This is a genomic window from Pseudomonas sp. MWU12-2345, assembly GCF_023242385.1.
GTDB lineage: Bacteria > Pseudomonadota > Gammaproteobacteria > Pseudomonadales > Pseudomonadaceae > Aquipseudomonas > Aquipseudomonas gingeri_D.
Genome location: NZ_JALLJA010000001.1, coordinates 342,356 through 400,026 on the forward strand (window position 1 = coordinate 342,356; position 57,671 = coordinate 400,026).

Consider the following 57,671-nt stretch of genomic DNA (forward strand, 5'->3'; position numbering starts at 1 on the left):
GGTTGTCTGTTGACCTCGGTCAAGGTGCCGCGGGTGGGGCGCTTTACTGTAGCGGCTCCGGTCGGGCCATGGATTGCTCGTTGCAGCGTGGGGCCCGGCGTATTGCTCAAGGAGGAGTTCCGTTATGCGTTCATTGAAAATCATTCTGCTGGCATCGGCATTCAACGGCTTGACCCAGCGCGCCTGGTTGGAACTGCGCGAAGCGGGGCACGTGCCCAGTGTGGTGCTGTTCAGCGACGAAGATACGGTTTGCCAACAGATCGAAAACACCGATGCGGCCCTGGTGATCTGCCCGTTTCTCAAGGACCGGGTGCCGGCCCGGTTGTGGCAGGACCCGCAGCGCCCGGTGGTGATCATCCACCCCGGGATTGTCGGTGATCGCGGCGCCAGTGCGCTGGATTGGGCGATCACCCGGCAGTTGCCCACCTGGGGCGTGACCGCCTTGCAGGCCGCCGAGGAAATGGACAGCGGGGCGATCTGGGCCACCTGTGAATTCGAGATGCCGGCGGGCGTTCGCAAGTCCGAGCTCTACAACGGCCCGGTGGCCGACGCGGCCATGACCTGCATCCACGACGTGGTGGCCCGGTTCGGCAGAGACTTTGTGCCCCAGCCCCTGGATTACCGTTTGCCGGAGGTTCGCGGGCGTCTGCAAGCGAATATGAAGCAGAGCGACCGCGCCTTCAGTTGGCAGGATGACGCCGAACTGATCCAGCGGCGCATCGACGCCGCCGACGGCCAGCCCGGTGTGCTCACTGAACTGCTGGGCGAATCCTACTACCTCTATGACGCCCATCTCGACAGCCGCTGTGGAACGCCGGGCCAACTGCTGGCGGTGCATGACGATGCGGTGCTGGTGGCGACCGGAGACCGCAGCCTGTGGATCGGCTCATTGCGGCGCAAACCCCGGCCGGGGGAGGAGACGTTCAAACGCCCGGCGCGGCATGTGCTGGCCGGTCGGCTCGACAAGGTGCCGACCTTGAATTGGTCTGTCGCCAGCCACCCGTATTGCAAGGAGGCCTACCAGCCGATCCGGTATCGTGAACTGGACGGTGTGGGCGAGCTGACCTTCGAGTTCTACAACGGCGCCATGAGCACCGAGCAATGTCGACGGTTGGTCAGTGCCCTGCGCTGGGCCAAGGCCCAGGACACCGAGGTGCTGCTGTTCCGTGGCGGGCGCGGCAGTTTTTCCAATGGTGTGCACCTCAACGTGATCCAGGCGGCGGCGGTGCCCGGGCTTGAGGCCTGGGCCAATATCCGCGCGATCAACGATGTCTGCCGTGAGTTGCTGACCGCGCGGCAACTGGTGGTCAGCGGCCTGACCGGTAGCGCCGGCGCCGGTGGGGTGATGCTGGCCCTGGCGGCCGACGGGGTGTTCGCCCGCAGTGGCGTGGTGCTCAACCCTCACTACAAGAGCATGGGCCTCTATGGCTCCGAATACTGGACTTACAGTCTGCCTCGCGCGGTGGGCTATGAGCGTGCGCTGCAGCTCAGCGAAGACTGCTTGCCGATCAGCGTCGCCCAGGCGCTGGAAATCGGCCTGGTCCAGGACATCGGCCCGCGTTGCCCGCAGGCCTTTGGCAACTGGTTGATGGCCCAGGCGCAGCGTGTCGCCCACGACCCTCTTTATAAAGCCGTACGCGAGCGCCGGCGTGCCCGGGATGTCGAAGACATGGAGCGCTGCCGCGACGAAGAGTTGGCGCAGATGCGCCTGGATATGGTCGAGGATCGTAATGGCTTTGCAGAAAAGTGCCGGCACTTCGTGTTCAAGCACCGGACCTGCGGGACACCTCGGCGACTGGTTGCGCCCTGGGCGAACAGCGCCGAGGTGGTGAACGGCTAGCGGACGGCCTGGCGCCCCAGCACATGGGCATGGCCCAGGGCCGAGACCAGCACTTGGCTGCCGACCCGGGGTGCGTGCATGCCGGAGCTACGCACCAGCAATGAACGTTTCTGTCCGTCGGCGGCCGGTGCCTTCAGCTCCACGGTCAAGGTGCAGGTGTTGCCGCCGAAGTCGCATTCGGTGACCACCGCCGGGCTGCCGTTGCCGTCCGCTTGTCCCGGCGCCTGGGCCGCGAGTTGCAACTGCTCGGGGCGCAACATGATCTGCGCCTGGCCGTGGCGGCCTTCATCATTGACCGCCAGCCGGCCCAGGTCGCATTGCGCCCAGCCGTTTTCGATCAGGGCAGGCAGGATCACCGCATCGCCAAGGAACAGCGCGGTGTCCTCATCGTCCGGACGCAGGTACAGGTCCATCGGGTGTCCGGCCTGTACCAGCCGGCCCTTGCGCATTACCGCCAACTGATCGGCAAAGGACAGGGCTTCGGATTGGTCGTGGGTGACCAGGATAGTGGTCACCCCGGCTTCGGACAGCAGCCGCGCGACCATCTTGCGCATGGATGCCCGCAGCCCGGTGTCGAGGGCGGAAAAGGGTTCGTCCAGCAGCATCAACCGAGGGCGTTGCGCCAGGGCGCGGGCCAGTGCCACCCGCTGTTGCTGACCACCGGACAACTCATGGGGCCAGCGTTTGCCCATCTGCGGCTCCAGGGCCACGCTGTCCATCAGCTCGGCCACCCGTTGTTGCCGGGTAGCCTTGTCGACGATACCGAAGGCGATGTTATCGGCCACTGTCATATGGGGAAACAGCGCGCCGTCTTGCGGCACATAACCAATCAGCCGCTGGTGGGCCGGGACCTGGGTCTGGGCATCCACCAGCGGTTGGCCGTCGAGGGTGATACGCCCGGCGTCGGGAAATTCGAAACCGGCGATCATCCGCAGCAGGGTGGTCTTGCCCGAGCCGGATGGGCCGACGATGGCCGTGCGGCTACCGGTGGCAATCGACAGATGGATATCTTCCAGGGCCGCTTGCGAACCGAAGGACTTGTACAGCGCGTTGATTTCAAGAGCGTTCATCGGCCAGCCGTGCGTTTGGATTGATGATAGAGAAGCCCGGTCAGCGGCAGCGACAGCAGGATCATGAGCAGCGCATAGGGCGCGGCGCCGGCATAGTCGATTTCACTGGTCATGGCCCAGAAACCGGTGGCCAGGGTCCGTGTGCCGTTGGGTGCGAGCAGCAGGGTGGCGGTCAGTTCGTTGGTAATGGCCAGGAACACCAGTGCGGCACCGGCGGCGGCCCCCGGCGCGGCGAGACGCAGGGTGATCGACCAGAGCGCGCGGACCGGTGAGCGCCCGAGGCTGCGGGCGATATTTTCCAGTTCCACCGGCGCCTGGGCGATACCGGCGCGCAGGCTGACCAGGGCGCGGGGCATGAACATCAACAGGTAAGCCAGCAGGACGGTGATCGAGGTCTGGTAGATCGGTCGGGCGAAGTTGATGGTGACCGTGACCAGGGCCAGGGCCACGACTATGCCGGGCAGGGAGCTGGTGATGTAGTTGCAGCTTTCCAGCAGGCGATGCAGGCGTCCGGGCGAGCGGATCGACAACCAGGCCACGGGCACTGCCGCGCAGGTGGTCAGCAGGGCGCCAGCGGCACCGAGCAGCAGCGTCTGTTCCAGGGCCGGCAGCAGGTCGCCCATTTGCCAGACCTCGCGGCCACCGGCGATCAGCCAGTTGCCCAGGGTGACCAGCGGCACGCCGAGGGCCAGCAGGCTGCTGACGATCGGGATGCTCAGCGCCAGCAGCTTGGTGCTGCGGCTGAGGCGTACCGTGCGTTGTTGCCGCGCGCTGCCGGAACCGACCCGGGCATAACGGGCCTTGCCCCGGGCGGCCGACTCGACGGTCAACAGGCCCAGGCAGCACAGCGCCAGGATCCCGGCCAGGGTATGGGCCGCCGGTCCGCTGAAGGTCGACTTGAACTGGTCGAAGATCGCCGTGGTGAAGGTGTCGAAGCGGATCATCGCGTAGAGGCCGTATTCGGCCAGCAGGTGCAGGCCGACCAGCAAGGCGCCGCCGCAGATCGCCAGGCGCAGTTGCGGCAGGACAATGCGGAAAAATACCGCCCAGGGTTTGAGCCCCAGGGACTCGCCGACATCCTCGATGGCCGGGTCCAGGCGGCGCAGGGTCGCGGCAATCGGCAGGTAGAGAAACGGGAAATAGGCGATCACCGAGACCAGCACCCCGGCGAACAGCCCGTGGATCGGCGGCACCAGGCTGACCCAGGCGTAGCTGTGGACGAACGCCGGTACGGCCAGGGGCGCGGTGGCCAGCAATGACCAGGCGCGGCGGCCGGGCAGGTCGGTGCGTTCGGTCAGCCAGGCCAGGGCCAGCCCGAGTGCCACGCACAGCGGAATGGTGATGACCATCAGCAACAGGGTGTTGGTCAGCAGCTCGGCCACCCGCGGACGCCAGACCAGCGCTTCAAGGGTGGTCCACCCGGTTTGCCAGGAAGACAGGATCACGAAGGCGATCGGCAACAACGCCAGCAGGGACACCAGCACGGACAGCCCGATGATCCAGGCATTGCCCTGGCGCCCGAAGAAATTTCTGGATCGCTTGCGCGAAAGCGCCGCAGGCGCGTAAGCGACTGCGGCGGGGTCCAGGGGGGAAATGGACTCTGGGATCAATTACAGGATTCCGGCCTGGGTCATCAACTCAACCGCTTTCTTGCTGTCGAGTTTCGAGGCATCGACCTTGGGTGCGTCGAGGTCCTTGAGCGGCACCAGTTTCGCATTGGATTCGGCACCCACGCCCACCGCGTATTCAAACGAGTTGCCGTTCTTGAGAACCGCCTGGCCATCTTTGCCGGTGATCCACTTGAGGAAGGCCTGGGCCTCTTCCGGGTGTTTGCTCGACTTCAACACGCCACCGCCGGAGGTGCTGACAAAAGCGCCCGGATCCTGGTGCTTGAAGTAGTGCAGCGAGGTGTTCTTGCTGTTCTCGCCGGTCTTGGCCTGGTCGCCGAAGCTGTAGTAGTGGTAGATCACACCGCTTTCGACTTGCCCGGCATTGACCGCCTTGAGCACCGCGCTGTTGCCGCGATAGATCGAAGCGTTGGTCTTCATTGCCTTGAGCCAGTCCAGGGTCGCGGCTTCGCCCTTGAGTTCCAGTACGGCGGCGACAATGGCCTGGAAGTCGGCACCGGCCGGCGAGGCGGCCCAACGACCTTTCCACTCAGGCGAGGCGAGGTCGAGCAGGGACTTGGGCAGTTGGGCTTCGGTCAGCTTGCTCTTGTTGTAGACGAACACGGTGGAGCGGGCGGCGATGCCGACCCAGTTGCCGTGGGCCGGACGGTAGGCTGCACCGATCTGTTCCAGAGTGGTCGGGGCCACGGGTGCGAACAGTTTGGCGTTGTCCACCAGGACCATGGCCGGGGAGTTCTCGGTCAGGAACACGTCGGCTGGCGACTTGTCGCCTTCCTGGACGATCTGGTTGCCCATCTCGGTGTCGTCGCCATTACGCAGGGTCACCTTGATCCCGGTTTCCTTGGTGAAACCATCGACCCAGGCCTTGGTCAGGCTTTCGTGCTGGGCGTTGTAGACCACGATGCCGTCGGCGCTTGGGGCCGCATAGGCGTGGCCGGCGCTGAGCATGGCGGTGGTCAGAAAGGCGGTTTTCAGAAACGAAGGCAGACGGGGAATCATTGCGTGGGTAGCTCCTGCAGTCTTTTAGTAGTCGAGGTGGCTGGCGATTTTCGGCGCATCTACACCCGGTTCGCCGGCCCAGTTAAACAATGGGAATCATTCGCATGTTTGTCTGGGGCGGCAATTTAGAGGGTGAAATGAGAAAAAAACGTCAAAACCAGCATGACTCTCAAACAAATCTTAATCAATGTCGTTCGTATTTTGACTAAGGTAACGACGCAGATTGTGCCATGAATGCTTCGTCATCGGTGAGTCTTGTCGTGCCTAAGGCTTGATGGGTAGGGAGAAGCGAATCACCAGCCGGGCAAAGAACGCGCCGGTGAAGATCACCGCCAGCAGGCGCAAGGTCTGCATCGCCAGGACCAGGCCGACATCCGAATGGGTGTCGACTGCGATGATCGCCATGGTGTCGAGCCCGCCGGGGCTGGTGGCCAGGTAGACCGAGAGGAAGTCCAGGCCGAGCCACTTCGCCAGGACCCAGGCCGAGGCGGCGCACAGGGCGATCAGGCTGATGGCGCTGAGGATCATGGCCGGCAGGTGTTTCCAGACATAGAGCACGGTGGGGCGGTCGAAACGCAGGCCGACGTAGCAGCCGATGGCGCCGTAGGCGATTGCCAGCAGCCAGGCGGGCAGGGTGATATGCAGCAGCCCGGACAGTTGCAGGACGGCACCGATCAGCAGCGGTACCAGCAGGGCGCCCGCCGGTACGCGCGCGCCCAGCACCACGCCGAACACCACGGTGATCAGCGTCAGCCCCAGGTTGAGCAGGTTGAAGCCATGCAGCGCGGCATCGGCGGCATGGGATTCGCTGCCGTTGACCGGTGCTTCGAGCATATGGCTGACCAGCGCCCCGATCATGACCACGCAGACCACCCGCACATACTGCATGGTTGCCACGACCCGCCCGTCGGCGCCGAAATCATCGGCCATGGCGACCATGGCCGATGCCGCTCCAGGGGAGGTGCCCCAGGCGGCGGTGCTGGCCTGGATCCCGCCGAAACGCACCATCGCCAGGCCCACCATGGCGCTCAGGCCCACCGTCAGTACCGTGGCGAACAGCATCAGGTGCCAGGAGTCGGCCATTGACGTCAGTACCGCCAGGGTTATGGAGTGGGCGGCGAGCAGGCCGATGCAACCCTGGCCCAGGCGGAACGCCTGGCGGTGAACACGGATGCTGGCGCCACTGACGCCAAAGGCGATTGCCACCAGCATCGGACCGATAAATTGCCCGGCGGGCAACTCGGCGTACTTGAGCAGTTGTCCGCTGCCGCCGGCCAGCAACAGCAGGGCCAGCCATTGCAACGAGCGCGGCCAGGTGGTCAGGGAAAGCCGGGAGGATGAGGATGATAATGTGGTCAAGAGCACTCTCCAAAGCGCTGGACGCTCCTGTTGCAGGGCGTTGAAAGCGGCGCAGTGGGTAAATTATTGATAGCCTGATCGATCAAGTCTAGTTTCTAATTGTGATGAAACGATAACTTTGGTTGATTGATATGGACCTGCGGGATCTCACCTATTTTGAAACCATTGCCGAGCTGGGTCATCTGGGCCGCGCGGCGCAGAAGCTCAATCGCAGCCAGCCGGCGCTGACCAAGAGCATCCAACGGCTGGAGGAATCGTTCGGCACCAAGCTGTTCGAGCGCGAGGGCCGACGGATCAAGCTGACGCCGGTCGGCGAGCTGTTGCAGCAGCGCGGTCGGCAGTTGCAGCAGAGCATTGCCGAGACCCACCGTGAAATACGCGATTTCGCCAGTGGCGTGCTGGGCAATATCCGCCTGGGCTGCGCGTCGAGCATGGCCGAATACCTGCTGCCGCAACTGACTGCGGCCTTGCTGGAGCGGGCGCCGGAGATCACTTTGAGCCTGGCGATCGGCCAGGACGATATGTTGCGCGAATCCCTGCGTTCCGGACGCCTGGACATGGTGATCTGCCCGCTGTTCGACGATGACCCCCAGCTGTTGTCGCATCCGCTGTTCGATGACGAAGCGGTGGTGGTTGCCAGTCGCAATCACCCGATCTTCGACGCGCCGATTCGCCTGAGCGAGCTGGGGCGTTATCGTTGGGTGCTGCCTGCATCGGGTGTTTCATCCCGCCGCTGGATCGACAATGTGTTCCTGGCTCACGATCTGCCGCTGCCCTCGGTGCAGATCGAGACCAACACCATTTCGCTGCTACCGCGGCTTATCGGCCAGACCCGCCTGTTGAGTTTCCTGGCGCGGGAAACCCTGGAGGATGTGAAGGGCGCGACGCACCTGCGCGAAGTGCGGCTCAAGGAAACCACCATGAAGCGTACGCTGGTGGTGTCGGTGCGGGCCGGCGCTTACTTATCGCCAGCCGCGCAGACCATGCTCGACCTGCTCAAGCGCGATGGCCGGGCGTTTTTCAGCGCACGGCGAGCCGTTAACGCTGCTCGACCCGATTGAGAAAGCGCCGGGTGCGTTCGTTGTCCGGCTCCACCAGGATCTGCCGGGGCGTGCCGTCGGCGACAATGCGCCCGGCTTCCATGAACAGCACCCGGTCGGCAATGTCCTGGGCGAACTTCATTTCGTGGGTCACCAGCAGCATGGTCACCTGTTGCTCATGGGCAATCGTGCGAATCACCTCCAGCACTTCGCCCACCAGTTCCGGGTCGAGGGCCGAGGTCACCTCGTCGAACAGCATCACCTTCGGGCGCATCGCCAGGGCCCGGGCGATGGCCACCCGCTGCTGCTGGCCGCCGGACAGCTGGGCGGGATAGGCATCGGCCTTGTGGCTCAGGCCGACCATCGCCAGATAGGCCTGGGCGCGGTCCAGGGCTTCTTCGCGACTGACCTTGAGCACCTGCAACGGCGCCTCGGTGATGTTTTCCCGAACGGTCAGGTGCGGGAACAGGTTGAACTGCTGGAAGACCATGCCGACCCGATGCTCCACCGGGGCTTTTTTCGTGCCGGGCCAGCGCCAGCCGCCGCCCTTGGCGCTGACCGCCACGCCGTCGACCTCGATGTGGCCCTGCTCGTAGCTTTCCAGGCCCTTGATCAAGCGCAATACGGTGGATTTCCCCGAACCGCTGGGGCCGATCAGCGCGACTTTCTGCCCTTGGGGAATGCTCAGGTCGAGGTGGTCGATGACCCGGGTCGCGCCGAAGTGCTTGACCACCTGGGTGAGGCGGATCTGTGCCGGCGCCGTGGCCGCGAGGTGTGCAACGTCAGACATGGCTGCGCCTTTCCAGGTACTTGAAGAGCAGGGAAGTCGGCACGCTGATGATCAGGAACAGCACGGCCATCAGCGTATAGGGTTCGGTGTAGCGATAGCTCATCCCGGCCACCTGCTTGGCGGCCTGGAACAGCTCCGGAATGGTGATCACCGCCAGCAGTGGGGTTTCCTTGAACATGCCGATCAGGTAGTTGCCCAACACCGGCAGCATCGGTTTCAGGGCCTGGGGCAGGATGATCCGGCGCCAGGTGGTGGCGGTGTCGAAGTCCAGCGCCCGGGCGGCTTGCCACTGGCCCGCCGGTACACCGTCGATGGCGCCGCGATAGGCCTCGGCGATATAGGCGCTGTAGTAAAGCCCGAGGCCGATCACCCCTGTGGAGATCGCCGGCAGGGTAATCCCGGCCGAGGGCAGGGCAAAGAACAGCACATAGAGCTGGACCATCAGCGGCGTGTTGCGAAAAAAGCTCAGATAGCCCTGGCAGCCGCGCCGTATTGCGCTGACCGATGAGCGTTGGGCAATCGCCAGGATCAGCCCGAGCAGTACCGCCAGCAGGAAACCGAGCACCACCACCTGCACGGTGACCAGCAGGCCACGCAGCAGGTCGGGCAGGATCGACCAGGCAAACTCGAAGTCGAATTCCATGGTTACTCCCGGCGCCAGGCCGAACTGTGGTGTTCATAACGCCGCACCAGCCAGGTCAATGGCCAGGCCATGACGAAGTAGCAGACCAGCACGATGCTCCAGATCAGCGTCTGTTGCCCCAGCGTGGTCACCAGCTGATTGCCGGAAAAGGTCAGGTCGCTCAAGGTGATCAACGACACCAGCGAAGTGGTTTTCATCAACTCGACCAACTGGTTGCCCAGTGGTGGCAGCATAAAGGGCAGGGCCTGGGGCAGGATGATCCGCCGAAAGGCCGCCAGCGGCCCGAAGTCCAGGGCGCGCAAGGCATCACGTTGCCCGGCGCTGACATTCACCAGCGCCGCGCGGACGATCTCCGAGCCGTAGGCCGAGAAAGTCAGGCCCAGGCCGATCACCCCGGTGGTCATCGGCGACAGGCTGATACCGAACAGCGGCAGGATAAAGAACAGGTAGAACAGCAGCACCAGGGCCGAAATGCCACGCAGCAGCTCGACATAGGCGGTGGCGAACCAGCGTAGCGCGCGCCAGGGCGACAGGCGCATCAGCGCGATCACCAGCGACAGCACCAGTACCAGCAGCTCCGCGAGGAAGGTGATTTGCACGGTCACCCACGCGCCATGGGCCAACTGGCGCGCGATGAACAGGGCCGTTTCCACGGCCGGGGTATCGAGGGACATGGCCTGTACTCGTGTGGGTTTGAGGCCGTTTCAGCGTCTGGTTACTGGCTGCAACGTTGGGCGGCGGTGACGTCCAGGTCGGGCAGCTCGTTTTCGGTGTAGTCGTATTTCTGCAGGATCTTCAGCAACTCACCGGAGGCCCGCAGCTTGGCCAACTGTTCGTTGAAGGCCTGGGTAAAGGCCGGATCGTTTTTCGGCAGGCCATAGGATTGGTAGTTCCAGCTTGGCTTGCCCTGGGCATCGGGGATCTGCGCGAAAGGCAGGGCGCGTTCAATGGCCGGGTTGGCGGCTTTCTTGAGCAGGCCGATGATTTCCGCGTCGGGGAAATACACCACGTCGATACGTCCCGCCTCGAGGGCGGAGAGGGCTTCGGTGTCCTTGTCGAACAGCACCAGATTGGCCGCTGGAACGCCGCTGTCGCGGGCTTCCTGGACCTGGTTGGTCCCGGCCTGGGTGGCCAGGCGTGCCTGGCCGTTGTTGGCGACATCCTTGAGGCTGTGCAGGTTCAGAGGGTTGCCGGCCTTGACGATAAAGGCGCCGCCGGAGCGGGTGATCGGGTTGGAGAAACCGATGACCTTGCAGCGATTGGCGTTGATGAACAGGCCTTCGCCGATCAGGTCGAAACGCTTGGCGGTGACACCGGGGACCAGGGAACCGAAGTCGGTGATCGGGGTTTCCAGCTTGTGGATGCCCAGCGGTTCGAGAATCGCCTTGAGTACATCGACATAGGCGCCGGTGACCTTGCCGTCGGTGCCGATGTAGGCGTATGGCTGTTCATTGGCGATACCGGCGCTGAGGCCTTGGCTACGACCCTTTTCCAGCAGGCCCGCGGCCAGGGCCGAGGAGGACGGGGCTAGGTTCAAGAGCACGCTGGCGCACAGCGCGGCCGGCAACGACAGGGACTTGATAGCGTTCATGGAGGACCTGGAGAGAATGGAAAGGGGTGCCAGACAGTTAAGCCGAATACATGACCCGTAGGAGCCGGCTTGCTGGCGAAGAGGTCCGTGAGGACGCTAAAAGCTTCGCGGGCAAGCCCTGCTCCTACAGGTTAGGTGGCATTTTTGAGATCCCATTTCCTTAACTGACTGGCACCGGCGACAAGTCCACTTGTCGCCAGTCCAGCCTGGCCCGAGGGGGTGTTCAGCCTCGACTGACAGAATCTGAAAATGATTTTATCGATATAAGCGAAAAGTTTTAAATATCGTTAAGTGATAAGCATATGTTGTTTGCCGAGGGTAAAGCGGGTGCCCTCAGCTCCCGCCTTCGGTACGCCCGCTGCTGACTTCCGCCGGCACATCATCCCCAGCCATGCGCTTGCGGAACAGCCCGGTCCGGGCCAGCAGCAGGGTGGTCACCGGCACAGTGATCGACAACAGGATCGGAATCAGCCAGGCGTGGATCACCGGCTCCGACTTGAGTGCCGAAAAGTACAGGATCGAGGCCAGCGCCACGCACCAGGCGCCAAGGGTCGAGGCCAGTGCCGGCGGGTGCATGCGCTGGAAGAAGTCCTTCATGCGCAACAGGCCGATGGCGCCACACAGGGCGAGCAGGCTGGCGGCCACCAGCAGAAAGGCCACCGGAATTTCGATCCAGAGGGATAACGGGTTCATTCGATCACCTCGCCACGCAGAAGGAATTTGGCCAGGGCAAACGAGCCGACAAAGCCGAACAGGGCAATCAGCAGCGCCGCTTCGAAGTAGGTATCACTGGCGTAGCGGATGCCCAGTACCAGCATCATCAGCATGGCAATCAGGTACAGGTAGTCCAGGGCCAGGACCCGGTCTTGCGCCGACGGGCCCTTGAACAGCCGGACCACGGTCAGCACCAGCGCCACGCTGAAGATGAACAGGCTCAGCAGGATCGCATTGGCGAGCAGTGCGCTCATTCGAAGATCTCCATCAGAGGACGTTCGTAAGTCGTCTTGAAGTGCTGGATAAAACCGTTTTCGTCGTCCAGGTCGAAAACGTGCAGTAGCAGGACGCTGCGGTCCAGGGCCAGTTCCGACCAGACGGTGCCGGGAACCACCGTGCAGATCATCGACAGCACGGCCAGGCCGTTGGCATCGCGCAGGTCCAGGGGCACCTTGACGAAGGCCGAACGCGGCGCGCGGCGTCCGGCGTTGAGCACGCCCCAGGCAACGGCGAGGTTGGACAGCACCACGTCGGCACCGACCCGAAAAAACAGGCGTAGCATCACCCCGGGGCGACGGATACGGATCGGCCGCGGGCGCAAGGGCGCCATCATCACCGGAGCGAAGACGCCGAGGGCCGCACCCAGCAGCAGGTTACCCGGACTGACCGACAGGTTCAGCACCAGCCACAACAGCCACAGCGCCAGGGACAGCCACGGCGCGGGGAACAGGCGTTTCATGGCTGTACCTCCACGGCGGTGGTCGGGTTAGGCACCGGGTGAGCGGCCTGCACGGCGCTGATGTACTGTCCGGGGTTGTCGAGGGAGTCAGCCGCCGCCTGGGTGTAGCGCAACAGCGGCTCGGCGTTGACGGTCAGCAGGATGCACAGGCCCAGCAGGGCAAAGATGGGCAGGCATTCGAAACGCCGTAGCGCTGGCGACGGCCGCTCCTGGGGTGTCCAGAAACGCGAGATGCCCATGCGCGAGAAAGCCAGCAGCGAAGCGAGCCCGGACAGCACCAGCAAGGCCAGCAGGCCCCAGGCCGCCGGGGAGGTCGGCGCATCGATGCCCAACCCTTTCGGATTGAGCAAGGCGCTGAGCAAGGCCAGCTTGCCGATAAAGCCGGACAGCGGTGGCATGCCGATGATCAGCAGGGCGCAGGCGATAAAGCTCAAGCCGAGGAAGGCCATGGTCCAGGGAATGACCTGGCCGACCACGGCTTTCTGTTCATCGTCCAGGTTGGTGCCGGGCCTTGGGTGCAAGGACTCCAGCCGCCGGGGCAGCGGGTCGATGTCCTCTTCCAGCGGTAGTTCGTTGGCCGAACGTGAGCGTTCGATCAGTTCGGCCAGCAGGAACAGCGCACTCAGGGCCAGGGTCGAGCTGACCAGGTAGAACAGCGCGCCGGCCGTGAGGTTCGGTTGGGCGAAACCGATGGCCGAGAGCAGGATCCCCGCCGAAACCAGGATACTCAGGCTGGCCATGCGTTCCAGGCGCTGGGCGGCGAGGATTGCCACGGCGGCGCAGGCGATGGTCGCCATGCCGCCGTAGATCAGCCAGTCACCGCCGAAATGCGCCGAGGCACCGGCCTCGCCGGAAAACAGCAAGGTCCACAGCCGCAGCAGCGTGTAGATCCCGACCTTGGTCATGATCGCGAACATCGCCGCCACCGGGGCGCTGGCGGCGGAGTAGGCGGGCACCAGCCAGAAGTTCAGCGGCCACATCCCGGCCTTGGCCAGGAAGGCCACGGCGAGAATCGCCGCGCCCGCATGCAGCAGCCCGCGATCGGCTTCCGGCACCAGCGGGATCTTCAGCGCCAGGTCGGCGAAGTTCAGGGTGCCGGTAACGCCATAGATCAGCGCCGCGCCGATCAGGAACAACGACGAGGCCAGCAGGTTGATCGCGATGTAGTGCAAGCCCGCCGACACCCGCGAGCGCCCCGAACCGTGCAGGACCAGGCCATAGGAAGCGGCCAGCAGGACTTCGAAGAACACGAACAGGTTGAACAGGTCGGCGGTCAGGAAAGCGCCGTAAAGGCCCATCAACTGGATCTGGAACAGCGCGTGGAAGCTGGCGCCGGCACGGTCCCAACGGGCCATGGCGAACAGCAGCGCGCTGACGCCGATGATCCCGGTCAGCACCAGCATCAACGCAGAGAGACGGTCGACCACCAGCACGATGCCAAATGGCACCTGCCAATTGCTCGGCAGGTAGACGCCGATGGAGCCGGTTTCGCCGGCCTGGGTGCCGATCAGCAAGAGTACCGAGATGCCCAGGCCGATCAGGCTCGAGCCCAGGTTGAGGCGGGCCTTGAGTGGCCGGTGCTTCTCGCCGAGCATCAGCATCAGCGCCGCCGTAAGCAGCGGCAGCAGGATCGGGGCGATGATCAGGTGCGACATCGGGTTCATTCCTTGGGCTCCCGGCCATCGACATGGTCGGTACCGGTCAGGCCGCGCGAGGCCAGCAGCACCACCAGGAACAGCGCGGTCATGGCGAAGCTGATCACAATGGCGGTGAGCACCAGGGCCTGGGGCAGCGGGTCGGTGTAGTTGAGCAGGTCCTGGGGCACGCCGTCCTTGATGATCGGCTCCTTGCCGATAAACAGGCTGCCCATGCTGAAGATAAACAGGTTGACCCCATAGGACAGCAGGCACAGGCCCATCACCACCTGGAAGGTCCGCGGGCGCAGCACCAGCCAGACCCCGGAGGCCGCGAGCACGCCAATGGCAATTGCAATGACTTCTTCCATCAGGCGGCTCCTGGCTTGGATTGGGCGCTCGGTCGATGGGCGCGGACCGACTGGTGCGCCAGGGCGGTGAGGATCAGCAGGGTCGAACCGACCACCACCGCGTACACGCCGATATCGAAGAACAACGCGCTGGCGACATGGATATCCCCCAGCAACGGCAGATGCAGGTGGGCGGTGTGGGTGGTCAGGAACGGATAACCGAAAGCCATCGCCCCCAGGCCCGTGACCGTGGCGAACAGCAGGCCGGTGCCCATCCAGCGCAACGGCCGCAGGCTCATCTGTGCTTCAACCCACTGGGTGCCGGCGACCATGTATTGCAGGATAAACGCCACCGACATCACCAGCCCGGCGACAAAACCGCCACCCGGCTGGTTATGCCCGCGCATAAACAGGTACATCGAGACCACGAAGGCGATCGGCAGCAGCAAGCGCACCAGCACCGCCGGCACCATCATGAAGCCCAGGGCGGTGTCGCTGGCGCTGCGCGGGTTGACCAGGTCGGTGGCCACGTCCGGGGCCAGTTGGCGCTGCTGGTTGGGTAGTTCGAGGCTTTCCTTCGGCGGACGGAAGCGGCGCAGCAGGGCGAACACGGTCAGGGCGGTGGCCATCAGCACGGTGATTTCACCGAGGGTGTCGAAGCCACGGAAGTCCACCAGCATCACGTTCACCACGTTACTGCCGCCCCCTTCGGGCAGGGCGCGACTGAGGTAGAACGAGGAAATGTCATTAGGCGTCTGGCGGGTCAGCATGGCGTAGGACAGCAGGGCCATGCCACCACCGACCCCGACCGACAGCAGCAGGTCGCGCAGGCGGCGAATCCGCGCCTTGCGCAGGCTGCTCGGCAGCGGCGAGACCTCTTCGATACGCCGTGGCAGCCAGCGCAGGCCCAGCAGGATCAGCACCGTGGTCACCACTTCCACCACCAGTTGGGTCAGGGCCAGGTCCGGCGCGGAGAACCAGACAAAGGTGATGCAGGTCATCAGGCCGCAGACGCTGACCATGATCATGGCCGCCAGCCGGTGGTACTTGGCTTGCCAGGCGGCGCCCAGGGCGCAGGCGATGGCCAGCAGCCAGAGGGTGACGAAGACGATGGAACCGGGGATCTTCGGCCTGTCGCCCCAGGACAGGCTGCTGTGCAGCATCGGGATCAGGCCGGCGACCACCGCCGCCAGCACCAGCAGGAACAACTGGGTTTGCAGGCGCTGGGTGCTGACCCGGTGCTCGATGCGCCGGGCGTAGCGCATGATGATCACCAGGCAGCGCTCGAACAGGCGCTTGCCATTGAGGCGGCCGATCAGCGGTGGACGGCTGAAGCGGCCGCGCTTGAGTTGCTTGCGTAGCAGCAGATAGAGCAGCACGCCGCCGGACATGGCGATCAGGCTCATGATCATCGGCGCATTCAGGCCGTGCCAGATCGCCAGGCTGTACTCGGGCAAGACCCCGCCGACCACCGGCAGGGCCGCGGTGGCGAGTATCGAGCCGACCACCTGGGTCGGGAAAATCCCCACCAGCAGGCAGGTGAACACCAGCAGTTCCACCGGCGCGCGCATCCAGCGCGGCGGCTCGTGAGGCGTGTGGGGCAGGTCGGTGGCCTTGGGACCGAAGAACACATCGACGGTAAAGCGCAGCGAGTAGGCGACGCTGAAGGTACCGGCGAGGGTGGCAATCACCGGCAGGGCCGTTTCGACCCAGGCCGTGGAATTGATGAACACCGTTTCGGCGAAGAACATTTCCTTGGAGAGGAAGCCGTTGAGCAGCGGCACCCCGGCCATGGAGGCACTGGCGACCATCGCCAGGGTCGCGGTGAACGGGATCAGCTTGATCAGGCCGCTGAGCTTGCGGATATCGCGGGTGCCGCTTTCATGGTCGATGATGCCGGCGGCCATGAACAGCGAGGCCTTGAAGGTCGCATGGTTGAGAATGTGGAACACCGCGGCCACGGCGGCCAGTGGGCTGTTCAGGCCCAGCAGCAGGGTGATCAGGCCCAGGTGGCTGATGGTGGAGTAGGCCAGCAGGCCCTTGAGGTCGTTCTGGAACATGGCGCAGTAGGCGCCGAGCATCAGGGTTGCGGCGCCTGCGCCACCGACAATCCAGAACCACTCGTCGCTGCCGGAGAGCGACGGCCACAAACGCGCCAGGAGAAACACCCCGGCCTTGACCATGGTCGCCGAGTGCAGATAGGCCGAAACCGGAGTCGGTGCGGCCATGGCGTGGGGCAGCCAGAAGTGGAAGGGGAACTGTGCGCTCTTGCTCAGGGCGCCGATCAGGATCAGCGGCAGCAGGACCGGGTACAGGACGTGGGCGCGGATTTTATCGCCGGCCGCCAGCACAGTGTCCAGGTCATAGCTGCCGACCACATGGCCGAGAATCAATACCCCCGCCAACAGGCACAGACCGCCGGCGCCGGTAACCGTCAGCGCCATATAGGCACCGCGACGGGCATCACTGCGGTGGTGCCAATAACCGATCAGCAGGAAGGAGAACAGGCTGGTCAGTTCCCAGAAGAACACGATCTGGATCAGGTTGCCGGACAGCACCAGGCCGAGCATGGCGCCCATAAAGGCCAGGAAAAAGGCGAAAAAGCGCGGCACCGGGTCTTCCGGCGACATGTAGTAGCGAGCGTACAGCGACACCAGGGTACCGATGCCCAGTACCAGCATGGAGAACAGCCAGGCGAAGCCATCCAGGCGCAGGACGAAGTTCAGCCCCAGGCTGGGCAGCCAATTGATGGTTTCGTGAATCACGCCGCCGTGGGCGATCTGCGGGTAGAGCAGCGCCATCTGCAGGGTGCCGACCAGGGCGATTACACCGGCCAGGATGGATTCGCTGTTGCGGGCGTTATGCGGCAGCACGGCCGCCAAGCAGCTGCCGATAAAAGGCAAAAGCAGTAGAACTATCAGGGACATAGGCTTCTAATCTGCAGGAGTTTGCGAAGGATCATACGTGGCGCGCCGGAGATCACCAACCCAGAACCTGTGGCAGAATCCTACAAGGTAGGTGGCAAATGCCTGATTTGCCCTGTTTATTTGTTCGGATCCAGCCCTTCGGCTTCCGCAGCCTCTTCGACTGCCTCGGCCCGTTGTTTGCCCTTGGTCTTCAACTCACTGACGATCACCGCCGCGACAATCAAGGCAGCCCCCAGCAGCGCTATTCCCGGCAACCGCTCACCCGCCAGACGCCCGGCAATCCCCGCCCAGACCGGTTCCCCGGCATAGATCAAGGTGGCACGGGTCGGCGAAACACTCTTCTGCGCCCAGTTCATCGCCACCTGAATCGCCGCACTGGCGGCCCCGAGGCCGACGGCACTGGCCAACAACAACCAGGAAAATTCCGGCAACGCCTCCTGGGTCGGCACGATCATCAGAAACGCCAGGATCGACGCCGTGGCCAACTGCACCACGGTCACCCGCCGTACATCGACCTTGCCGGCATAGTTGCTGATCAGGATGATTTCGGCGGCAATCGCGATGGCGCTGATCACCGTGGCGATCTCCCCGGAGCTGAAATTCAGCTTCGCGCCATTGGGCCCGGACAGCAGCATCAAACCGGTAAACGCCAGCATGATCCCGACACTCGGCATCAGCCCCGGACGTTTGCCCAGCACCAGCCATTGCAGCAGCGGCACGAAGGGCACGTACAACGCGGTGATAAACGCCGACTGGCTGCTGGGAATGCTTTGCAGGCCCACGGTTTGCAGACCGTAGCCGAGCATGATCGCGGTGCCGATAAAGAATCCTGCCTTCAGCTCGAAAGCCGTAATGCCCCGCAGGCTGCGGGCCGAGAACAAGGCGACAATGCACGCCGCCGCGGCAAAGCGCAGGCCGACGAAAAACATCGGGCCGCTGACGGTCATGGCGTTCTGCACCAGCAGAAAGGTGCCGCCCCAGACCATGGTGATCAGGATCAGCACGCACTCGGCCTTGCTGAACCGCAGGGTCGAGGCAAACGAGGTATTGGAGTTCGCCGCAGTCATGGCCTTGCACACTATTCGGGTGAGACGCACAATGCGCCGAAGCTGGGCAGTATACTGCGCAAACCAACCAAGTGAGCAATATAGTGCACAAAGAAACTTCGCAACGGGCTTCGGTGCTGCAACACGTCAGCTTGAATGTGCGTCGCCTGCGCCATGAGGCTCAGTTGAGTCAGACCGCGTTATCGGAAAAGTCCGGGGTCAGCCGCCGTATGCTGGTGGCGATCGAGGCGGGGGAGAAGAATGTCAGCCTGACCACCTTGGACCGGGTGGCCGAGGCGTTGGGTGTGGCTTTCAGCGATCTGATCCAGGCGCCGGATGTCCGCGACCCGAGTCGGATCAACGAGGTGGCCTGGGCCGGGGTGATTCCGGGGAGCAAGGCGGTGTTGCTGGCCAAGGCCATGGCCAGTCGCGAAGTCGAACTCTGGGAGTGGCGCCTGGAGCCGGGGGAGCGTTATGACTCGGAGCCGGACTGCGATGGCTGGAGTGAGCAGATCTATGTCTTCGAAGGTTGCCTGACGGTGGTGCTCGGGGAGCAGCCGCGGTTGGTAGCGGCGGGGGAGTTCTTTATGTTTCCCAGCAACCAGCCCCACGGCTATCGCAACGATGGTGATGTGGCGACGCGCTTTATCCGCAACGTTGTATTGTAGCAGCGTGGCTTGCCCGCGAAGCTTTTGGCGGCCTCAAGGGCCTCTTCGCTGGCAAGCCAGGCTCCTACAGGTTCGCGGTGTTCTTAAATTTCCATCTCCATCTGCCCCAATACCAACTGTTGCCAGGGCAACAGTGTCTGGACAGTTTGCTGTTTTACAGCTGCGATCAATTCTAGGTTTTTATTTTAAGCGACTGAAAAATATAGTTTTTATTTTTAGGCACGACTCCTGCTATGTCCTTGTCATGCGTTTTGCATTTTCAAGGACTCGGGAGTCGGTCTATGACAACTGTCGCCAAACCTGCCTACACCGCCCATATCATCCGTTCGGATGAAGAGGCCATTGCCGCGGCCAGAACCCTCGCGGCGCGTTTTGCCGTCGAAGCCGGCGTACGTGACCGCGAGCGACGCCTGCCCGTCGCCGAACTCGATGAATTCGCCGCCAGCGGCCTGTGGGGCATCACCGTTCCCAAAGCCTACGGCGGTGCTGGCGTTTCCTATGTGACGGTGGCGGAAGTCATCAAGATCATTTCCGCTGCCGACTCGTCCCTTGGCCAGATCCCGCAGAACCACCTCGGTGTGCTGGATATCCTCCTGCAAACCGCCAGCGAGGAACAAAAGCATTATTACTTCGCCAAGGTGCTGCAAGGTTATCGCTTCGGCAATGCCTTCTCCGAAGCCAAGAGCAAGAATGCCGGCACCTTCGACACCCGTATCCGCTTCGACGGCGACACCGCACATATCGACGGTGAGAAGTTCTACTGCACCGGCGCCTTGTTCGCCCATATCGTCCCGGTGGTCGGGCTCGACGAGGCCGGTAATGCGCAGATCGCCTTTGTCGAGCAGGGCACCCCGGGCCTGACTATCGTGGATAACTGGGACGGCTTCGGCCAGCGCACCACCGCCAGCGGCAATGCGCTGTTCAACGACGTGAAGGTACCGCGCAGCAGCGTGATTCCAGCCCACCAGGCCTTCGACCTGCCCACCGCCAACGGCCCGATTTCCCAGATCATCCAGGCGGCGGTCGACACCGGTATTGCCGTCGGTGCCCTCGAAGAAGCCAAGCGTCATGCCCGTCAAGCGCGGCCGTGGATCGACAGCCAGCAGGAACATGGCTGGCAGGACCCGTTCACCCAGGCTGCCATCGGCGATCTTGAATGGCGGGTACACGGCACCGAAGCCATCCTGGAAAAGGCCGGCCTGGCAGTCGACCACGCCCTGGCGCAGCCCAGCGAAGACAGTGTTGCCCTGGCCTCCGTGGTGGTGGCCCAGGCCAAGGTGCTGTCCGCCGAAATCGCGTTGCTGGCCAGCAGCAAGATTTTCGAGCTGGCCGGCACCCGTTCGGTACTGGCCAGGCACAACCTCGATCGCCATTGGCGCAACGCCCGCACCCACACCCTGCATGACCCGGCGCGCTGGAAATACCACCTGATCGGCAACTACCTGCTCAACGGCGTCAAGCCGGCCCGACATGCCTGGAACTAGGAGCCCACGATGAATGCATTGACTCATCCCGCCAGTCACCAGCCCGCCCTGGCCCGAGTGGCAAGCGACCTGCACAGCGCCCGCCAATCCCTGGAACGGACCCTCGGCGTTGCGCGCGCCCATGCCCAACTGGCCACCGATCACCAGGTCATCGGCAAGTTCGGCGACCTGCAGATTCGCATCGAGGTGGCGGCGGCGCTGCTGGAGCGCGCCGAACGCATTGCCGCCGGCAACCAGGACGAGGCCGAAAAGACCATTGCCGTCGCCGAAGCCAGTATTGCCATCGCCGAAGCCCTGGCGCAGGTCGGCCAGGTTGAACAGGAACTGACCGGCCAACGCCCCGAGTGGTCGCCCAGCCATGATCCGCTCCAGGATCCGTTGCATCTCAAATACCGATTGATCGGTGACTTGCGCCTCAATGGCGTGGTTCCACCGAGTGCCAGGAGTGCTGTCGATGTCCCGTGAAATCCGCCTCAATGCCTTCGACATGAACTGCGTTGGCCATCAGTCGCCCGGACTGTGGGCTCACCCGCGTGACCGTTCCTGGCAATACAAGGACCTGGAGTACTGGACCGACCTGGCGAAGATCCTTGAGCGTGGCAAGTTCGACGGCCTGTTTATCGCCGATGTGCTGGGCATCTATGACGTTTATAACGGCAATGGCGACGCGGCGATTCGCCAGGCGGCCCAGGTGCCGGTGAACGACCCGTTGCAGTTGATTCCGCCCATGGCGCTGGTGACCGAGCACCTGGGGTTCGGCCTCACGGCTTCGTTGTCCTTCGAGCATCCGTATCCTTTTGCCCGACGTCTTTCCACCCTCGATCACCTGACCAAGGGGCGCGCCGGCTGGAACATCGTCACTTCGTACCTGGAAAGCGGTGCGAAGAACCTCGGCCAGCGTGCCCAGACCGAACATGACGCCCGTTACGACTATGCCGAGGAGTACCTGGAGGTCTGCTACAAACTCTGGGAAGGCAGTTGGGAAGACGGCGCGATCCTGCGCGACCGGGCGCGCAAGGTGTTCAGCGACCCGAGCAGGATCCACGAGATCCAGCATGTCGGCAAACACTTCCAGGTGCCGGGTATTCACCTGTGCGAGCCGTCGCCGCAACGTACCCCGGTGCTCTACCAGGCCGGCGCGTCCAGCCGGGGCAAGCAGTTCGCCGCCGAGCATGCCGAGTGCGTGTTTGTCGCCGCGCCGTCCAAGGTGCTGCTGAAAAAGGTCGTGGCCGATATCCGTCGGCGCGCGGCCGAGGCGGGTCGGGACCCGAAAAGCATCCTGATCTTCAACCTGCAGACGGTGATCCTTGGTGAGACCGATGCCAAGGCCAAGGCCAAGTTCGAGGAATACAAATCCTATGTCAGCTACGAGGGCGCCATGGCGCTGATCTCGGGTTGGACCGGGATCGACTTCAGCCAGTTCAAGCCCGATGAGCCGCTGCGGCATGTGCACACCAATGCCATCCAGTCGGCGGTGGAGACCTTTTCCACGGCGGACCCGAACCGGATCTGGACGCCCAATGAACTGGCTGACTGGGTTGGGATCGGTGGGTTTGGGCCGCTGTTTGTCGGCAGCCCGGAGACCGTGGCGGATCTGCTGCAGGAGTGGGTTGAAGAGACCGATGTCGACGGTTTCAACCTGGCCTATGCGCTGACCCACGAGACCTTTGTCGACGCGGTGGACTTGCTGGTGCCGGAGTTGCAGAAGCGTGGTGTGTACAAGACCGAGTATGCCCCCGGGACCTTGCGCGAGAAGCTGTTCGGCGCGGGGCCGAAGCTGGCGGATATCCATCCGGGGGCGGGGTATCGGGATCTGGCGGGGTTGCGGGAGAAGAGCCTGCGTTCGGCCTGATTACCGACCGACAAACCTGTATTTCACAATCGCCAGCGGACCACCGCACGCCAAACGACTGAACGAGGTTCCGCCATGAGCGTGCATGAACTGAAACGTCCGCCCGTCATCCATCCGCCGCACCCTGAAACGGTTTCGATCTTTACGGGGGCCCTTGAGCAGTTGCGCCACTGGGCCCAGGTCAGCCCGTTGCAGAGCGCCTTGCGCCACAAGCGCCACGGGCAATGGCACAGCTGGCGCTGGATCGATGCCTTGCGCGAAGTCGAGCGTTTGGCCGATGGCTTGCGCCAACAAGGCTTCACTGCCGACTCGTGCCTGGCCGTCAGCGGCGCCCAGGAACCGAACCTGTTGCTGCTGGCGCTGGCGGCCCATTCCATCGGTGGCCTGGTCTTCAGCCTGGCCTCGGACCTGAACGCAGAAGCCCTCGACCAAGCGTTCTGGCGCCTGCACCCCAGCCACGGCTTTGTCGAGAGTCGCCAGCAACTGCTCAATTGGCTAGCTGCCGGCGATTCAAGTGCCGCCCCAGCAGTGCTGATCGCCAATCAGCTGCCGGGACGCCAGCCGGGTTCGCCGAGGCAAAACGTGCTCGCCTTCGCCAGCCTCAGTGGCGACAACCAGGAGCCGCGCCCGCTGGTGCGGTGGCGTGCAACAGGCGCCCAACCTCAGCTATGGAGTGAAGAAGATAGCCAATGGCAGGGCGGCTTGAGCGTGGTCCTGGAGCAATGGCTGAACACCGGCCACAGCCTGGCTTTCCCGGAAAGCCGCGACAGCGCCAGCCGTGATCGACGGGAACTCGCGCCGTCCGGCCTGCTGCTGTCAGCGGAGCGCCTGCAAGTGCTGGCCGACGAAATCGAACAACGCTTGGCTCCTCCGGGCAGTTGGCGCCGGCGCCTGTGCGAATGGTCACTGGCCCATCCCGAACGACTCGTGGCCCGCCTGCTCAAGCAGCGTGTGCGGCGCCTGCTGGGCTTTCAGCGCCTGCAATACATCTGGCAACCGGCGACGCCATCGAAAGTCCCGGCGGCCTTCAATCAATGGCGGGTCGATGCCCCAGGACGGAAAAGCGCATGAGTACGCTCGAACCGATTTTGCAAGTACGTGACGTGTCGCTGTCGTTCAAGGGCGTGAAGGCCATCAACGAACTGTCATTCGACGTGCGGCGCGGCGAGATCTGCGCCCTGATCGGGCCCAACGGCGCGGGCAAGAGCTCGTTGCTCAACCTGTTGAACGGGGTCTACCGCTTCGACAGCGGTGAGATCGTCTTCGAGCAGCAGCGCTTTCACCGTATCGATCCCCTGGACGCGGCCCGTCGCGGCATTGGCCGGACCTTCCAGAACAATGCGCTGTTCAAGAAGATGAGCGTGATCGACAACCTCCTGACCGGGCTGTCGCGGCATATGCGCAGCCATTTTCTCGAACAGGCCCTGGGCCTGCCCCGGGCGCGTCGGGAAGCCGAGGCCTTTCGCCTCAAGGCTCAACACATTCTCCAGTTGCTTGAACTGCAGGCCGTGCGCGATGTGCCGGTGGGCACCTTGTCCTATGGCCGGCAAAAACGCGTGGAGCTGGGCAGGGCGCTGATTGCCGGTCCCACGCTGTTGCTGCTGGACGAGCCCATGGCCGGCATGAATGCCGAAGAAAAGCAGGAAATGGCGCGGTTTATCTCCGACGTCAATCGCGACCTCGGCACCACCGTGGTGCTGATCGAACATGACATGGGGGTGGTGATGGGCTTGTCCGATCATGTGGTGGTGCTCGACTACGGGCGCAAGGTCGGCGACGGCACGCCGGTCGAAGTGCAGGGCAATCCCGAAGTGATCGCGGCCTACCTGGGAGCGGTGCACTGATGGCGTTTTTTCTCGAAACCCTGATCGGCGGATTGCTCGCCGGGACCCTGTATTCGCTGGTCGCCATCGGTTTCGTGCTGATCTACAAGGCCAGCGGCGTGTTCAATTTTGCCCAGGGCTCGATGCTGCTGTTTGCCGCGCTGACCTTTGTCAGTCTTCACGACCAAGGCGTGCCGTTCGCCCTGGCGTTGCTGCTGACGGTCGGAGTGATGGTGATCGGCGCACTGCTGATCGAGCGCCTGGTATTGCGGCCGCTGGTCAACCGTTCGCAGATCACCCTGTTCATGGCGACCCTGGGCCTGTCGTTCATTATCGAAGGCCTGGCACAAGGGCTGATGGGCTCCCAGGTCCGTGCGCTGGACCTGGGCATCGACGACGTGCCGCTGTTTGTCCACGGGATGATGCTCAGCCAGTTCGACCTGATTGCCGCCGCTGCCGCCGTGGTCCTGGTGGTGGTCCTGGCGCTGCTGTTCAACAAAACCCGGATCGGCGTATCGCTGCGGGCGGTGGCCGACGACACCACGGCGGCACTGTCCATCGGCATCAACCTCAACCGCATCTGGCAGATCGTCTGGGCGGTGGCCGGCTGTGTCGGCCTGGTGGCGGGCCTGCTTTGGGGCGCGCGCCAGGGGGTGCAGTTTTCCCTGTCGCTGGTGGTGCTCAAGGCCTTGCCGGTGTTGATCATCGGCGGCTTTACCTCGATCGGCGGGGCGATTGTCGGCGGGTTGATCGTCGGCGCCTCCGAGAACCTCGCCGAAGTCTATATCGGGCCGCTGATCGGCGGCGGCATCACGCCCTGGTTCGCCTATGTCCTGGCGTTGGCCTTCCTGTATATCCGCCCGGCTGGCCTGTTCGGCGAGCGGGCCATTGAGCGAGTCTGAAGCATGTCCGTTCCCGTAATGAGTGAAACCGCACCCTGGGTGCTGATCGAGCGGCGCCTGCCATGGTCGTTGCTCGGCCTGCTGGTGCTGGCATTTGGTGTCGTGCCGCTGGTGGGCAACGATTATTGGCTGAGCGCGATCCTGATCCCGTTCCTGGTGCTGTCCCTGGCGGGGCTGGGGCTCAACCTGCTGACCGGCTACACAGGGCAGACCTCGGTCGGCGCGGCGGGCTTCATGGCAGTGGGGGCCTTTGCCACCTACGGCTTTCTGCTGCGTCTGCCGGAATTGGGCTTGCCTCTGGCGCTGCTGGGCGGCGGCATCATCAGCGGCTTTGTGGGCTTGCTGTTCGGCCTGCCCAGTTCGCGGATCAAGGGCTTCTACCTGATGGTCACCACCCTGGCCGCGCAGTTTTTCCTCGAGTGGTTGTTCGTCAAGTTTCCCTGGTTCTACAACTACGGATCGTCCGGGACCATTTCCGCTCCGAGTCTGTCGTTGCTCGGGCATGACCTGAATACCCCGGTGGGCCGCTACCTGCTGACCCTGGTCACGGTGCTGCTGCTGACCTGGGTCGCGCGCAACCTGGTGAACAGCCAGACCGGGCGCAACTGGATGGCGATCCGCGATATGGACACGGCCGCGGCGGTGATCGGTATTCCGGTGGCGCGCTACAAGCGCCTGGCATTTGCCGTCAGTTCGTTCTACCTGGGCATCGCCGGGGCGCTGTGGGCGTTCGCCTACCTGGGCACCGCGAGCGCCGGCAGTTTCGATATCAATCGGTCGTTCCAGATCCTCTTCATCATCATTATCGGCGGCATGGGCAGTATCGCCGGCAACTTTGTCGGCGCGGCCTTTATCTGCCTGCTGCCGATCCTCCTCAGCCATCTCGGGCAGGCCTTGCTCGGTGGCGCGGTGGATGCCGGGCAGTTGCAGAACCTGCAAAAAATCATCTTTGGCGTGCTGATCATCCTGTTCCTGATCAAGGAGCCGGAAGGGCTGATCCGCCTGCTGAGCAACACCCTCGAACGGCTCCGGCACTGGCCGTTGCGCTTCTGACTTCCGACTTCCCATCCCTGGAGAACGATTCCACCATGCGTGCACTTTTCAAACGTTCACTGACGGCTGCGGCCCTGGCCCTGACGGTTCTCGGCACTGCGGCGCCGATGGCCCAGGCCTCGCCCGACCAGCAATTCTTCCCCCTGGCCACCTACCGGGTCGGCGCCTATGCCTCCAGCGGCGTGCAGGTCTGGGCCGGGATGATCGACTACCTCAACTACATCAACGAGGTGGAAGGCGGGATCAACGGCGTCAAGCTGGTCTGGCAGGAGTGTGAAACCGAATGGACGGCGGAGAAGGGCATCGAGTGCTACGAGCGCTTCAAGAACGGTCTGGATGGTGCGCCGGTGGCGGTCTATCAGCCTAACGGCGCGCCGGCGGCCTACGCCCTGAGCGAGCGCGCGGAAGTCGACAAGATACCGTTGATCACCCTCGGTTACGGGCGCACCGAGGCCACCGACGGCAAGGTCTTCCCCTATAACTTCCCGGTGATGCTGACCTTCTACAGCGAAGCCTCGACCCTGGTGAACTACATCGCCCAGCGCGAAGGCGGTTTCGACAAGCTCAAGGGCAAGAAGATCGCCACCGTCTACCACGACTCGGCCTATGGCCGTGAAACCCTCGGGCCGCTGAAACTGCTGGCGGAAAAATACGGCTTCGAGAATATCCAGATTCCAGTAGCCGATCCGGGCAACGAACAGTCGGCGCAATGGCGGCAGATTCGCCAGCTCAATCCGGACTGGGTGTTCCTGCGGACCTGGGGTGTATCGACGCCGGTAGCGGTCAAGACCGCCGCGCGCTTTGGCTTCCCGGTGGACCATATCGTCGGTGATATCTGGGCCAGTTCCAGCGAAGACGTGTTGCCGGCGGGTGCGGCGGCCAAGGGTTATCTGGCGTTGACGCCTTACCCGGCGGGCGCGGACTTCGAGATCCACAAGCGCCTCAAGCAATACATCCTCGACAAGGGCAAGAGCGACCTCAAGGACCTGAACAACTTCGGCAGCGTCTACTACAACTCCGGGCTGGTGAACGCGGCGATTGCGGTGGAAGCCATTCGCACCGGGCAGGCCAAGTTCGGCAAGCGGCCGCTGCATGGCGAAGAAGGGCGTTGGGGCCTGGAGCATCTGGATATCGATGATGCGCGACTCAAGGCCATGGGCTTCTACGGCCTGATGCAGAACCTGAAACTGTCCTGCAGCGACCATGAAGGCGGCGGTTCGGCGCGGGTCCAGCAATGGGACGGTAGCCACTGGAGCCTGGTCAGCGACTGGATCGCGGCGGATCGGGCGCTGTTGCGGCCGTTGATCGACGAGAAGTCGGCAGCCTTTGCGGCAGAAAAACACCTGACTCCGCGCACCTGCGCGGCGGGCGAGTAAACCATGGGCCGGCCCGCGCTTGAAGCGAGCGGTGCGCCGCTGTTGCAGGTCTCGGACATCGAGGTGATCTATGACCGGACGATCCTGGCGGTGTCCGGGGTTTCCCTGAGTGTGCCCAAAGGCGGCATTGTCGCTTTGCTCGGGGCCAACGGTGCCGGCAAAAGCACCACCCTCAAGGCGATCTCCGGGCTGGTGCGGGCCGAACGGGCGCAGGTCACGCGCGGCAGCATCCACTTCCAGGGGCATGACAGCCTGGCGGTCGACCCGAGCCAGCGTGTGCGTGACGGCCTGGTGCACGTGTTGGAGGGGCGACATGTATTCGGGCAACTGACGGTGGAGGACAACCTGCGCAGCGGTGGGTTTGTCCGCGGGCTGAGTCGACGGCAGATGCTGGAAGACCTGGAGCGGGTCTATGCCTGGTTCCCGCGCCTGAAAACCAAGCGCAAAACCCAGGCCGGGCTGACCTCGGGAGGCGAGCAGCAGATGGTCGCCATTGGCCGGGCCTTGATGACACGACCGACTTTAGTCTTGCTCGACGAGCCATCCATGGGCCTGGCGCCTATTATCGTTCAGGAAATCTACGAGATCGTGGCTCAGCTCAATCGTGAGCAGCAGGTCAGCTTCCTGATTGCCGAGCAAAACATTAATGTAGCGCTCAAATACGCGACCCAGGCCCATGTGCTCGACACCGGCCGGGTGGTGCTCAGCGGTACGGCGGATGAATTGCTGGCCAGGGGCGACCTGCACGACTTCTACCTGGGCAAGCACTGACAAGAGAGTGAAGAATGAGTGGAACCCTGAGCGGACAGGCGACAGACGCCATCCCGGCTGCTGATGTGTTGATTATCGGCGGGGGCCTGAGCGGCGCGATGCTGGCGGTGCAGTTGCTGCGCCTGAAAGGCCGGCGGCGGATCCTGATCGTCGAGCCGCGTGCCGAATTGGGACGGGGTGAGGCCTACAGCGCCACGGAGCTGGGGCATACGTTGAACGGTAACGCGGCGCGGATGAGCGTCGACCCGGACAATGCCGATGACCTGACGCAGTGGTTGCAGGCTTATATAGCGGACGGTGGCTGGCCTGAGTCGGATCAACAGCATGTGCCGGTCAGCGAGCTGTTCATGCCCCGGGGGATCTTTGGCCTTTACGTCCAGCAGCGCCTGGCCGAAGCCCGGGAGCAGGGGGCGGCCTGGGGATCGACGGCCGAGCATGTGCGGGGCGAAGTGGTCGATCTGCAAAGCGACAGTGATGGGGTACTGCTAATGCTGGCTGATGGTCGGCAATTGCAAGGTACCAGCGCGGTGCTGGCGACCGGCATGTTCCCTGCGGCGCGTACCCGGCAGAAACAGTCCAGCGGCTTGAATGCGGCGGCGGTTGACCCTTGGGATGTGGCGACCATGTCGCGGCTTGATCCTCAAGGGCCGGTGCTGATCATCGGCTCCGGCCTGACCATGGTCGATGCCGTAGTCTCGCTGGAACAGGCCGGGCATCGTGGGCCGATCCGGGTGATTTCCCGGCACGGGCTGTTGCCTCATGTGCGGCGTCAGCCGCCGAGCTGGGTGGATTTCCTGGCGGCTGATCACAGTATTCGCAGCCCACGGCAGTTGCTGCGCGAGGTGCGTCGCCAATGCACCTTGGCGTTGGAGACCGGGATTGACTGGCAGGCGCCGTTGGACACGGTGCGGGCGCATATCGGTCGGCTCTGGAGCCAGGCCAGCGATGTGCAGCGTCGGCAGTTCGTGCGGCATGTGCGGCCCTGGTGGGAGAGTCATCACCACCGTTCGCCACCCTTGAGTGCCGAGTTGGTGGAGCGGTTATATAAAGAAGGGCGGCTGACCATCGAGGCGGCGTCACTCAAGGGCCTGGACGAGCCACGGGATGGGCAGGTGAGTATTTTCGTCCGGCCAAGGGGGGAGACGCAGACACATACAGTTACGGGCGCGGCGTTGATCAACTCCACGGGTATTGAATATGACTGGCGCCGGGTGGATCGCCCATTGCCCCAGCAATTGCTGGCACGACGATTGGTTCGGCCAGGGCCGCTGGCGTTGGGTATCGCGGCGGATGTCGGTGGCGCTGTGGTGGATGCCGAGGGCAATATCTCCACCCGCTTGTTCGCTATGGGCCCGCCGTTGCGGGGCATGTGGTGGGAGAGCACGGCGGTGACGGATGTGGCCAGCCAGGCGAAGGCACTGGCGGTGCGTCTGGCGCAATTGAGCGCCTCGGAGAAAGACCGAAGCTGACCTAAAAATTATTAGAATTCAGGGGGTTGCCAGTGTCATTCAACTAGGACATAATGCGCGCCATCAGCAGGGACGGCAACGTAACCAACGCTGAAGAATCAAGGAGTTGCGGCAAGCCAGTCTTGCAAGAGCGCTCGATTCGACCTGAGGCCGAGTAGCAAAATGGTTATGCAGTGGATTGCAAATCCATCTACGCCGGTTCGATTCCGACCTCGGCCTCCACTATTCAAAAGCCCCGTAGATTCGTCTACGGGGCTTTTTTTTGCTTGAAAAGTGTCGTTTTCGCCGCTTTCGGCTATTTTCGTCGCTGAGCACTGTTAGACATCATAAATTTCGGCAGGTGGAAAGGCCACAACCTCGTTTATTTCAATTGTTGGAGAAGGAAATCTGAAATCTAGTTCGTGATTGTATTCAGGTTTAAGATTTTTGGATTTGGGTTTTTTTGTTGTGTAGTGTTGGCTTATGGCAGGTTTTTTGTTTTAAACAATTTGTTTTTAATATGTTGCTTTCATGCTTTACATTTTTTATGTGTGCTTGGGGAGGAAGGAGAAGGAAGTGTTTTTGTTGTTGAGGAATAAGCGCTGGCTTGCTTTTTCTAGAGTAAGTAAGTGAGAGGCTTCATGGAACAAGTAGCTTCGGGTCGGCCTTATCCATTCCGGGATAGAACAATAAACAGTGGCTGACTACTGCCTTCTCTCTGGCGACAATTTGACATTGCTTACGGAAGGGCTAGACTTGGTCGGGTAATACGCGAATCCTGGCGACTCGTAGTAGCTCCTCTCAATTCTAGTGGTTTGAAGCGGCTTGGGCGTAAAGATAAGCATCCCTCTTAGTTTATTAAGTGGAGCACTGTCATGAGCCAATTTCTTACAATTGAAGATTACGTTACGCAAACTCAGAAGTATCGTGAAGATTATTTTCCGCCCAGTGCATACCCGGGGCCTAATTTGGGCAGTTTTCTGGCTATGCCTTATAATCAGCAGATTCTTGCTGTCAGTGAAAAGCTCCAACAAAGGCCTCCTAGTGATGAGCTTGTGTCTGACTATTTAGCTTGGGTTCCTCGAGAGCAAGGAGTAATTGATAATTACAGCGAAAAAAATATCCCTTTCCAAGGGAGTTGGTGGGCAGGGGGTGCAATTACTCAGTTCGATACTTACACTGTCTCCACTATTAGTGAAAGCGTAAAAATAATCACGGTGGCTATGCAGGAGGCTTTTCTTAACGGCAGTCATCGAATTTGTGGTTATATAGAGTCCGTAGATGACCAGAAAAGGTGGGCCTATCTTCTTAATTGTGTCGATTATGACGACAGTGCGCAGTCAGTCGGGGATTTCCTGAAAAATGCTATTGCCTCAATATCGGATTATGATAATGCCTATATTGCAAATATAAAAGGTACTGCGGTTTCCCAAGATCTGTCACACGTTGCTTTCTTGAGGAAAGGTACTTGTCGTGCTGTGCTTTTGCAAACCTTTGATTATGTAAATCCTCATAGTAGCAATATATCAGGATATCAGCATAACTACAGCATGATAGATTCCGCAAATTTCGATCTGTCGCATCAATATTAAGGCGCCCGCATGTTATATGCGAGCGTCTTGCTAGCTCGTCTAGGTCCTTGAAATATTTCAATATCGGGCTCTGTTTTTTGTGTTCGCCACAGCCTTCTTCAGGATCAGGCCGTTGCCCGATTAAAACCCCGTAGATCCGTCTACGGGGCTTTTTTTGCCGAAAAACATCGCTCCCGCCGCTTTTCGGCCATTTCCTCCGCCGGGCATCCTTAAAATCATAAGAGCACCTGTTAAAGGTGACGAGGTAGTGGCCTTTTGCTAAAGTCCGTTTTTTATAGGGATGAAATCAGATGAAACGGATGTTGCTCGTTGGGCTCGTGGCGGTGTTGTTGGCGGGTTGTGGAGATCCCAGGCTCGATGCCACAACAGAGGCGACGTTGCAGGAGTCCACGAAAAAAGTAGCTGAAAAGCTCTCTCCTGAGGAAAAGAAGCAGTTCGCGGCCGACCTGATGCTTATTGCATTGAGCAAAATGGATCTTGTGAACAAGTCGGCTGACGTCATGGAGCAGGAGATCAATTCGAGCATGAACGGCAAGACCGCCGCCGAATTGAACACCTTGGCCAACAACATTCGTTTTGAAAGGGATAAAAAGCAAAAGGAGCAGGCCTTGCTGGAGATCAAGGCGCTGCAGTCCAAGGTGGCCGCTGCTGCGGTAGCCAAGGCTGAACTGTCGAAGTTCACCGTGCCCAAGTCGAGAATACTGAGCCAGGCTGAAAAGTACTCGAATATCCCTCAGCCGATTATCGAGTTGACGGTTCAGAACGGCACCACCCACCCGATTTCCCGCGCGTATTTCAAGGCAACCATTGCCAGCCCTGAAAGAGCCGTGCCGTGGTTTGTTGATGTCTTCAGCTACGACATTGGTGGCGGGCTGGAAGCGGGCGAGGGCGCTGTTTGGAAGCTTCTGCCTGATAAATACGGCAAGTGGGGCCATATTGAAGCGCCTGCCAGTGCCTATGTCTCTGTTGAGGTCTATAGGTTGGATGGGCCAGATGGTAAGGCGCTTTTTGACGCTAGTGGTTTGAGTGAGGGGGAGCAGGCGAGGTTGGATACTTTGCAGAAACAGTATGGCGCGATCTGATAAAGGCTGATTTTCATGAACCCATTGGGAGGGTTCATGAGGGACACGGAATTACCTTTCGTGTTTCGCGGAAAGAAGGTATAGCTCTCGAATTATTTCGTTATACCTACTGGATCTGGTAGTAGACGCTGACACACCCTGTGTCGAAACCATGTGCCGACTGAAATATTTTATCTTTTGGCCAGCACCTATACTGAAGTTCGCTGACAGCGAAGCCATCATGTATGATTGGCTCCGTGCGTGGCCCGAGATAGATGCATGGAGTGAAAGTGCATAAGCTTATTACATCAAGGTGACTCTTAGTGTACTTATCTGAAAAATTATCGGCGATCACTTATATCGAGCACGGCTTTAATGTCGCTATGCAAGATAGCCTGCCTGCTAATTTGTTGCACCTGCATCAACAGCACTCCAACACGGTGGTTGAAGTGGGCTCAGATGATGAGTCGGGAAAAATAGCCGCCGATGCAGTCTTTACAAGGTCATCAAGACCCATCTCAATCATAACAGCAGACTGTCTGCCCATTCTGGTGAGCTCCACTGCTGAGCCTTTTGTAGCTGCGATTCACGCGGGCTGGAAAGGCTTATCCACTGGAATTATAAAAAACTCGTTCAGCGCTTTTTCTCTTGCTGGGGTTGATAAGAGCAGCTTGAAAGTGGCCCTTGGCCCCTGCATCATGGAGTGCTGCTATGAGGTACAACTCCAAATGATTCGTGATATAGAATCTATTCAGGGTGCACTGTGGGCAGGTGATCAACCCCCATGGTTTTCTAGCCGACCAGCTCATAGTGCGAACTCTGCCATTGCTACGCATGGGGAAGCCTGGCTGAGCCTTTCCAGATACTGCATGCTTCTTTTGATAGCTGAGGGTATAAACTCTAGTCAAATTGAAGAATCTGCCATATGTACCTATTGTTCAGATCTCGGATTTGGTAGTTATAGAAGACGACAACACAGATCGGAGCAAAAAACTTTTCAATACTCGTGGATTCGCTCTTTACTATAGTGTTCGGTGCGCAGTCACAGAATGATGGGCGTAGAAATTAACTCCGCGCCTCCCACGGAAAAAGCCCAGATTTATTTTCCATCATCGTGATAATGATGTGAAAGTAAATCGGCCCTCATTTTCCGCATTTTCTGGGCCATGGTAAGGTGAAGAGCATTTTCAATACCGCCCCTGTGAGCATCTGGTTTCTATGATTTTCGGTCCTGATCCATCCGTCATTCTATTTATTTCCCTGCTGGTATTGCTCACAGCGATGAGCTGTGTCGGGTTGCTGTGGGTCCTGGTTGCTTTGCTGTTCGCATCGACCCGGCGTCACCTGCGGCGCAATCCTCGGCGATATACGTGCTTGATCGCGGTGGCCCTGGTGTTTGTCGGGTTGGGCGGAGCGATGTGGCGGGACTTCCAGCGTATCGATGATGAAGAGCAAGCCCGGCAACAGGCATTGAACCCTAGATTGCTGGTTGATCTGCACCTGGGCGAGCTGCATTTTCCCGCGGGCAGCCAGGCCCATCTCGGTACCTTGGAACCTCTGGATTGGGAAGCAAAGCCCCAGGCACACGGTCTTGAAAGCTTGAAGTCCATTGAGCTGCCCGCATCCTTCGAGGTCCTGGGGTTGCCGGTGGTGGCGATTGATTTTGCGCCGGGCTATGACAACTCCCGTGTCCACTTGGAGCATGACCATTTCGTGCAAGACTGGCACTGTGTCGCCGGCAGTTGGGCGACCTTCAGGCGAGAAATGGAGGACACCTACCGGCCAAGCCGCTGGCATTTTTCCGGGTGCGACCTGGTCCCTGGCGAGAGTATTGCCGGTGTGAACTGGCCGGCGGGTACGGTGGTGCATGGCGCCGGTTCGGGCTGGATGCTGAGGGCCGAGGACGGGGACAACCTGGACATTGCCCTCGATGGACTTCAATTGGCCGCATTGCGCATGACCCTGGATCCACAGCGTGAGCCTGAGAGTTGGGAAGGGCAGTTGGCGCAGCCTGCCACGCTAGGGGACTGGCGTTACCCCGCGGGTACGCGAGTTCGGGGAAATGCCCGTGGCGCCTGGCTGTTCAGTCCTTCCGGTGAACAGGACGCGATCAATCTGCGCACGGGTGAAAAGGTCGCTCAGGGCCGCTCTATCCTCCAGCGGCGCGGCGCTGAAGCTTTGGTGGCCATCAAGGCCAACAGTGAGGTCGGGGTGATCGACTGGTTTGTGATTACTCCGCAGTAATCCTGCCGGGCACCCATGTGGATCAAACGATCGCGATGCCGCAGCCTGCGCCAACCCGGTTAAAACTTCCTTGCACTAATGAAACATTTGTTAGTTGTCCCTCGACGCGATGACACGGACCATGGTCCGTAGTAAACGCCAATCACGCTACTTCAGCACGAGGAAAACTGGCTCCATGCTTCAGAAGAAACGCTCACCGCAGCACACGGTCATTCACTGTCTGGGCAGGCTGAGCCTGCGCACAGCGGGTGCCGTCGTAATCACCCTCGCTACCTTGGGTGGCGCACAAGCGGCCACATCCCCCACGGATACCATCAAGGCATTCAAACTCTGCACTGGCGCGGATAACAACTCCCACGTACTGGAAGGGACCGTCGACCAGCACATGCGCAACGACGTGACCGCCATTCACTTCAAGCAAACCCCGGCGCATACCTCCTTTGATTGGCACAAGGACCCGGAGCCTCAGTACGTCATTACATTGTCCGGTACCCTGGCGTTCGTGACCAAAACCGGTGAGAAATTCACCCTGCATCCGGGTGAAGTGCTGGTCGCCGAAGACAATACCGGCTCGGGGCATCGCTGGAGTCTGGTCGACGATCAACCTTGGCAGCGTGGGTATGTGGTCCTGAAGCCTGGCGCGCCGGATTCGTTTATCCCGAATGACCCGGTTGCTGCGAAAGTATGTAAAGCGCCTTAAGAATGCTGTCCACCGCACCGCTGTAGCGCGCCACTGGCCCGGCACAACTGCCGGGCCAGCTCATTTCCCGCTGCTCCAGTCGATGTACACAGGCCAATTGGTAACGAACAGTTCAGTCATCCAGCGAATAGAGCAGTATTGGGCTGCGGCTAACGCCAGATTAAACGTGAGTCACGGACAGTTGGCTGATAATGCAAATTGAGCCGTCGGTTGGCGATGTGGTATCCGTATAGTCAATTTGATTGTAAATCCCTCCATGGAAATCAAAGGATTTGGACAGCCAGGAGCTTCCCAATTGAAGCGTTGGAGAGGAGGCAGACTGACCGCCGCTACTGGCGCTCACGATAATCGCGCCCTTAGAGTTGCTATGGATGCTCACCTTGAACTTCGCACCTAACGCAACGTTACCCAGCAGAAATGCAGGCGTTGGGTCGGCACCGTTGAATTCCTTTCGAAATGCATAAGTGAGTGAGTTCTTCTCCCAAAACACCTTGATTGCCGGGTCTACATCGTCCTGAACGTGCATCTGTGAAACCACGACCTTCTGAGCCGAGTTCACCTTCACCAGGGTCATCTCTTGCCGGTTCCAATGATTGGCGGCGCTAAGCAGGGTCCAGTAAATCGGCTCTTTCCATTCGCAGCGCGTTCGATGTGTACTCTTGCTGGATGCCCCCTTGGTAGGGGCCGTGAGCTGAATAGATCCATCTGGCAGCCGGGTTATTACGGTAGGGCACTCTGCGAGAGCCATAGTACCGTTCAGCTCCAGCGCTACCGGGTTGGTGGCTGACGTCGGCAATGGTGTGGCGATGTCGAAGTTGCTGATATCTACAGTCATGATGGTCATCCTTGGTCATGGGAACTGTTTTTAATTGACGCTGGCTAGTCTGATACCTGCGGACGGTTATAGTTCACCGATTGGAGGTCATTGAGGGCGGGTGTCGAACCTCGCGACCTCCTTGATCCCTGCCGCGCCCAAACCGCCCGCTTTGGATCAGCTTGATGGTTTTGAAAAGATGTTTACCAGGCTGCCATCCGGATCACGGAGCAGCAGGGAGGTATTGCCCCATGGCATTATCGTTATTGGCATCACAACTTCCGCATCACTGACCCGAAGCAGCACGGCCTCGACGTCATCCACTTGAAACTCCAGGATTGCCGAGCGGTTGCTGGCGGCGACGGCCAATCCGTTGTTATGAAGACGGATCAGGCGCTCATCGCTTATCGCCAGGACGACTCCGTCGAAGTGTATTTCGGCGAACCCGTCAGCAAGATGCCTGGGCTCAATGGTCGAGAGATTTTGATAGAACTGGACGAGGTGTTCGAACTTACCGGTGACGAGGCGGACAGACGAGAATTTCATGATTTGACCTGACAGAAATGAGAGGCCTCAGCCTACGTCAGGCCTCTGTCAGTTTCTGGCAGTATCGTTTTGCAAAACCCGGAAAAAGGAGCAAAAAGTGGAGTCCCACTTTTCGCCGTGGGCGAATAGTCGGGTGTCAACCCTCAAATGTTGCCCGCTCAATTTTATAAAAATAGTTTTCTTGCTGACCCACAGGGAGCTGCTTTATTGATTTATGGGAGAACGTCCCACCGATCTTCTCCACTGCCCGCTGCGAGCGAATGTTTTGACTGCCAATGTGGAACCAAACGGTGTCGACCCACTGAAAGGCATGCTTGAGCATCAGGTGTTTAAGTTCTCCATTGGCACGGCCTCCCCATTTTTCCCGGGCTAGAAAGGTGTATCCGATAGCAACCTCACGTTTTTCCTCGCTGAACTCATAGTAGCGAGAACTACCGACTACGCTGTTGCTGTCACGGTCGATAACGACCAGCGCGCTCTGCGAGGTAAGGGCTTCGTTAAACCATTCGCGAAAGACAGGTTCCTGGTAGCGCGTCGGGCTCGGGTGTTGAGCCCAGATCAATGGGTCGGATGCGACGCGGTAAAGTGATTCGAAATCCCCGGCTTCCAGCGGGCGCAGCTCAAGTGACTCACCCAGAATTGATGGGGAGACGGGTAGTGCTTGCATCATTTTCTCCTGAGAATCGGATGGCTTGTTCGGCTGCATCCACATTGGGGGCTTCATCGGCTTTATCGTCATTGCAGGCAGCTATTTCGATCCATTTACTGACGACTGTAACTGTAACCCGCGACACTTCGTTGTCGTTAGCTCAAGAAGATAGAAATTGATCAGCGATAATGTCGTGATTGTTTGCTGTTCAGCAGAAAATACATCTGCTACTTACGAGTTTGAGCTGGTTGCTGCAGCGTGCTGAGTCAGCATCTTTCTGATGCAGGAGGCTGGCAAGGACTCAGTCAAACCGTCAAGGCGTTGAGCACATGTACAGGATCGTTGTGAATGGCCCTCAAAAGGGCTTTCGCTGGGCCAGTGGGTTCACGTCGACCTTGCTCCCAGTTACGTAGGGTACCTAACTGAACATCGATCATCGCGGCGAACTTGGCCTGACTCAGTCCAGTAGCCTTGCGAATCGCTTTGATCTGCAAGGCGTCGACGGTAAATTCGCGAGAGGGCTGACGCTCACCTCGCACGATTTCGTCCATTTGCTGCACACTTTCCATCAGCTCATCAAAGAATTTGCTCATGGTTATCTCCATTGTTCAATAACCGCTTTCAACGCCTTGCGTTCGTCGACGGTCAGGTCTTGCTGTTCATTCTTTGCATAGATCATCAGCAGAGCTATCTGTGATGCAGAGACAAAATGGTAGTAAATCACTCAAGCACCACCCCGCTTACCATGGCCTTTAGCCGCCACGCGGATTTTCCTGATTCCGCCAGTACCTTCAATGACATCGCCAGCCGATGGAGCCAATACCAAGGCCTTCTGAAAGCTCGCATAAGCATCGTCATCAAGCAGCTCTCTTGAAGATTGGAGTTTCAATAAACATCATAGCCAATTACGCCACTGACTTACTGTCGTGCAATCCTATACCTGAGCAGTGGTAGCGTTCACGCGATCTTCTGTAACGGTGTATTTATGCCAGCATGGATCGCCGATGGACGATCCATCGCAAGAACCAGGCGGTTTCTTGTTCCTAAGACACCGCTCAGTGGCGTCCAATCAGCATGCGAAATGACCTCCAGAAAAAACTCATATTTCCCACGCGTTTCAGGCATGGGAGAATATTGCGTGCGCCAAACGTCAGGGCTACTGTTCAAGTGTCGCTGCAAATTCAGCGATACGGGGTTTGCAGCCCGGAATAACAGAGTTCCTTTTCGTAGCAGAGGAGCTTTATCGTGACCAAAAAAAACACTCCCGATTCACATCCGATCAGCAGCGCGCTCAGCACCACCGACAAAGACATCTACTTGCGTAAGATCTCTGATCTCTCTACCAGCGGAAATGAGGAGGTCCCGGTCAGCGAGCCCCGTTTGCTCGACACCCTCGCATTCACCTGCGCCAAACCCGTCACTCCCGAAGCCCCGTACAAACCCACACTGTTTGCCATTCAACCGGGCATCAACGCCCAGGACGCACTGACCTACGTCTCAAACCTTCTCGAAACAGCAGAACTCAACGGCGATGAAATCAGCCTGCACACCAACCCCGTCGAGCGAGCGCTGTTCTGGGGCATGCTGCATTCGGTGGAGGTAGCGCGTGCGGTGGTGGACGCACTGCTTGAGGGCGCGTCTCCCTCTAATCAGCTAGCGTCCGCGTTGAACAATCACCCGATTGATCGCTCTGATCGGTAGGCTGGACCGCCAGGGAAAGACGAGGAGGGCAGCCGCTGGAGATCAGTCTGCACATAGTAGCCATCCGTTGCTCCGATGTGCAGGCTGTCGTGATCATGATCAGCCTTTGAGGCTGACCTTGGTGGCGTACCACTTGCATGCGACTGGCAGCATCTTTGGCAATTCCCACTGGATTAAGGATTTTCCCTTTGGCACTGCACCTTTGGTTTACTTTCGCCCTGGCCTACCTGGCAACGACCCTGTCTCCCGGTCCAAACGTACTCTTGGTCGTACGCAATACCTTGCGCCATGGGCCCCCAGCCATGGCTGTAACACTGCTCGGCAACCTTGTCGCTCAGTTGCTGGTGACCAGCGGCGTGGCACTGGGCGTGGGTGCTATCCTCATTGCCGTGCCTACGGCATTCCTGGCGTTAAAAGTCATTGGCGCCGGTTATCTGATCTACCTCGGGTTGCGCCAATTATTGGCCCGTACGCCAGTGGTCCGGTCAGAAGGTGAGCCGCAAACCAGTCCACCGTCATCGAAATGGAACATTGGTATGGAGGCGTTTCTGGTCTCCGCGAGCAACCCCAAAACGCTGATTTTTCTCTGCGCTTTTTTACCGCAGTTTCTTGATCATGATCGGCCCATTCCCGGGCAGTTCCTGATGATGTACCTGACCATTGCAGCTATCGTAGTGATCGTCCATTCGGTTTACTGCTACACCGCTTACCGATTCAGTAAACGCCTCAGCGCCGCGCATTGGGTCGTGGCCTTGAAGCGCACCACCGGGGCGATATTCATCGGTCTGGGCGTACGCTTGCTGAACACCAAGGCGCTGTAAGCCGAAATCCGGTAAATCCAATTTATCAGTATGGAAGTCACCCATTCCTTTCTTGAAGAACACTCCATGAAAAGCACACAAGCAAATGGCTCTTTTGAAATCAGACTAAACCCCGAAACCCTTAGCGAACCGGCTACCGGGACAGGTCTTGGACGCATGTCCTTCAACAAGGTCTTCCAGGGCGACCTCGTGGCGACCAGTCAAGGTGAAATGCTTTCTTTGCGCAGCAGTGTGCCGGGTTCCGCCGGCTACGTGGCGATGGAAACGGTGACCGGCACGCTTCAGGGGCGCAATGGCAGCTTTGTATTGCAGCACAGCTCCTCCATGACTCGCGGCGTAGCGGAGCAGTCCATTAACGTTGTGCCTGATTCCGCTACCGGGGAGCTTGCAGGGCTTGCCGGTCGCCTGGTGATCACGATTGAGGACGGTCAGCATTCCTACCAGTTTGACTACTCACTGTCCTGAGACCAGCAGGGAGAGGCGAGGGTGGTCGTGCCTCTCCCCGGCACTTCACGGATAGCTGACTGCCTGCACCCAGTTGGCGCCCTTGCCAGAAGGTGCACCGGAGCTACGCGTCAGCGTGCCGTGTAGCGGGTCGATGGCATACACACCCACCTCAGGGCTTTTCTCTCCGGTCACCAGCAGCCATTTCCCCGACGGATCGACGGTGATCCCCCGCGGTTGCTGTTCGACCTTGATGTTCTGCAGAAAGCTCAGCTTGCCGCTTTTGCCGTCTACCGAAAAGGCACTGACCGTGCTGCCGGTGCGTTCCGAGGTGTAGAGGAAGCGCCCGTTGGGAGTGAGCTTGATATCGGCGGCCCAGATCAGGTTGGCCGCCAGCGGTGGCGGTGTCGGTTGGCCAGGCTTGATCATCGGTCGGGCGATGCCGCGTACCAGGCCCGAGTCGGCGGGGATGGCATTGACTTCGGACAGTGCGCTCAGGCGTCCGCTCTTCGGGTCGATGGCGAATGTGGTCACGGTGCCGGCCATTTCGCTGAGCAGGTAGAGAAAGCGGTTATCAGCCGAGATCACCGGATGACGGGGACCACTGCCCTTGGGCATGTCTATATGCCCCAGTGGCGTGAGCTTGCCGCTGACGGCGTCGAACCTGAATTCCAGGTACTGATCGGAACCCAGGCTGGCGGCGTACACAAAGCGATTGGTCTTATCGACAATGATCGAGTGGGCGTTCGGGCCGGTCTTGATGACTTGTCGTACATCATCGCTCACCACACCCTTGGCATCGATGGCGTTGACGCTGATCAGGTCCTCGCCGTACGACGCACCAAACAGATAGCGACCGGCCCTGTCCGTCGAGATATAGGCCAGGCTGTCGGCCACGTTGGCGTTCTTCAGGTGCTTGAGAGCCCCGTTGGCCGGGTCGATGGCGTAGGTCGCTACCGAATAGGGTTTGGCGCGTATGGACGCATAGAGTTTGCTGCGGTCGGGGCTCAGCGCCAGGGGCATCACGCCGGCCCCGACGTCGGTGGTGGCCAGCGGCTGCAATTGCCCCTTTGCCGACAGCTCATAGCTGTTGAGCGTGCCGTCGTTGGCATTGGAGACGTAGACGTAGGTGTTGGCCCAGGTCAGTGGGGTGATCATCAATAGTGCGGCACCGGCGAAACCTTGAAGGGTTTTGGTTCGACTCATTTTAGGGACTCTTTATTGTTGTTTTTAATTGTCTGTCATCGTATGACTTGGTCTGATTGTTAAGCGGCCGCGCCTCCCTTGTCAATCCTGAGGCTGATCAGGGAGACAGGGGTTGCCTGTGTCGTTTGTGATCGATGTGGCATCCATCCGTATGACGGGCTGCTCCATGGTTTGGACGTCCGTGACGTCTTCACCAACGGAGCTGACTGCCGACCCGACGACTTGGGGAACTTCAGACTATTTCGAATGAGAAGGCGTAAAGGCTAGGCCGCGCCCGGCCGCGCGCGGGCATTTCTCCACGCCGCTCGTCACTTGCTTAACTGACAAGAGTTTCACGATCGGCGTACCGCCCCAGAAAGCTTAGGTTCAGGTTGCCGGGCGCAACCTCGATAGCAGACTAATCTTCAGGGGCATGGCCAGTGGCCGTTACCCGTAAAGAAACAAGCCCCAGGGGAGAGATGAGTGAAGCACAGCAAGGGAACAAGCATTCTGCTGGTGGTCGTGGTGCTGGGGCTTCTGGTGGGAGGCTGGGTGCTTTATCACAGCTTGAACAAGCCCAAGGGCAAACCGCCTTCGGTGGGCGATCCGGTGACGGCCGTCGCCGTCAAGTTGATGGATGTGCCGGTGTATATCGATGCCCTGGGCACGGTGACGCCGACCCGTAGCGTGACCATGGTCAGCCAGGTCTCCGGCATCCTGTCCTCGGTGGACTTCAAGGAAGGCCAGCGGGTCAACAAGGGCCAGGTGGTGGCGCGCATCGATGACCGCGCGCTCAAGGCCCAGTTGGCCCAGGCCAAGGGCGTGCTCGCCCACGACCAGGCGGTGCTGGTCAATGCCCAGCGTGACCTGGCGCGCTTTCGCGAATTGATCAAGGTCGGCTCGGTCAGCCAACAAACCCTCGATACCCAGGTCGCCACGGTGCAAGAGCAACTGGGGACAGTGGCCGCTGACGATGGGGCGGTGCAGAACCTGCAAGTGCAGGTGAGTTATTGCACCATCACCTCGCCGGTGGATGGCATCGTCGGCCTGCGCCTGGTGGACCCCGGCAACTTTGTCTCCGCCGGTAGCACCACGGGGATCGCGGTGATCACCCAGATGAACCCGGCAACCGTGGTGTTCGCGGTACCGGAGGACGATCTGGGGGCCATCGATCAGGCAATGACAAAGGGCAAGGTCGATGTCCTGGCCTATGACCGCAACAAACATAACCTGCTGGCCAGCGGGACCTTGCTGGCCCTGGACAACCAGGTCGACACCACCACCGGCACGGTACGGGTCAAGGCGCAATTCAACGACACCGGCAATGCGTTGTTCCCCAATCAGTTCGTCAATACCCGGCTCAAGGCCGATACCTTGCAGCAGGTTGCGGTGGTCCCGACCCTGGCGATCCAGCACGGCAGCAAGGGTGATTTTGTCTTCGTGGTACAGGGCAACAAGGCCAGCCTGCGCACTATCAAGAGCGGGCCGGTCAGTGGCGACCTGACGGCGGTGCTGGACAATGGCGTGAAAGTCGGCGAGCAGGTGATTACCGAAGGGGCCGACAAACTGGACAACGGCTCCGCAGTGAAGGTGGTCAGCCAGTGAGTTCAGCAATGTCTCAGACACTCTATTTGTGCCGGCCAGGTAGTCATTGCTCATGAACGTCTCCAGACCCTTTATCGAGCGCCCCATCGCGACCACGCTGTTGATGGTCGCCATCTTCCTGCTGGGGTTGCTCGGCTATCACTTTCTGTCGGTTTCGGCCCTGCCCGAAGTCGATTACCCGACTATCCAGGTCTTCACCCAATACCCCGGGGCCAGCCCGGATGTGATCAGTTCCTCGATCACTGCGCCGCTGGAACGCCAGTTCGGTGAAATGCCCGGCCTCAAGTCCATGGGTTCCACCAGTTCCAATGGTGCTTCGGTTATCACCCTGCAATTCGACCTGTCGCTGTCACTGGATATCGCCGAGCAGGAAGTACAGGCTTCGATCAATGCCGCCGGTACCTTCCTGCCGGCCAACCTGCCGTACCCACCGGTCTACAGCAAGGTCAACCCGGCCGATGCGCCGGTCCTGACGCTGTCGCTGACCTCCGATGTATTGCCCCTGACCAAGGTCGAGGACCTGGCCGATACCCGCCTGGCGCAGAAGATCTCGCAGATTTCCGGGGTCGGGCTGGTCACCATCAGTGGCGGCCAGCGCCCGGCGGTACGGATCGAGGCCAACACCTCGGCGCTCAACAGCATGGGCCTGTCCCTGGAGGATGTACGCACCGCCCTGGGCGCGGCCAACGTCAACCAGGCCAAGGGCAATATCGACGGCAAGTTCCAGGCGTTTTCCATCGGCGCCAACGATCAGTTGCAGTCGGCCGAGGAATACCGCGACCTGGTGATCGCCTACAAGAATGGGGCGCCGATCCGCCTGGCGCAGATCGCCACCTCGATCCAGGGCGCGGAAAACCCACGGCAGGCGGCCTGGACCAACGACACGCCTTCGATCGTGCTGAATATCCAGCGCCAGCCGGGCGCGAACGTGATCCAGGTGGTCGACCGGGTCCAGCAACTGCTGCCCACGCTGCGCGCCAGTTTGCCGGGGACCTTGAAGGTCAGCGTGCTGACCGACCGCACCCAGACCATTCGCGCCTCGGTCACCGACGTCCAGTACGAACTGGGGGTTGCGATACTGCTGGTGGTGCTGGTGATCTTCCTGTTCCTGCGCAATGTACCGGCCACGATCATCCCGGCCGTCACCGTGCCTTTGACCTTGATCGGTACCCTGGCGGTGGCCTACATCCTGGGCTTTTCCCTGAACAACCTGACCCTGATGGCGCTGACCATTGCCATCGGTTTCGTGGTCGACGACGCCATCGTCATGATCGAAAACATCACCCGTTACCTGGAGGAGGGCGATACACCGTTGCAGGCCGCGCTCAAGGGTTCGGCACAGATCGGTTTCACCATTATCTCGCTGTCGGTGGCACTGATCGCGGTGATGATCCCGCTGCTGTTCATGGGCGATGTGGTCGGGCGGCTGTTCCGCGAGTTCGCCATGACGGTGGCGGTGACCATCGTGATTTCCGCGATCATCTCCCTGACCCTGACGCCGATGATGTGTTCGCGCATGTTGCGCAATCACAGCGGGGAGCGGCGTCCGGACTTTTTCGACAAGATCAACGGCTACTACGTGCGTGGCCTGGACTGGATACTGCTGCACCGCACCCTGACGCTGATTTCCATCGTCTTCACCGCGCTGCTGACCCTGTTCATCATCGTGGTCATGCCCAAGGGCTTTTTCCCCGAGCAGGACACCGGGCTGATCCAGGGTATTTCCCAAGGCTCGCCCACCGTGTCGTTCCAGCAGATGGAGCTGCAACAGCAGAAGCTGGCCGCGCGGATTCTCAAGGACCCGGCAGTGGCCAGCCTGTCGTCCTTTGTCGGTATCGACCAGACCAACCCGACCATCAACCAGGGCAACCTGCTGATCAACCTCAAGGATCGCGGCGAGCGCGACAGCGCGGCGGTGGTGATTCGTCGGCTGTCGGATGCCAATGCCGATGATTCCGGGGTGCGCCTGTACCTGCACAGCGTGCAGGACCTGACCCTCGACGCGACGATCTCGACCACCAGCTACCGCCTCGGCTTGCAGGCCACCGACCCGCAGGTCCTGGAAGAGTGGACGACCAAACTGCTCTCGGCCATCGGCAAGGACCCGATGTTCAGCGATGTGCAAAGCCAGGCGATGCAGTTCGGCAACCAGATCCAGATCAATATCGACCGTGCCACGGCCTCCCGCCTGGGCGTGACGCCACAGGCCATCGATAACGTGCTGTACGACGCCTTTGGCCAGCGCCAGGTGTCGACCATCTACACCCAGCTCAACCAGTATCACGTGGTGATGGCCACCGACCGGCCACCGCGCAATATCGCCGACTTGCTGACCGGGCTCTATGTCACCACCAGCAGCGGTGCCGTGACGCCCCTGGCGAGCATGGCCACCCAGCAGGTGATCCGCACCCCGATCACCATCAACCGGCTGGGCCAGTTCCCCTATGCCGACATCTCCTTCAACCTGGCTCCCGGCCAGACCCTGGGCGCGGCCGTGACGCGCCTGGACCAGATTGAAAAAGACGTCGGCCTGCCATTGACGGTACAGGCCAACCTGGAGGGCGCCGCCGCGACTTTCCAGTCCTCGCTGTCGAACCAGATATTCCTGGTGGTGGCGGCGATTGTGGTGGTCTACCTGATGCTCGGTATTCTCTACGAGAGTTTCGTGCACCCGGTGACCATTCTCTCGACCTTGCTCTCGGCGGCCCTTGGCGCCTTGCTGGCGTTGTTGATCACCGGCACCCAGTTCGACATCATCGGCTTGATCGGCATTGTGCTGCTGATCGGGATCGTCATGAAGAACGGCATCATGATGGTCGACTTCGCCCTGGAGTTGCAGCGCAACGACGGGCTCGACCCGGTGGCGGCGATTCGCAAGGCGGCGGAGCTGCGTTTCCGACCGATCCTGATGACCTCCATGGCCTCGCTGTTCGGCGCGGTGCCGCTGGCCCTGGGCACCGGTATCGGTTCGGAGCTGCGCCATCCGCTGGGCATCGCGATCATCGGCGGGCTGTTGCTCAGCCAGTTGCTGACGCTGTTTTCCACGCCGGTGATTTTCCTGGCGATGAACCAGCTGGAACGTCGCTTCAGCAAGCGTCACGCCGAGACTGAGGGCTGATGCCGATGAACATCAGCGCGCCGTTTATCCAACGCCCGATTGCAACCATCCTGCTGGCGGTCGGCCTGGCCCTGTTCGGCTGGCTGGCCTTCCTGTTGCTGCCGGTGGCACCGTTGCCGCAAGTCGACTTCCCGACCATCAGCGTGCGCGCCTCGCTGCCGGGCGCCGATCCGGAAACCGTCGCCACGTCGGTGGCCACGCCACTGGAGCGGCAGTTCGGGCAGATCGCCGGGGTGACCCAGATGACCTCGTCGAGCAGCCTGGGCTCGACCCGCATCAACCTGCAATTCGACCTGAGCCGCAATATCGACGGCGCCGCCCGTGACGTCCAGGCGGCCATCAATGCCGCCCGCAGCAACCTGCCCAGCGATCTGTCGGGTAATCCGACCTACCGCAAGGTCAACCCGGCCGACTCGCCGATCATGATCATCAGCCTGACCTCCGACAGTGCCACGCCGGGCCAGATGTATGACGTGGCCTCGACCTTGCTCGAGCAGAAACTGCTGCAGACCAGCGGCGTCGGCGACGTCAACGTCGGCGGCGGGGCGCTGCCGGCGGTGCGTATCGAACTCAATCCGGACCGGCTCAACCATTACGGTGTCAGCCTGGAGCAGGTGCGCGCGGCGATTACCTCCTCGAACGCCAACCTGCCCAAGGGTGCGTTGTCCATCAACGACCAGTCCTACGGGATCGGCGCCAACGACATGCTGTTCAAACCCGAGGATTACGCGCCGCTGATAGTCAAGCAAAGCAACGGTGACGTGGTGCATATCGCCGATCTGGGTTATGTCCGCGAGGATGTCGAGGACCTGCGCAACTTCGGCCTGTCCAACGGCCGGCCGGCGGTGCTGCTGGTGGTGTTCAAACAGCCGGGGGCCAACGTCATCGAGACGGTGGACGCGGTCAAGGCCTCGTTGCCGTTCCTGCAAAGCTCGATCCCGGCCTCGATCAAGCTCAATATCCTGCTGGACCGCACCACCACCATCCGCGCGTCGTTGCACGATGTGGAAGTCACCTTGCTGGTGTCGATTTTCCTGGTGACCCTGGTGACCTTCGGCTTCTTCCGCGACTGGCGCAGTACCCTGGTGCCGGCCATCGTCGTGCCGCTGTCGTTGCTCGGCACCTTTGGCGCCATGTATTTCCTCGGTTACAGCCTGAACAACCTGTCGCTGATGGCGCTGACCATTTCCACCGGCTTCGTGGTGGACGATGCGATCGTTATCGTGGAAAACATCATGCGCCACCTGGAACGCGGCGAAAGCCGGGTGCAGGCGGCACTGGCCGGGGCGCAGGAGGTCGGTTTCACGGTGTTGAGCATCAGTGTCTCGCTGATTGCAGTCTTCATTCCTTTGCTGATGATGGGCGGCATCGTCGGGCGGCTGTTCCGCGAGTTTTCCATCACGCTGTCGGTGGCGATCCTGATTTCGATGCTGATCTCCCTGACCGTGACGCCGATGCTCTCCAGCATCCTGCTGCGCCCGAGCGAGGAGACGGGCTCGGATCACGAATACCCGGACTCGCGCTTCCATCGCTTCTATGACCGGACCCTGCTCTGGGTCGTCGAGCATTCGGCCTTGATGGGCTTGCTGACCGTGCTGGTCATCGTCCTTGCCGGTGTGCTCTATGTGCTGGTGCCCAAGGGGTTCTTTCCCCAGGAAGACACCGGGCGGCTGCAGGGCAGCATCATCGCGCCACAAAGTATTTCCTATGCGGCGATGCAAGAGGCCTTCAGCAAGATCAACCAGACCGTGTCGAAGAACCCGAATGTCGAAACTGTCGGTGGTTTTATCGGTGGTGGCGGTGCGATCAACAGCGGCCAACTGTTTATTGCCCTCAAGCCGGTCGGTGAGCGCAAGGATAGCGCCGACCAGGTGATCGCCCAGGTACGCAAGGCCCTCGGTGACCTGCCGGGAACCCGGCTGTACCTGCAATCGGCCCAGGACATCACGGTCGGCGGCCGGCAGAGCGGGGCGCAGTACCAGTACACCATGACCGCCGATGACCAGGCCACCCTGGATGAATGGGTGCCCAAGGTCGTCGCGGTGCTGCATACCCTGCCGCAACTGACCGATATCAACACCGACCAGCAGGACAACAGCCTGCTGGCCAACATCAGCATCAACCGCGACACCGCTGCCCGCCTGGGGGTCAATATCGGCAATATCGACCAGACCCTCTACGACGCTTTTGGCCAACGCCAGGTCTCGACCATCTACAAGTCGGCCAACCAGTACCACGTGGTGATGGAAGTGGCGCCGCCGTACTGGACCGATCCACAGACCCTCAAGTCGATCTATGTCCCGACCGGACCGGTGAGCTCCAGCCAGGTGGCCAACGCTACAACGCTTTCGGCAAGCGGCAAGACGCTGGTACCACTGTCGGCGCTGTCGGATACCGGCATCCAGCGCACGGCGATCTCCATTGCCCACCAGGGTACCTTCCCGGCGGTAACGGCCTCGTTCAACCTGGCGCCGGGCACCTCCATCGGCCAGGCCACGGTGCTGGTGGAAAATGCCGTGGCCCAGTTGCGCATGCCGGCCAGTGTGGTCGGGCAGTTCGCCGGCACGGCCCAGGTGTTCCAGTCGTCGGTGGCCAGCGAGCCGCTGCTGATCGTCGCGGCCCTGTTGTCGGTGTATATCGTGCTGGGGATGCTCTACGAGAACCTGATGCACCCGCTGACCATCCTCTCGACCTTGCCCTCGGCCGGTGTCGGCGCGCTGATCGCCTTGCTGCTGACCGGCACCGAGCTGTCGATCATCGCCCTGGTGGGGGTGATCCTGCTGATCGGGATCGTCAAGAAGAACGCCATTATGATGATCGATTTCGCCATTACCGAGCGGGTCCAGCACGGGCGCAGTGCCCGCGAGGCGATTCACCGGGCCTGCCTGATCCGCTTCCGGCCGATCATGATGACCACCCTGGCGGCCATTCTCGGGGCCTTGCCGCTGGTCCTGGGCAGTGGCTACGGTTCGGAGCTGCGCCGTCCGCTGGGGATTTCCATTATCGGCGGGTTGCTGCTCAGCCAATTGCTGACGCTCTACACCACCCCGGTTATCTATTTGTGGCTGGACAGCGCTTCCGAGCGGCTGCGCCGGCGCGGCAAGGAGTCTTGAACATGATGATGGGTCGACGCGCCCCCTGCCTGGTCCTGCTGCTCAGCCTGAGCATCAGCGGCTGCATGGTCGGGCCGGATTACCAGAAACCGCCGATCGAACTGCCGCAGACCTTCAAGGAAGGCGCGCAGTGGCAGCGGGCGGCCGCCAATCCCCAGGGGGCGCTGGACAGCCAGTGGTGGCTGGATTATCACGATCCGGCCCTCAACGACCTGATGATCCGCGCGGCCAAGGCCAACCAGTCGATTGTCGCCGCCGAGGCGGCTTATCGCCTGGCGCAAGCGCAAGTCGCCTCCAGCCGGGCCGGGCTCTGGCCGACGGTGACCGCCGGACTGTCCGGTTCCCGCGGGGTGGGCAAGAGCGGCAGCAGCGGGGCAACCACGAGCACTTCGGGCGGTTCGGTCGAACAGAGTGTCAGCGCCACCCTCGGCGCCAGCTGGGAGCCGGACCTGTGGGGCCTGGTACGCCGTGGCATCGAGTCGAGCCAGGCCTCGGCCCAGTCCTCCGATGCCCTGTTGGCGGGAGTCCGGCTGTCCATCGGCGGTAGTGTCGCCAGCAACTATTTCGGCATCCGCCAACTGGATATCGATATCCGCTTGTTGAACGAACAACAACGGATCAATCAGCAACTGCTGGACATCACCCAGACCGAATACACCCAGGGCACCGCCTCCAACGACCAGTTGCTGGTGGCCCAGGACCAACTGACCACGGTAGTGGCGGCCCTGCAGACCTCGCAGCGTTCACGCGAGCAATTCGAGCATGCCCTGGCGGTGCTGGTGGGTGTGGCACCGGCGCAGTTCAGCCTGGCGCCGGTCGACAGCTTTGCCTTCAACCTGCCGGCAACCCCCCTGAGCCTGCCGTCGGGGCTGTTGCAACGGCGTCCGGACGTCGTCGCCGCCGAACGTTCAGTGGCCGCGGCCAATGGGAAAATCGGCGTTGCCGAGGCGGCGTTCTATCCCAATCTCGACCTCACGGCCCAGGTCGGCTACACGGGCAGAGCCCTGGGTGGCCTGTTCTCCTTGCCGAACCGGATCTGGAGCGTCGGCCCGGCGCTGGCCGAAACCCTGTTCGACGGCGGTGCGCGTTCGGCGGCGGTCAAGGAGGCCGAAGCCAGCTATGACGAGGAAGTCGCCAACTATCGCGGCACGGTGCTCAGCGCCTTGCAGAACGTCGAAGACAACCTCTCGGTACTCAATCACCTGCAGATCCAGGCCCAGGCCTACCAGCAGATCTACCAGCGCAACCAGCAATTGTTCGGCAGCCAGCAGGCCCAGCAGAAGGCCGGCACGGTCAGCCTGCAAGGCGTGTTGACCCAGCAACTGATCCTGTTGCAGACCGAGCAGAGTCTGCGTGACACCCAGGGCCAGTTGACCCAGGGCAGCGTCAGCTTGATCCAGAGCCTGGGCGGTGGTTGGCAAGGGGGCGATTTGACCGGTAAGTGAGGCGTCGTGGCCTGTCGGTTTGCCCAGGGGGAGGCCACTCCGACGACGGTGTCGGTGAATGTTTTTTGCGGTGGGCGCTGGCTCGTTATAACAATCTGTTGCAAGGCGGTATCTTGTCGGTGTTTTCCAGCCGTTAAGATGCACACGCCGCAAGCGATTTCTTTTATTCAACGAGCCTGACCATGCCCTTTACCCAAGCAACCGGAGCATTGGCACCGCAGAGCGCCCTCGGTTATCAGGAGGCGATTTTCCCTCAGGTGTCTCGGTCTTTTGCCCTCACCATCCCGCAATTGCCGCCGCCGTTGAACACGGCCATGACCACCGCCTACCTGCTCTGTCGGATCGCCGATACCATCGAGGACGAGCCGACGCTGTCGATTACCGACAAGCAGCATTATGAAGCGGCGTACATCCGGGCAGTTCTCGGTGAGATCGATGCCCAGCCGTTCTGTGATGAGCTGGGCCCTTTGCTTTCCGAGGCCAGTTCGCCGGCGGAAAGAGCACTGTTGAGTCAGTTGCCACGGGTACTGGAAGTGCTGCGGACCCTTGACGAACCGCAGCAGGTGGCCATTGTGCGGTGCCTGCGGGTGATGTGCCTCGGCATGGGGGATTTCCAGCGGGTCGTTGGTTTGCAGGGGCTGGAGACCTTGTCCGAGCTCAAACGCTACTGTTACTGCGTTGCGGGCGTGGTGGGCGAAATGTTCACCGAATTGTTCGTCGACTTCGCGCCGGAACTGGTGGTTCATCAGGAGCGGATGGCGTCACTGGCCGTGTCGTTTGGCGAGGGGTTGCAATTGACCAATATCCTCAAGGACCAATGGGAAGACCGGCAGCGTGGCGTTTGTTGGCTGCCACGGGACCTGTTTGCACGACATGGCGTGTGCTTGTTGTCGTTGCACACGAGTACGCAACCTGGCTATGGGCCGGCGCTGACAGAACTGATCGGCATTGCCCACGCTCATCTGCGCCGAGCCTTGGACTACACGCTGCTGATTGCACCCGAGCGCGCCAGCTTGAGGTTTTTCTGCCTGCACTCCATTGGCCTGGCGATACTGACATTGCGTAACCTGCATCGACGTGCCGATTTTCATTCCGGGTCGCAGGTGAAAGTGCCCCGCGGCCTGGCAATGACAACCCTCGGCACTCTGCGCTCGCTGGGTGGAGACAACGCTGGCTTGCGGGGGCTGTTCGATCAGGCGACCCGTTCGTTACCGTTGACCCGTCTCTGAAGTGCCGCGCTGTTGAGGTAAGATGCCGGCAAAACAGGCCCGCCGTGTTCGATAAGGGTTCGTATGTCCTTGATTTTTTCTACCCGCAGGCTAGTGCCCCTCGGCCTGCTCTTGCTGTTCAGCGGCTGCCAGCCCGCACCGACAACGCCCCTCGACCAACAACTCTACATCTGGCAACGCCAATGGCGCCCGGCCCATGAGCAGGCGCTGGCCCGGAGCCGGGCTGACTTCTCGACCTTGCGGGTGCTGGCCCTGCAGGCCCAGCCCAAGGCCGGGTGGAGCAGGGCGCGGGTGGATCTGGCGCAACTCAAGGCCGATGGCCGGCCGGTGATCGCGGTGGTTCGCCTCGACGGCCAGCTTCCGGCCCTGGATCTGGACCTCGCGCGCACGCAAATCTCGACGCTGCTGGCCGATTGGCAGGCTGGCGGCGTGGCGCCCGCCGGGCTGGAAATCGACCATGACAGCGGTAGCGCACGCCTGCCGGGTTATACCGATTTCCTGGTCAAACTGCGCGGCCTGTTGCCTCCTTCATTGAAACTGAGCATCACCGCCTTGCCGGCCTGGCTCGACAGCCCGCAGTTACCGGCCTTGTTGCAGGCGGTCGACAGCAGCGTGTTGCAGGTGCATGCCGTGAGCAACCCGAGGCTCGGGCTGTTCAATCCTGGCCAAGCCAGGGACTGGGCCGAGCGCTGGGGGCGGGTCAGCGACAAGCCGTTTTACCTGGCGCTGCCGGCCTATGGCGTGGCCTTGTTGCCGGACGACCAGGGCGGGCCCGTGGTCGAAGGCGAAGTCGCGCTGAACCGTGGCGGCGAACGCCGCGAACTGTTGGCCGATCCGCAGCAACTGGCAACCCTGGCCCAACAACTGCGGACCACGCCGCCGGCGCATCTGGCCGGGCTGATCTGGTTTCGCCTGCCGCTGCCCGGTGATCGCCGCGCCTGGAGCCTGGCGACCCTGCGCGCGGTGGCCCGTGGCGAAGCGCTCTCAAGTCAATGGCAGGTTGAACTGTCGGCCCACGACGGCCTCTACGACATACGCCTGGCCAATGTCGGCAATCTCGACCGGCCGCTACCCGAGCGCGTGGTGCTCGACGCCGAGCAATGTGATGGTGTCGACGGCATCAATGGCTATACCTTGCAGCAAACCTCGAAGCAGCTCATTTTTACCCGCCAGTCCAGCGCGCGTATCGCCGCTGATGGCCAACGTGCGCTCGGCTGGGCGCGCTGTACCCGAATCGATCAAGGAGCGTGGAATGTCTACCCGTAACTGGCCTCGGCACCTGCTGTGCCTGTCCCTCAGTCTGCCGTTATCGGCATTGGCCTGCGGTCCGGACTTCCCCTTGCGTCTGCTGAATGATCGCGCCCAGTCCCTGGCCGATCTGCCGGAAACCAACTTCGCCTTCGAGGTCGACCGTCTCGGCGAAGCCGTTGCCGGCCTGAAACCGGCGACCGAGGCGACGCTGACGCCGTACTGGGACAGCGATGACAACAGCAAGCCCTATCGCGAGCAACGGGATAAGGTGGAAGCCAGCGAACTGCCGGAAAACCTGCGGGCCGAGGTGACGCGCTTGCGCGGCCTGCAAGATCCGCAGCAGGTCGAAACCCAGGGCGCCAGCCTGCCGGCCGAGTTGCGGCTGTATATCGCCGGTGCCGTGGCCTTCCAGGCCGGTGATGCGCAGCGGGCGGTGGAGTACTTCCGCCAGGTCCTGGCCTTGCCGGCCGACCAACGCAAGCTGCGCAGCACCTGGGCCGCGTATTCCCTCGGGCGGGCCTTGGTCGCCCTGAGTGTCCAGGCCGAGGCGGGTGTCGATACCCCGGCGGATAACGCCAGCGCTCCGGCCGCCACCAGCATTGAGCTGCAGGCCCAGGCCCGGCTCGCGTTCCAGCAGACCCGGGACCTGAGCGCCGGGGATTTCAGCGATCCGCTGGAGCTGGGGATTGCCAGTCTGGGTGAGGAAGCCAGGCTGGTCAGGCTCGACAATGACTGGAACCGCGCCATTGCGCTATACGCCAGCCAGAGCCGGCTGGGTTCCAACAGTGGCTACACCTCGCTCAAGCAGATCGCCGGCGAACTGGCGGGGTTGCCGGATGATGAGCTGCGTACCTTGCTCAAGGAGGAAAACGTCCAGGAGCTGTTGACCGCCTATGCGTTGAGCCGTGTTGGCGGGGCCTTCGATGAACAGCCGGAGCAGGACCTGCGACTGTCCAAGTTACTGCTGGCCAGTGCCGCCGGTAGTCTGGACAACGCTGATCGCCTGGCCGCGCTGAGCTACCAGAAGGGTGACTACGCGGGAGCCAAGGCCTTTGTCGAACACGCCGGAGACGGTGGTATGGCGTGGTGGGTGCGGGCCAAGCTGGCCCTGCGCGACGGCGACAAGGTCCAGGCCGCCAGCGCTTATGCCAAGGCGGCCAAGGCCTTTCCCAAGGATGAAGCCTGGGGCACGCGGCGGGCGCCGGACTGGAGCTTCGAGACCGTCCAGCCCGGCTGCCGGGTCGAGGGTGAAAGTGCGATCCTGGCACTGGACCGTGGCGACTACCTGCAAGCGTTCGACCAGCTCTACCGCAGCCAGGACATCTATTGGCAAGATGCCGCGACCGTGGCCGAGCGGGTGCTGACGACCGACGAGCTGAAAACCTATGTCGATGCCCATGTGCCTGCGGCGCCGGCGGCAAAGCCCGAGGACAAGGAGAATTACGTGCGCCGCCCGGTGGCTGCGCAACTGCGTGAATTGCTGGCCCGACGCCTGCTGCGCGAGGGGCGCTACGATGAGGCACCGAAGTACTTCGACAGCCCCGAATTACAGGCGACAGCGCGGGATTATGGCCGTGACCGCCAACAAGCGGTGTCGCGTTGGACCGCCACTGGGCGCGCCGAGTCGTTGTTTGCCGCGGCTACCATAGCGCGAAAGTCGGGTATGGAAATCCTCGGCTACGAGATGGCGCCGGATTACCGCACCCTGGACGGTTACTACGCCCTGGACACACCTGCGTTGCAACCGGCAGCGTTTCTCGAAACCGCGGAAATCCAGCGACAACAGGCCACCGTGGCCAAGCCCGACCGGCGTTATCACTATCGTTGGGTCGCGGCGGACCTGGCCAGCCAGGCCGCCGACCAGTTACCCCATAGCAGCCAGGCTTTCGCCGCCGTGCTGTGCAAGGCGGCGAGCTGGGTCGCCGGGAGCGACGAGGAAATCCAGTTCTACCAGCGTTATGTCGAGCAGGGTCCGTATGTGAGCTGGGCGACGAATTTCGGCCAGCAATGCCAGGAGCCGAACTTCGACCAGGCCAACAAGCGTTATCTGACCGAGCCGTTGAACGCCGTACGCTCGGCGTTGCGGCCTTACAAGGTGGCGCTGATCGCAGGCGTCCTGGCGCTATTGGCCGGGTTGGCGACACTGTGGGTACGTCGGCGTAAAGCGAAGCTTTGAGGCAAGGAGGGCCAGGGCGTGCTATTGCTTAGGGATGCATCGCCTTGAACCTTTCATGAAGGGGCGGCTCTGGAACTTCATGTATTGCCCACAGAACCAAGAGGTGACGATATGCCGGTCAAGCACGATTTGCTCGCGGACCTGAAGTTGAACAAAGAGGCGCTGGCGCAACACAGGAGCAAGGACCCCAGGCTCAACCAACTGCTTGATCAATACGACGATATCGACAAGGAAGTGCTGGCGGCCGAGTCGGCCCAGGCGGCGGATGATCCGTTGCGAACGCTGAAGGAACGGCGACTGAAAGTGAAGAACCAGATCGTCGAGCGTCTCCAGGCGCTTTGATCCCTGTGGGGGCTGGATTGCTGACGATAGCAATCCAGCATTTGCCCCCGAATTCCCTGACCAAATCGACAGTTTTGACATTTAATTTCCATATATTTCAATATTTTGTAGGCGCTTGTTACCGCTATATGTAAGGTTGTGGGTGAGGCCAGGGAGTGCCGCACCATCGGAGGACGGTACGCCTGGCCGTTTCCACCGAGCACCATAAAAACAGGGAGTTTCAATGTCCGTCTTGTTCCAGCCGCTGCTCCGGCACGCCGTGCCATCCCCGCGTTTTACCCGTCTTGCTTTATCCCTGCTGTTCGGCAGCCTGACGCTGCTGACCCATGGCGAAGCCCAGGCCCAATCGGCCCCTGTCGATGAGTCCGCCCAGGGCGAAGCACTGAGCCCCGATGCAGGACCTGCGGCGAAGCAGGGCGCCTACCTGTCCGACTGGTTCAACCAGGACCTGACCGTGATCGGCAGCAAGGACATCAGTTTCGGGCCTCGTCCGGCCGATGACGTCTACCTGGAATACGAATACTTCGGTCGTAAGGGCCCGTTCGAACTTTACGGCTATGTCGATATCCCGAAGGTCTTCGGCATCGGCAACAGCCATGACCAGGGCGCCTGGGACCACGGCTCGCCGGTGTTCATGGAGCACGAACCACGCATCTCCATCGACGCCCTCAGCGGCCGCAGCCTGGCGATCGGCCCGTTCAAGGAATGGTATGTGGCCTTCGACTGGATCTACGATCACGGCAGCCGCACCGCCAACCGCGCCAATACCCTCTACAGCGGCCTGGGTACCGATATCGACACCCATTCGCGGGTCAATCTGTCGGCCAACTTCTACGGGCGCTACCAGTGGGAGAACTACGGCGCGAACAACGAGTATTCGTGGGACGGCTACCGCGCCCAGCTCAAGTACATCGTGCCCATCGACCACTTCGGCAATGGCGCGTCGCTGACCTATATCGGCTTTACCAACTTCGATTTCGGCTCCGACCTGCACAAGACCGATCCGGCGCGTACCGCCAATGCCACGGTGGCGACCAACGTGCTGCTGTATTCCTTTACACATTTGCGTTTTACCCTGGTGGGACGCTATTTCCACAACGGCGGCAACTGGCGCGACGGCAGTCAGCTGAATTTCGGCGACGACGATTTCCGCGCCCGTTCCAACGGCTGGGGTTATTACGCCGGCGTCGGCTACCAATTCTGAAACCCTCGTTAATAGGAGCGTTCATGCGTACTGTGACTCGTCACACCCTTATCGCTGGCCTGCTGCTCGGCAGCCTGGCCGGACAGCTGGCCTGGGCCGCACCGACGGCGCCGATCAAGCCCAAGGTCATGTTGATCACCATGTTCGCGCCGGAAGCGCAGACCTGGATCGATCGCCTGGCCCTCAAGCATGAAATCCCGGTGCCGGGCCTCAGCGCCGAGTACCCGAACATTCGCTGCAATGACCAGGACACCTGCCTGCTGGTGACCGGCATGGGCCAGACCAACGCCGCCGCCTCGACCCTGGCCCTGGCGTTGTCGCCGCAGTTCGACCTGCGCCAGTCGTACTTCCTGATTGCCGGTATTGCCGGGATCAACCCCCATCAAGGCACCATCGGCACCGCGGCCTGGGCCCACTACCTGGTGGAGTTCGGCACCCAGTGGGAACTGGACGCGCGGGATGCGCCGAAAGACTGGCCCACCGGCTACATCGGCATCAACACCCGCGGGCCGAACGAGAAGCCGCCGCTGGACTACAAGACCGAAGTCTTCGAACTCAACCCCAAGCTGCAGGCCAAGGCGTTTGCCCTGTCGCATCAGGTGAGCTTGAGCGAGAGCAAGGAATCCGCGGCCTGGCGGGTCAAATACCCTTATGCGCCAGCCAACCAGCCGCCGGTCGTGACCC

At 61.2% G+C, this 57,671-nt stretch carries 50 protein-coding genes, 1 tRNA gene and 2 pseudogenes (1 of these 53 cut by a window edge); 32 read left to right on the top strand and 21 right to left on the bottom strand.

The window, feature by feature from the left end; translation table 11 throughout:
• The first annotated feature begins 124 nt into the window (after positions 1-124).
• Positions 125-1,840 carry a hydrogenase maturation protein gene (locus tag M5C71_RS01555; protein ID WP_248767064.1) on the top strand — a complete coding sequence of 572 codons (1,716 nt, stop codon included), beginning with the start codon at positions 125-127 and terminating at the stop codon, positions 1,838-1,840.
• Here the strand turns inward: M5C71_RS01555 and M5C71_RS01560 are convergent.
• The 4 genes from M5C71_RS01560 to M5C71_RS01575 all read right to left on the bottom strand — a co-directional run bounded on the left by M5C71_RS01560 (position 1,837) and on the right by M5C71_RS01575 (position 6,896).
• Positions 1,837-2,910, bottom strand: coding sequence for an ABC transporter ATP-binding protein (locus tag M5C71_RS01560; protein ID WP_103495175.1), 1,074 nt, complete (start codon positions 2,908-2,910; stop codon positions 1,837-1,839). The genes M5C71_RS01555 and M5C71_RS01560 overlap by 4 nt on opposite strands.
• Positions 2,907-4,517, bottom strand: coding sequence for an iron ABC transporter permease (locus M5C71_RS01565; protein ID WP_103495178.1), 1,611 nt, complete (start codon positions 4,515-4,517; stop codon positions 2,907-2,909). Before M5C71_RS01565 ends, M5C71_RS01560 begins: the two co-directional genes overlap by 4 nt.
• Positions 4,518-4,520: 3 nt before the next feature.
• Positions 4,521-5,537: an iron ABC transporter substrate-binding protein gene (locus tag M5C71_RS01570; protein WP_152739743.1), complete on the bottom strand. Its 1,017-nt coding sequence runs from the start codon at positions 5,535-5,537 to the stop codon at positions 4,521-4,523.
• 264 nt (positions 5,538-5,801) lie between these two features.
• The gene (locus tag M5C71_RS01575) at positions 5,802-6,896 is read right to left on the bottom strand and encodes an AbrB family transcriptional regulator (RefSeq protein WP_103499621.1); all 1,095 of its coding nucleotides are present in this window, start codon (positions 6,894-6,896) and stop codon (positions 5,802-5,804) included.
• A gap of 131 nt (positions 6,897-7,027) precedes the next feature.
• Here M5C71_RS01575 and M5C71_RS01580 point away from each other — a divergent pair, with 131 nt between their 5' ends.
• The gene (locus tag M5C71_RS01580) at positions 7,028-7,957 is read left to right on the top strand and encodes a LysR family transcriptional regulator (RefSeq protein ID WP_103499620.1); all 930 of its coding nucleotides are present in this window, start codon (positions 7,028-7,030) and stop codon (positions 7,955-7,957) included.
• Here M5C71_RS01580 and M5C71_RS01585 read toward each other — a convergent pair.
• The 11 genes and pseudogenes from M5C71_RS01585 to M5C71_RS01635 form a co-directional block, all read right to left on the bottom strand.
• Positions 7,935-8,726 (bottom strand): amino acid ABC transporter ATP-binding protein, encoded by a 792-nt coding sequence (locus M5C71_RS01585; RefSeq protein ID WP_103499619.1) that lies wholly within the window; start codon positions 8,724-8,726, stop codon positions 7,935-7,937. The genes M5C71_RS01580 and M5C71_RS01585 overlap by 23 nt on opposite strands.
• Positions 8,719-9,369 (bottom strand): ectoine/hydroxyectoine ABC transporter permease subunit EhuD, encoded by a 651-nt coding sequence (gene ehuD / locus M5C71_RS01590; protein ID WP_152739746.1) that lies wholly within the window; start codon positions 9,367-9,369, stop codon positions 8,719-8,721. The genes M5C71_RS01585 and ehuD overlap by 8 nt, the downstream gene beginning before the upstream one ends.
• Before the next feature lie 2 nt (positions 9,370-9,371).
• Positions 9,372-10,043 (bottom strand): ectoine/hydroxyectoine ABC transporter permease subunit EhuC, encoded by a 672-nt coding sequence (gene ehuC, locus M5C71_RS01595; RefSeq protein ID WP_103499617.1) that lies wholly within the window; start codon positions 10,041-10,043, stop codon positions 9,372-9,374.
• Between the two features lie 41 nt (positions 10,044-10,084).
• The gene (gene ehuB / locus M5C71_RS01600; RefSeq protein ID WP_103499616.1) at positions 10,085-10,960 is read right to left on the bottom strand and encodes an ectoine/hydroxyectoine ABC transporter substrate-binding protein EhuB; all 876 of its coding nucleotides are present in this window, start codon (positions 10,958-10,960) and stop codon (positions 10,085-10,087) included.
• 333 nt (positions 10,961-11,293) lie between these two features.
• Entirely contained in the window at positions 11,294-11,653 is a 360-nt protein-coding gene (locus tag M5C71_RS01605; protein ID WP_103499615.1) for a Na+/H+ antiporter subunit G, read from the bottom strand.
• Positions 11,650-11,928 carry a K+/H+ antiporter subunit F gene (locus M5C71_RS01610; protein ID WP_100943305.1) on the bottom strand — a complete coding sequence of 93 codons (279 nt, stop codon included), beginning with the start codon at positions 11,926-11,928 and terminating at the stop codon, positions 11,650-11,652. The genes M5C71_RS01605 and M5C71_RS01610 overlap by 4 nt, the downstream gene beginning before the upstream one ends.
• Positions 11,925-12,413: a Na+/H+ antiporter subunit E gene (locus M5C71_RS01615; protein WP_103499614.1), complete on the bottom strand. Its 489-nt coding sequence runs from the start codon at positions 12,411-12,413 to the stop codon at positions 11,925-11,927. Before M5C71_RS01615 ends, M5C71_RS01610 begins: the two co-directional genes overlap by 4 nt.
• Positions 12,410-14,077 carry a monovalent cation/H+ antiporter subunit D gene (locus M5C71_RS01620; RefSeq protein ID WP_103499613.1) on the bottom strand — a complete coding sequence of 556 codons (1,668 nt, stop codon included), beginning with the start codon at positions 14,075-14,077 and terminating at the stop codon, positions 12,410-12,412. Before M5C71_RS01620 ends, M5C71_RS01615 begins: the two co-directional genes overlap by 4 nt.
• Positions 14,074-14,418 carry a Na+/H+ antiporter subunit C gene (locus M5C71_RS01625; protein WP_005789164.1) on the bottom strand — a complete coding sequence of 115 codons (345 nt, stop codon included), beginning with the start codon at positions 14,416-14,418 and terminating at the stop codon, positions 14,074-14,076. The genes M5C71_RS01620 and M5C71_RS01625 overlap by 4 nt, the downstream gene beginning before the upstream one ends.
• Complete coding sequence (locus M5C71_RS01630; protein ID WP_248767065.1) at positions 14,418-17,324, bottom strand: monovalent cation/H+ antiporter subunit A; 2,907 nt, start codon at positions 17,322-17,324, stop codon at positions 14,418-14,420. Before M5C71_RS01630 ends, M5C71_RS01625 begins: the two co-directional genes overlap by 1 nt.
• Before the next feature lie 116 nt (positions 17,325-17,440).
• Positions 17,441-18,480, bottom strand: a pseudogene (locus M5C71_RS01635) (DMT family transporter).
• On the opposite strand from M5C71_RS01635, the gene M5C71_RS01640 reads away from it, so the two are divergent.
• From M5C71_RS01640 to M5C71_RS01720, 17 genes are all read left to right on the top strand, one after another.
• Entirely contained in the window at positions 18,475-19,038 is a 564-nt protein-coding gene (locus M5C71_RS01640) for an XRE family transcriptional regulator (protein ID WP_103499610.1), read from the top strand. The pseudogene M5C71_RS01635 and the gene M5C71_RS01640 sit on opposite strands and share 6 nt — an antisense overlap.
• 281 nt (positions 19,039-19,319) lie before the next feature.
• Positions 19,320-20,522, top strand: a complete 1,203-nt coding sequence (locus M5C71_RS01645) for an SfnB family sulfur acquisition oxidoreductase (RefSeq protein WP_103494308.1) — start codon at positions 19,320-19,322, stop codon at positions 20,520-20,522.
• Positions 20,523-20,531: 9 nt separating this feature from the next.
• Positions 20,532-20,987, top strand: coding sequence for a hypothetical protein (locus tag M5C71_RS01650; RefSeq protein WP_103494307.1), 456 nt, complete (start codon positions 20,532-20,534; stop codon positions 20,985-20,987).
• Entirely contained in the window at positions 20,977-22,374 is a 1,398-nt protein-coding gene (locus tag M5C71_RS01655; RefSeq protein WP_103494306.1) for an LLM class flavin-dependent oxidoreductase, read from the top strand. Before M5C71_RS01650 ends, M5C71_RS01655 begins: the two co-directional genes overlap by 11 nt.
• 75 nt (positions 22,375-22,449) lie before the next feature.
• Positions 22,450-23,445 carry an AMP-binding protein gene (locus M5C71_RS01660; RefSeq protein ID WP_103494305.1) on the top strand — a complete coding sequence of 332 codons (996 nt, stop codon included), beginning with the start codon at positions 22,450-22,452 and terminating at the stop codon, positions 23,443-23,445.
• Positions 23,442-24,218: an ABC transporter ATP-binding protein gene (locus M5C71_RS01665; RefSeq protein ID WP_103494304.1), complete on the top strand. Its 777-nt coding sequence runs from the start codon at positions 23,442-23,444 to the stop codon at positions 24,216-24,218. The genes M5C71_RS01660 and M5C71_RS01665 overlap by 4 nt, the downstream gene beginning before the upstream one ends.
• Positions 24,218-25,099 carry a branched-chain amino acid ABC transporter permease gene (locus tag M5C71_RS01670; RefSeq protein ID WP_103494303.1) on the top strand — a complete coding sequence of 294 codons (882 nt, stop codon included), beginning with the start codon at positions 24,218-24,220 and terminating at the stop codon, positions 25,097-25,099. The genes M5C71_RS01665 and M5C71_RS01670 overlap by 1 nt, the downstream gene beginning before the upstream one ends.
• Before the next feature lie 3 nt (positions 25,100-25,102).
• Entirely contained in the window at positions 25,103-26,152 is a 1,050-nt protein-coding gene (locus M5C71_RS01675; RefSeq protein ID WP_248767066.1) for a branched-chain amino acid ABC transporter permease, read from the top strand.
• Between the two features lie 35 nt (positions 26,153-26,187).
• On the top strand, positions 26,188-27,528 hold the full coding sequence (locus M5C71_RS01680; RefSeq protein WP_103494301.1) for an ABC transporter substrate-binding protein: 1,341 nt from the start codon (positions 26,188-26,190) through the stop codon (positions 27,526-27,528).
• Positions 27,529-27,531: 3 nt separating this feature from the next.
• Positions 27,532-28,299: an ABC transporter ATP-binding protein gene (locus M5C71_RS01685; protein WP_103494300.1), complete on the top strand. Its 768-nt coding sequence runs from the start codon at positions 27,532-27,534 to the stop codon at positions 28,297-28,299.
• A gap of 14 nt (positions 28,300-28,313) precedes the next feature.
• Complete coding sequence (locus M5C71_RS01690; RefSeq protein ID WP_248767067.1) at positions 28,314-29,768, top strand: FAD/NAD(P)-binding protein; 1,455 nt, start codon at positions 28,314-28,316, stop codon at positions 29,766-29,768.
• Positions 29,769-29,916: 148 nt separating this feature from the next.
• A tRNA-Cys gene (locus tag M5C71_RS01695) sits at positions 29,917-29,990 on the top strand.
• A 632-nt stretch (positions 29,991-30,622) separates the two neighbouring features.
• Complete coding sequence (locus M5C71_RS01700; protein WP_103497487.1) at positions 30,623-31,339, top strand: hypothetical protein; 717 nt, start codon at positions 30,623-30,625, stop codon at positions 31,337-31,339.
• 290 nt (positions 31,340-31,629) lie between these two features.
• The gene (locus M5C71_RS01705) at positions 31,630-32,421 is read left to right on the top strand and encodes a DUF6694 family lipoprotein (protein WP_103497486.1); all 792 of its coding nucleotides are present in this window, start codon (positions 31,630-31,632) and stop codon (positions 32,419-32,421) included.
• 302 nt (positions 32,422-32,723) lie between these two features.
• A complete protein-coding gene (locus tag M5C71_RS01710) occupies positions 32,724-33,428 on the top strand; it encodes a polyphenol oxidase family protein (RefSeq protein WP_103497485.1) in 705 nt (234 codons plus the stop codon).
• 190 nt (positions 33,429-33,618) lie between these two features.
• On the top strand, positions 33,619-34,644 hold the full coding sequence (locus M5C71_RS01715; RefSeq protein ID WP_103497484.1) for a hypothetical protein: 1,026 nt from the start codon (positions 33,619-33,621) through the stop codon (positions 34,642-34,644).
• A 175-nt stretch (positions 34,645-34,819) separates the two neighbouring features.
• The gene (locus tag M5C71_RS01720; RefSeq protein WP_103497483.1) at positions 34,820-35,344 is read left to right on the top strand and encodes a hypothetical protein; all 525 of its coding nucleotides are present in this window, start codon (positions 34,820-34,822) and stop codon (positions 35,342-35,344) included.
• A 160-nt stretch (positions 35,345-35,504) separates the two neighbouring features.
• Here the strand turns inward: M5C71_RS01720 and M5C71_RS01725 are convergent, their stop codons facing one another.
• The 5 genes and pseudogenes from M5C71_RS01725 to M5C71_RS01745 form a co-directional block, all read right to left on the bottom strand.
• On the bottom strand, positions 35,505-36,179 hold the full coding sequence (locus tag M5C71_RS01725; RefSeq protein ID WP_103497482.1) for a polysaccharide lyase family 7 protein: 675 nt from the start codon (positions 36,177-36,179) through the stop codon (positions 35,505-35,507).
• 156 nt (positions 36,180-36,335) lie between these two features.
• Positions 36,336-36,704 carry a VOC family protein gene (locus tag M5C71_RS01730; RefSeq protein WP_103497481.1) on the bottom strand — a complete coding sequence of 123 codons (369 nt, stop codon included), beginning with the start codon at positions 36,702-36,704 and terminating at the stop codon, positions 36,336-36,338.
• Positions 36,705-36,840: 136 nt separating this feature from the next.
• Positions 36,841-37,371, bottom strand: coding sequence for a GNAT family N-acetyltransferase (locus M5C71_RS01735; protein ID WP_103497493.1), 531 nt, complete (start codon positions 37,369-37,371; stop codon positions 36,841-36,843).
• 287 nt (positions 37,372-37,658) lie between these two features.
• A complete protein-coding gene (gene nadS, locus M5C71_RS01740; protein WP_103497480.1) occupies positions 37,659-37,946 on the bottom strand; it encodes a NadS family protein in 288 nt (95 codons plus the stop codon).
• A gap of 2 nt (positions 37,947-37,948) precedes the next feature.
• Positions 37,949-38,252 (bottom strand): annotated as a pseudogene (locus tag M5C71_RS01745) (type II toxin-antitoxin system RelE/ParE family toxin).
• A 418-nt stretch (positions 38,253-38,670) separates the two neighbouring features.
• On the opposite strand from M5C71_RS01745, the gene M5C71_RS01750 reads away from it, so the two are divergent.
• From M5C71_RS01750 to M5C71_RS01760, 3 genes are all read left to right on the top strand, one after another.
• Positions 38,671-39,054: a hypothetical protein gene (locus M5C71_RS01750; protein ID WP_103497492.1), complete on the top strand. Its 384-nt coding sequence runs from the start codon at positions 38,671-38,673 to the stop codon at positions 39,052-39,054.
• A gap of 137 nt (positions 39,055-39,191) precedes the next feature.
• Positions 39,192-39,875, top strand: coding sequence for a LysE family translocator (locus M5C71_RS01755; RefSeq protein ID WP_247263118.1), 684 nt, complete (start codon positions 39,192-39,194; stop codon positions 39,873-39,875).
• A 66-nt stretch (positions 39,876-39,941) separates the two neighbouring features.
• Positions 39,942-40,340 carry a DUF3224 domain-containing protein gene (locus M5C71_RS01760; protein WP_103497478.1) on the top strand — a complete coding sequence of 133 codons (399 nt, stop codon included), beginning with the start codon at positions 39,942-39,944 and terminating at the stop codon, positions 40,338-40,340.
• A 45-nt stretch (positions 40,341-40,385) separates the two neighbouring features.
• Here the strand turns inward: M5C71_RS01760 and M5C71_RS01765 are convergent, their stop codons facing one another.
• The gene (locus M5C71_RS01765; protein ID WP_103497477.1) at positions 40,386-41,525 is read right to left on the bottom strand and encodes a lactonase family protein; all 1,140 of its coding nucleotides are present in this window, start codon (positions 41,523-41,525) and stop codon (positions 40,386-40,388) included.
• Positions 41,526-42,026: 501 nt separating this feature from the next.
• Between M5C71_RS01765 and M5C71_RS01770 the strand changes: the two genes are divergently transcribed.
• From M5C71_RS01770 to M5C71_RS01815, 10 genes are all read left to right on the top strand, one after another.
• Positions 42,027-43,109, top strand: coding sequence for an efflux RND transporter periplasmic adaptor subunit (locus M5C71_RS01770; RefSeq protein WP_247263154.1), 1,083 nt, complete (start codon positions 42,027-42,029; stop codon positions 43,107-43,109).
• A gap of 52 nt (positions 43,110-43,161) precedes the next feature.
• Entirely contained in the window at positions 43,162-46,227 is a 3,066-nt protein-coding gene (locus M5C71_RS01775) for an efflux RND transporter permease subunit (protein ID WP_103497476.1), read from the top strand.
• Complete coding sequence (locus M5C71_RS01780) at positions 46,227-49,340, top strand: efflux RND transporter permease subunit (RefSeq protein WP_281438761.1); 3,114 nt, start codon at positions 46,227-46,229, stop codon at positions 49,338-49,340. The genes M5C71_RS01775 and M5C71_RS01780 overlap by 1 nt, the downstream gene beginning before the upstream one ends.
• Positions 49,341-49,342: 2 nt before the next feature.
• Entirely contained in the window at positions 49,343-50,785 is a 1,443-nt protein-coding gene (locus M5C71_RS01785) for an efflux transporter outer membrane subunit (RefSeq protein WP_247263117.1), read from the top strand.
• Positions 50,786-50,967: 182 nt separating this feature from the next.
• Positions 50,968-52,014 (top strand): phytoene/squalene synthase family protein, encoded by a 1,047-nt coding sequence (locus tag M5C71_RS01790; RefSeq protein ID WP_103497475.1) that lies wholly within the window; start codon positions 50,968-50,970, stop codon positions 52,012-52,014.
• Positions 52,015-52,077: 63 nt separating this feature from the next.
• Positions 52,078-53,280: a DUF3142 domain-containing protein gene (locus M5C71_RS01795; RefSeq protein WP_103497474.1), complete on the top strand. Its 1,203-nt coding sequence runs from the start codon at positions 52,078-52,080 to the stop codon at positions 53,278-53,280.
• Positions 53,267-55,441 (top strand): hypothetical protein, encoded by a 2,175-nt coding sequence (locus M5C71_RS01800; protein ID WP_248767068.1) that lies wholly within the window; start codon positions 53,267-53,269, stop codon positions 55,439-55,441. The genes M5C71_RS01795 and M5C71_RS01800 overlap by 14 nt, the downstream gene beginning before the upstream one ends.
• 111 nt (positions 55,442-55,552) lie before the next feature.
• A complete protein-coding gene (locus M5C71_RS01805; RefSeq protein ID WP_103497472.1) occupies positions 55,553-55,783 on the top strand; it encodes a hypothetical protein in 231 nt (76 codons plus the stop codon).
• A 223-nt stretch (positions 55,784-56,006) separates the two neighbouring features.
• On the top strand, positions 56,007-56,987 hold the full coding sequence (locus tag M5C71_RS01810; protein ID WP_103497471.1) for a nucleoside-specific channel-forming protein Tsx: 981 nt from the start codon (positions 56,007-56,009) through the stop codon (positions 56,985-56,987).
• 23 nt (positions 56,988-57,010) lie between these two features.
• Positions 57,011-57,671, top strand: partial view of a purine nucleoside permease gene (locus tag M5C71_RS01815; protein ID WP_248767069.1) — the 5' portion only. The gene runs 377 nt beyond the window's last position; the window shows 661 of its 1,038 coding nt (coding positions 1-661); its start codon is at positions 57,011-57,013; its stop codon lies off the right edge, out of view.

Coding starts and splice junctions, on each gene's coding strand:
- M5C71_RS01700 (WP_103497487.1), top strand. CDS start 30,623: ATGAGCCAATTTCTTACAATTGAAGATTACGTTACGCAAACTCAGAAG.
- ehuB (WP_103499616.1), bottom strand. CDS start 10,960: ATGAACGCTATCAAGTCCCTGTCGTTGCCGGCCGCGCTGTGCGCCAGC.
- M5C71_RS01615 (WP_103499614.1), bottom strand. CDS start 12,413: ATGAAACGCCTGTTCCCCGCGCCGTGGCTGTCCCTGGCGCTGTGGCTG.
- M5C71_RS01610 (WP_100943305.1), bottom strand. CDS start 11,928: ATGAGCGCACTGCTCGCCAATGCGATCCTGCTGAGCCTGTTCATCTTC.
- M5C71_RS01795 (WP_103497474.1), top strand. CDS start 52,078: ATGTCCTTGATTTTTTCTACCCGCAGGCTAGTGCCCCTCGGCCTGCTC.
- M5C71_RS01780 (WP_281438761.1), top strand. CDS start 46,227: ATGCCGATGAACATCAGCGCGCCGTTTATCCAACGCCCGATTGCAACC.
- M5C71_RS01605 (WP_103499615.1), bottom strand. CDS start 11,653: ATGAACCCGTTATCCCTCTGGATCGAAATTCCGGTGGCCTTTCTGCTG.
- M5C71_RS01735 (WP_103497493.1), bottom strand. CDS start 37,371: ATGCAAGCACTACCCGTCTCCCCATCAATTCTGGGTGAGTCACTTGAG.
- M5C71_RS01725 (WP_103497482.1), bottom strand. CDS start 36,179: ATGACTGTAGATATCAGCAACTTCGACATCGCCACACCATTGCCGACG.
- M5C71_RS01655 (WP_103494306.1), top strand. CDS start 20,977: ATGTCCCGTGAAATCCGCCTCAATGCCTTCGACATGAACTGCGTTGGC.
- M5C71_RS01790 (WP_103497475.1), top strand. CDS start 50,968: ATGCCCTTTACCCAAGCAACCGGAGCATTGGCACCGCAGAGCGCCCTC.
- M5C71_RS01645 (WP_103494308.1), top strand. CDS start 19,320: ATGACAACTGTCGCCAAACCTGCCTACACCGCCCATATCATCCGTTCG.
- M5C71_RS01630 (WP_248767065.1), bottom strand. CDS start 17,324: ATGTCCCTGATAGTTCTACTGCTTTTGCCTTTTATCGGCAGCTGCTTG.
- M5C71_RS01675 (WP_248767066.1), top strand. CDS start 25,103: ATGTCCGTTCCCGTAATGAGTGAAACCGCACCCTGGGTGCTGATCGAG.
- M5C71_RS01560 (WP_103495175.1), bottom strand. CDS start 2,910: ATGAACGCTCTTGAAATCAACGCGCTGTACAAGTCCTTCGGTTCGCAA.
- M5C71_RS01800 (WP_248767068.1), top strand. CDS start 53,267: ATGTCTACCCGTAACTGGCCTCGGCACCTGCTGTGCCTGTCCCTCAGT.
- M5C71_RS01570 (WP_152739743.1), bottom strand. CDS start 5,537: ATGATTCCCCGTCTGCCTTCGTTTCTGAAAACCGCCTTTCTGACCACC.
- nadS (WP_103497480.1), bottom strand. CDS start 37,946: ATGAGCAAATTCTTTGATGAGCTGATGGAAAGTGTGCAGCAAATGGAC.
- M5C71_RS01690 (WP_248767067.1), top strand. CDS start 28,314: ATGAGTGGAACCCTGAGCGGACAGGCGACAGACGCCATCCCGGCTGCT.
- M5C71_RS01775 (WP_103497476.1), top strand. CDS start 43,162: ATGAACGTCTCCAGACCCTTTATCGAGCGCCCCATCGCGACCACGCTG.
- ehuC (WP_103499617.1), bottom strand. CDS start 10,043: ATGTCCCTCGATACCCCGGCCGTGGAAACGGCCCTGTTCATCGCGCGC.
- M5C71_RS01760 (WP_103497478.1), top strand. CDS start 39,942: ATGAAAAGCACACAAGCAAATGGCTCTTTTGAAATCAGACTAAACCCC.
- M5C71_RS01765 (WP_103497477.1), bottom strand. CDS start 41,525: ATGAGTCGAACCAAAACCCTTCAAGGTTTCGCCGGTGCCGCACTATTG.
- M5C71_RS01705 (WP_103497486.1), top strand. CDS start 31,630: ATGAAACGGATGTTGCTCGTTGGGCTCGTGGCGGTGTTGTTGGCGGGT.
- M5C71_RS01730 (WP_103497481.1), bottom strand. CDS start 36,704: ATGAAATTCTCGTCTGTCCGCCTCGTCACCGGTAAGTTCGAACACCTC.
- M5C71_RS01620 (WP_103499613.1), bottom strand. CDS start 14,077: ATGAACCCGATGTCGCACCTGATCATCGCCCCGATCCTGCTGCCGCTG.
- M5C71_RS01660 (WP_103494305.1), top strand. CDS start 22,450: ATGAGCGTGCATGAACTGAAACGTCCGCCCGTCATCCATCCGCCGCAC.
- M5C71_RS01680 (WP_103494301.1), top strand. CDS start 26,188: ATGCGTGCACTTTTCAAACGTTCACTGACGGCTGCGGCCCTGGCCCTG.
- M5C71_RS01670 (WP_103494303.1), top strand. CDS start 24,218: ATGGCGTTTTTTCTCGAAACCCTGATCGGCGGATTGCTCGCCGGGACC.
- M5C71_RS01785 (WP_247263117.1), top strand. CDS start 49,343: ATGATGATGGGTCGACGCGCCCCCTGCCTGGTCCTGCTGCTCAGCCTG.
- M5C71_RS01755 (WP_247263118.1), top strand. CDS start 39,192: ATGCGACTGGCAGCATCTTTGGCAATTCCCACTGGATTAAGGATTTTC.
- ehuD (WP_152739746.1), bottom strand. CDS start 9,369: ATGGAATTCGACTTCGAGTTTGCCTGGTCGATCCTGCCCGACCTGCTG.
- M5C71_RS01665 (WP_103494304.1), top strand. CDS start 23,442: ATGAGTACGCTCGAACCGATTTTGCAAGTACGTGACGTGTCGCTGTCG.
- M5C71_RS01720 (WP_103497483.1), top strand. CDS start 34,820: ATGCTTCAGAAGAAACGCTCACCGCAGCACACGGTCATTCACTGTCTG.
- M5C71_RS01555 (WP_248767064.1), top strand. CDS start 125: ATGCGTTCATTGAAAATCATTCTGCTGGCATCGGCATTCAACGGCTTG.
- M5C71_RS01580 (WP_103499620.1), top strand. CDS start 7,028: ATGGACCTGCGGGATCTCACCTATTTTGAAACCATTGCCGAGCTGGGT.
- M5C71_RS01810 (WP_103497471.1), top strand. CDS start 56,007: ATGTCCGTCTTGTTCCAGCCGCTGCTCCGGCACGCCGTGCCATCCCCG.
- M5C71_RS01715 (WP_103497484.1), top strand. CDS start 33,619: ATGATTTTCGGTCCTGATCCATCCGTCATTCTATTTATTTCCCTGCTG.
- M5C71_RS01625 (WP_005789164.1), bottom strand. CDS start 14,418: ATGGAAGAAGTCATTGCAATTGCCATTGGCGTGCTCGCGGCCTCCGGG.
- M5C71_RS01805 (WP_103497472.1), top strand. CDS start 55,553: ATGCCGGTCAAGCACGATTTGCTCGCGGACCTGAAGTTGAACAAAGAG.
- M5C71_RS01685 (WP_103494300.1), top strand. CDS start 27,532: ATGGGCCGGCCCGCGCTTGAAGCGAGCGGTGCGCCGCTGTTGCAGGTC.
- M5C71_RS01585 (WP_103499619.1), bottom strand. CDS start 8,726: ATGTCTGACGTTGCACACCTCGCGGCCACGGCGCCGGCACAGATCCGC.
- M5C71_RS01650 (WP_103494307.1), top strand. CDS start 20,532: ATGAATGCATTGACTCATCCCGCCAGTCACCAGCCCGCCCTGGCCCGA.